Raw genomic sequence first — 56,139 nt, 5'->3', positions numbered from 1 at the left:
CTGTTCGCGGTGCTGGAGTCGCTCGACAACGGCAAACCGATCCGCGAATCCCGCGACATCGACGTGCCCTTGGCAACGCGCCATTTCTACTACCACGCCGGCATGGCGCAGCTGCAGGACAGCGAGCTGCCTGATCGAGAGGCGCTGGGCGTCTGCGGTCAGATCATCCCGTGGAACTTCCCGCTGTTGATGCTGTCGTGGAAAATCGCGCCCGCGATTGCCATGGGCAACACCTGCGTGCTGAAACCCGCCGAGTACACCTCACTCACCGCGCTGCTGTTCGGGCGCATCTGTCAGGAGGCTGGCGTCCCCCCCGGCGTCGTCAACATCATCACTGGCGACGGCGCGACCGGGCAGGCCATCGTTGACCACCCGGATATCAACAAGATCGCCTTCACAGGATCGACCCCTGTGGGCCCCGCAATTCGCAAGGCGACGGCGGGCACAGGCAAATCGCTAACGCTCGAACTCGGCGGCAAATCCCCCTACATCGTCTTCGATGACGCCGATATCGACAGCGCCATCGAAGGACTGGTCGACGCCATCTGGTTCAACCAGGGCCAGGTCTGCTGTGCCGGATCGCGCCTGTTGGTGCAGGAGGGCATCGCGACGGATTTCTACACCCGCCTGAAACGCCGGATGGACGGGCTGCGCCTGGGCGACCCGCTCGACAAGGCCATCGACATCGGCGCGGTGGTGGATCCGGTGCAACTGGCCACAATCACCGAGATGGTCGATGCCTCCGGCGGCGATGTTTACCACGCCGACACCCCCCTGCCCGCGCAAGGGTGCTACTACCGCCCGACCCTGATCACCGGCCTCGGCACCGCCGACCGCCTGATGCAGGAGGAGGTCTTCGGCCCCGTCCTTGTCGGCATGACCTTCCGCACCCCTGCCGAGGCGGTGGAACTGGCCAACAACACCCGCTTTGGGCTGGCCGCGACGGTCTGGACCGAAAACGTCAACCTGGCGCTCGACATCGCACCGAAACTGGTCGCCGGGGTGGTCTGGGTCAACGCCACCAACCTGTTCGACGCCGCCGCCGGGTTCGGCGGGGTGCGCGAAAGTGGCTTTGGGCGCGAAGGCGGCTGGGAAGGGCTGCTGGCCTACACCAAACCGCGCCGGAAGTTGAAGGATATCACCAAACTGGCATCCGTGCCGGAACCGGAAAACCCCAAGGTCAGCGGTCTGGATCGCACGGCGAAATTCTACATCGGCGGCAAGCAGGCCCGCCCTGACGGCAATTATTCCCGCGCAGTCTGGTCACAAAATGGCCGGTTGCTGGGTCATGCCGGGCTGGGCAACCGCAAAGACATCCGCAACGCGGTCGAAGCTGCGCGCGCCGCGGCAGGCTGGTCCAAGACCACCGCCCACCTGCGCGCCCAAATCCTTTACTACATCGGCGAAAACCTATCGGCCCGCGCGGATGAATTCGCAACCCGCATCCGTGACCTCACCGGAACCGGCGCGAAATCCGCCGAGGCCGAGGTTGCCGCCTCCATCAACCGCCTGTTCACCTATGCCGCCTGGGCCGACAAATACGACGGCGCGGCCAAACCCGTGCCCCTGCGCGGCGTCGCGCTGGCGATGCACGAACCCGTCGGCGTGATCGGCGCGTTCTGCCCTGATGAGGCGCCACTCCTCGGGCTGATCTCGGCGATGGCGCCCGCAATCGCGATGGGCAACCGAACCATCCTCGTCGCGTCAAACCCCTTCCCGCTGGCCGCCACCGATTTCTACCAGATCCTGGAAACCAGCGACGTTCCCGCCGGGGTCGTCAACATTCTGACCGGCGACCACGCCGAACTAGCCCCGCAATTGGCGGGCCACATGGACGTGGATGCGGTATGGAGTTTCTCCTCCGCCGACCTCTCCGCCACGATCGAGCGCGAAGCCGCAGGCAACCTCAAACGCGCTTGGGTGAACCACGGCAAATCCCGCGATTGGTTGGGGGCAGACGGCGAAGGCAAATCCTTCCTTGCCGCCGCAACCGAGGTCAAAACGATCTGGGTGCCTTACGGCGAATAATCCCGCCCAAACCTTGCCCATTACCAGTCTGAAAATACCTCGGGGGTGAATTGGCCAAAGGCCAAGAGGGGGCAGCGCCCCCTGCCGGTCCGGCGCGCCAGCGCCGGATCTACTTCAGCCGGGGCGGTTTTTTCCGCCAGCTATCCAGCCAGGCCCGTATCCCGCCCGTGACCCCGGCATAGCGCGCCTTGGCCAGGTCAAGCTGATCGTCAGCGCGGTCCAGAAACGGCTCGATCGCGCGGCGCCGGAACCGGCGCAGCATCCGCCAGATCAGGAAGATCGCCACGAACAGCATCCCAAAGATCGCGATATTGACCCAAGGGATCAGCGTCACATCCGGCCCCGACACTTCGCGCACCGCAATCGCGTTTGGATAGATCGACAGGAATTCATTGCGCCAGCCGTAATGCGTGATCGCCACCCAGATCGGCTCGGCCCTGGTCGAGATCAGATCAGCCGCTTCGGCCTGCAGGTTCGAACTGTCCAGCTTGAAATAGGGCGGCCAGCCAAAGCCGGTATCCTCGTTACGATACACGGTCACGCGCCCATTGGTGCGCGCGGCGTTGATCAGCCGCAGATCCCGATTGGCCAGTTCCGTATTGCCGCTATCCGCCTGCGCATAAAAGAACCGGTTGAAGCCGGTAAAATCGGCGCGGATCACCTCGGTCGAGGTGACGCGCACGATATCGCGCTGGGGCAGGTTATAGTGGAAGAAGCTGAATGCCAGCAGCAACACCAGCAAGAAGATCGTCCAACGGAAATAGCGCATCAGATCGCCCTCCTCAGGCGTAATTCGTCAGGTAGACCAGCGCGATCACCACGACGATCGGAACGATATAGACGCCCCAGACCAGCTTTTTCTTCAGCGAAATGTCATAATCCGCCATGCCCTGCGTGATGAACGCGTCGCGGTCCCCCTGACGAATTTCCTCGTCCCACTCACGCTCCAACGCCCCGCGCGCGAGTGAGCGGAAATACCACGACAGCGCCCAATAGAACGCAGTCAGGATCACGAACAGGATCACTCCAAGACGGATCATTCCCAACATCAGTCCCGCTCCTTCCTCACAGCGCCCCATGGGCCGACAAGATCAATCTGGCGCGCCCGCCGCCTGGGCCTGTCCCAGGGTGAGGGCGCGTCCGGCGCCTCCTCCATCCCGGGTTCGGGCCCGAACAGCGCCGCCCGCGCGCCCGCCTTATCCACCTGATACTCGGCTTCCAGAAAATCCGCCACATAGGACTTCTTGGCATCCGTCCACCCGGCGTAAAGGCCATAGAACAGCTCTTTATGGCAGATGAACAACTGGCGGATGTCCAGCGGCGTCAGTTCGGCCAGCAGCATATTGACCAGATCGCGCGTCGGCCCGGGCGTGGCCCGCAGCGTGTAGAAGAACGCCGGATGCTCGGACGTGATCCGGGGCCACTTGCCACCGGTTTCGACCCAGCGCAACAGGTCGCCCAACCCATGGAACGCCGGCGGCAGGGCGCTGCCCAACTGGCGCGCGATATTGCGCAGATCGCGCCGGGTCGCGCCCTTCAGATCCTGCCCAAGCGTCGCCGCCACATCGACCAGCATGAAATCCATCTTCTGGCGCAGGATGGCGGCCGCGTCCGCGCCGCGCGCTTTCACAATCGGCTCGACCAGCTCATTATCGCTCAGGAACCGCGCGATCTTATTGGCATCGTCGCGCCCGATCACCTTGTCGACGGGCAAATCCTCGAACGGGTCGTCATCCTCGGCCATATGGATCACGCCGGTCGTTTCGGGTGAGCGGAACACATAAAGCCCGCCGAAATGCCGCGTCCAGAAATTCGGGGTTTCGAATTCCATCCGGGGCAGCACGACCGGGTTGCGGGTCACATCCCCGGTCTTCTTGGCCAACCCAATCATTTCGGCAATCAGCACATCATCGAACCAGGCGTCGTCTTCTTCGCGAAACTGCTCGATCTTGGTGTTGAGTTCGCGCGCGTCAGCGACATGGGCGCCGGTCGTATCCGCCTCGACCGTGATCCGCCGGATTGCCAGCAGGCGTTCAGGGGTCGAGACTTCGAACACGGTATTCGCCAACTCTCCCGCCACCGCATCCCGCGCGGTCAGGGCAAACAACGCTGCCTCATTCGCTTCGATGAACTGGCGCATGATCTCGCGCGAGGTGGAAAACTGCATGTTCAGCAGCGGGGCAGAGCGCTGTTCCGTGGTCAGCAGAATGAACTGGCGGTTGCAGCCATTGGGGTTGAGGTATTGCGGATCGCCCAACTCATGCCCGATCTGAGGCGAGAAACCAGAGATGTCGATGTGGAATTCCGACAACGCGGTCTGCTTACCCGCCAGATGCAGCAGCGCACGGTTGTAGCGTTCGACCAATGCAGGCGAGGACACCTCGATGAGGTTCCCGAACATCAGGCCTTTTTCGATGAGGCGTTTCATATGTGCCGCTTCCCAGATGGCTGGTTACCCGGAGCGGCAGCCCCGGATCGCACCCGCCCGCCCCCCACGGGCGGGGGCGATGCCCCCACCCGGCGGTCGGGCGCGATCCTTAGTGCAAATTCTCTAATTTGGGAAATTGACCGGCTATTCACCAAACCACCTCCGTCCACCGTTTCGGCACGCTCGCCAGCGCCAGCAACCCAATCGGCAGCCAGATCATCCCGGCCAGCAGGCCCAGCCAGGCGAAGTGACCCATGGTGCCGACAGGATCGATCCCCAACAACCGGCTGAGCGCATCCGCCTGCATCGCATAGGCACCGGCGAAATACCCCGCCGAAACGGCCCACAGGATCACCGCTGCGGTCACCCCGTTCACAAACAACCACCCGACGCCTTCGGGCAATGCACGGCCCAGCGCCCGGGGCACCCAGACCGACAGCAGGACCAGCGCCAGAACCGGGATAATGCCGCCCAAAACACTCATGCCGGACGCCTGTGCACCTGCGCGACACCGATAGAGGTCGCCGCCGTCAGATCCAGCATCAGCGCCGCATATCCGGTCAGGCGGATCACCCCTTCCCCTCCAGATACCGCCGCTTGGCTTCTTCCATCCGCCCCATGTCACGCACCGCATTGGCAATCGCGACCTCGTCAGATTTGTCGGCATAGCGGAATTCGCTGTCCGCATAGCGGTTGATCTCCTGTATCACCATGTCGATGGTGATCGGCACCGTCATTTCGCGGATCATCCCCAGTTTTTCGTTATAGGGTTTGAACAGAAAGATCTCCGGGTCTTCCATCCATTCGTCCGGCAGTTCCACGTCCAGCGCGCGCACCTTCACCGCATCGGTGATGTTCTTGATCGCGCGGCCGGTGAAGCGATCGTCCGCCTCTTTGATCGCACTCAGATAGGCGCCCATCTTGGCAATCGTATCCAGCCGCCCGGTCTGTTCCTCGACCTCTTGCCAGACCTTCAGCAGGCCCTCTTCATGCGGTTTTCCATGGCTTTCGAAACTTGCACTGACCGCTTTCTTGATTTCTTGAGCCGAGAACAGATCATGCTCTCCCACAGGGATATCGTGGTTCTTGCCCAGCAGCAGATGCAGGATGTCGATGTAGTCTTCGCGCGTCTGCGGCCCGTCCACCAGAAACCGTGCCCCGGCCCGCTGGCGCAGGGCGTCATCGACGTTTTCGGGGTAGTTTGAAAACATGCCAAAGGTGCAATTCCCCCGCACTACCGTGCCCGCGCCCGAAAACGCTTCCATCAAAACCGCCGTCACCTCTTGCTGGCCCGCGCTTGACTGCCGGTCACCGCGCTTGCCTGCGATCTGGTCGATGTCGTCCACCGTGCCGAACCCGATGACGCTGGGGTCCATCACATTGTCAATGAAGGCCTTGGCGTTCTGCCCCGACTTGCCCTGATAGCTGTCGATCTGATCGATCGAGAAGTTCTGATAGCGGAACGGGTAGTCGGCATTCTTGCAATAGGTGTCGACCAGCCCCGCCATCATCTGGATCAGCGTCGTCTTGCCCGTCCCCGGTTTGCCGTCGCCCATAAAGGTAAAGATGAACCCGCCGAGTTCCGCAAACGGGTTCAACCGACGCTCAAAATCATAGGCCATCAGCATTTTCGACAGCTTCATCGCCTGATATTTGGCGATATGGTTGCCGACAACCTCGTTCGGTTTCTTGAAGCTCATCACCAAAGACGCCGACTTGCCCCGCCGCGCGGGGGTGAAGCCGGAAACGGCGAATTCGTCCGCCTCGACCTTCCAGTTGGATGCGGTGAATGCCTCCAGCCGGGGGGCGGTGCTGGCCCGCAGCGCCACCTTTTCCATCAACTGTTCGGCGAAGGCCAAAACCGTCGCCACCGTCCGCGGCTCGTCCGAGGCATGGGCCTCCAGATCCTGATCCAACTCCCATAGCGCGCCCTGCAGGGCCAGTGGGGCGTTGTCGGTCAACAGCTCCTCAACCTCGCCAATCTCAACCGAAACCTCGGACGCGTGGGCGGCCAGCAAAAACGCCGCCGCATTGCCGAAGACATAGAGGGATATCAGCGCCTCAGCCGCCAGAAGTTCGGAAAATTCTGTTTTCTTGCCCGCCGCCAGACCACCGGCCAGATTGTCCCGCTTCAGCGCATCCAGCCCGGTCCGTTCACCAAACTGTTCGGCCACCGCCAGCGCAATCGCCAGCGCCCGGCGCAACCCCTGCAACACGCCCGCCTGAAGCGCGGTCGGCAGGTCATCTTCGCCCACACCCTCAACCCGTTCAATCAGTCGCACGCCTTCGGGCCGGGCAGTGGATCGCGTCACCATCCCCGGCGTGGTCGACCGGAACCGCCGCCGCGTGCCGATGCCGCTGGATTTCTCTGCCGGGGCCGCCCCCGGTTTCGCCACCCGAGGCGTATGATCGAACCCGTCGAGCAGGCCCAGCGCAGCCTCGTAATGTTTGACGATATCCGCCTCGCGCAGTTCCATCTGATCGGCTGGTGTGCTCATTTTTCGTCTTCCTCAAGATTTTGAAGAACCAGTTCGATTCCGCGATAACCTGAACCATAATCTTCATAGAAAATTCGTCCGACCCATGTTCCCGCCTGTCCTGGCCAGTCAACTTCACCCACCGCGAAATTATCTACCGCGCCTTCAATATTCTGCGATGCACAGACGATGTCTGATATGGCTTGGGTGCTTTTGGCCTGTCGCAGGCGATCCCAACAATACAACTCAGTTTCTTTGGCGGTGATCCATTCTGGATGCTCAAAAGATCCGGGGAAAATTCGTGCGTCAGACAGTGCCGAAAAATCGCGCTCGTCCAAGAAGTCATTCAAGTCGCGCAACGTAAATCCGCTGGTCAGTTCCTTGGAAACTAATGCTCTTATACGCTCAGATGGGAATTCACGCGTCGACACCATCCAAATGCAGCCAATTAATATGACACCAAAAGCGAGCAAGGCATAGCGAGACCTTGGCAGGATTTTTCGCGGACCTTCGCTCATCGCATCGTCACCACGCGCCCACCCGGGCTGACCACAAACTTCCGCACATCGCGAAACCCCGGCGGGTTCGCCTCGGCCAGTACCTGATAGGGGCGTTGCGGCAGGATAATCGAGCGTTCGGTCCGCGTTGCCCCGGTATCGACACCCCGGCCCGAGAATGGGTCGAGCGCAAAAATCTCTCGGTCCACGGTGCCAAACCAGCCTTTCTTTTCCTGCTCCACCCGCTCGGAAATCAGCTCCTCCGCCGTCCAGGCCAGCGCCCAGTCCTGGCCCTGCGGCGCCTTCGCGTCGGCCAGCACCTTGGCGATTGGCCCGCTCTGCAATGTAAACGCCGAGGAATACATCGGCCCAAGGTGGATCCGGCGCAGGCGCTTGGGGTGCAGGTCGTCGAAATCCTGATCGAACCCCTTGGCGATGGTCAGCAGTTTCAGCCCGCCCATGCTCTGCGCAATCAAGTGCTGCTGCACGGCAGGCCAGCGCCTGTCATCTTTGACCAAGGAGGTCCGCCCGGTATCCTCGGCTTCCATCAGATAGATCGTCGGCAGGTTGATCTGGCTGTCATAGACCGCCCAATGGATCATATAGCGACGGCGATCACCCGTGCCGCTCAACCAATAGGCCTGTGGGTGCATCTGCGGCCAGAACAACTCTCCCTGCATCAGCTGTTCATAATACAGCCGCTGCGACATCGCGAATTGCAGCTTGGTCGGGATCGTCAGATCGCCGACGATCTGGCGCACCATATCATCCTTGATCCGCGCCGCACTGGCCATGCCATCCAGATGGCGTTCAGCCTGCTGGGCGTCATTGGCCATGGTCAGCAATTCACTGTGCACCGGAAAGCCGCTTTCGTGCTTGTCAAAAGCCAGGCTGCCGAAGTGCGAACCGGTTTCCCGCCCCGTCATCAGGTATTTGTTCGACAGCGCCCGGAAGGTGTGGGCAAGGTTGCGGATGTACGACCCGAGGATCTCGACCTCGTCACGCGCCAATTCACCCTCGCTCTCCAATTCCGCCGCGACGCGGCCCAGATGCCCGGTGATCGCCTCGAACTTGGCAAAATATCGCCGCGCCGCGAAGGCGTCGGTGATCGGCGCGTGATCGCGGGTCAGGGTTTCTTTGGCGTCAGTCATGCGGTCCCCTCATGGCGCGCCACCCTGTCGGGTGTCCCAAAGGCGCAGCACTTCTATCCGTGTTTCGGTCACCCGATAGATCAGCGTGAACGGTGTGCGGGATATATGTAGCTCTCGCACGTTTTCGCGCCCGGGCGTCGGGTGTCCGATATAGGGGTTCGCGGCCAGCAACTTCAGGACCGCGGCATACCGCGCCCTGGACGACTGATCGCCCTGCGGGAAGACCGCCGAGTAATACTGTCGGAACCACGCCAGATCGCGCGCGGCCGAGGGCAGGAAAATGATTGTCATTGCGCAATGTCGGCATCCGGCATCGGCAGTTCATCATCCGTGCCCCAACTGTCGACCCAGGCCGTCATCGCTTCTTGTGAGATGAAGCGCCCCTGTTCCGCCTCGGCCAATGCCGCATCGATCATCGCCCGCTTGGCGGCGCGCCCTTCCACCAGCGAACGGATCGCCTGGGTGGCAAGTTGTGACGGCGTCACGTGCTCACGCTTCGCCTCGGATTCGAGCGAGGCTTTCAGGTCTGGGTCGAGCCGGACAGAGAAGGGGTTGGGCATAGCAGGGCCTTCGCAATATTGTAGAACTACATTGTAGTCATATTGACTACATCGGCAATCTATTAGCTCTCAGTTTCAAATTTTTCTCGCTTCGCCCAAAGCTTCACGGAAACGGCTAGAAACGTCCCTGAAAGCGCTAAGAGCATGAGGCAAATTCCTAAGAGCGGCCCCGCCGCGGCACCGGGCATACCAAATGTCGCCGATGGAACGAACAAGAGCCAGAAACTATTGGCAGCCAACAGAATTCCGGCAGAGGCAAATGTAATGGAGATCGCGCGGCGCATCACGCTCCATACAGGTTCTTGTCGTGCTTCTCGACGATCTCCTGGAACCGCCGCGCGAACCGCTCGTCCGCTTTCGCTTTCTGCTCCAGCACTTTCCGCGCAAAGACCATGTGATCCTCATGCGCCTCCATCATCTCGGCCATGCGGGTGTTGGTGGCCGAGCCAATCGCCGACATTGCGGCCTGGGCTTCCTGATCCGTCTCCACCCCGATCTCGTTGATCCGGTGGGCGACGTCCTGCTGCTGGGCCGTCTTCAGCGATTTGGTCAGCGCATCATACAGCACCACCCGTTGCTTGGTATCCGTCTGCAGCTTGTTGATCAGAACCATCTGCGTCGCCGCCTGGTTCTGCAGGGAATCCACCCAGCTTTTGCCCTTTTCGATATACCGTTCCAGCGTCTGCGATTTGGCCAGCTTGACCTGCTCGTCCTGCACAAGCGCGTTATAGGTCGCGTTCAATCCAGCCAGTTCCGTTTCCAGCCGGGTGCGCGCGGCGGCGTCCTGTTCGACGGAGATCTTGTTTTCCAACTCGATGATCTTGGGGTCCATCGCGGTGATTTCCGCGCGCGCATCTTCCAATGTGGCGACCGTGGTTTCCCGCTCGGTCAGGGTTTCGCCCAGCTGGTTCTCAACCTTGACCTTCTGGCTGTTCAACTCCTCCAACTGGCCCTGCAAAAGCGTCACGATGGTGTCAGATTTCGAAATCAGATCCTGCAACTTGTCGTCGATGGACGCGGTGCGCATGCGTTCCTGACGCATCGAATCCGCTTTGCCTTGCGAGAAGATGCCAATGAAGGACTCCATTCCCGTCTTGGTGCGCATCTCGTTGAAATCCTGGGAAAATCCGGCCGTTACATCGTCCAAACCCATAATCAGCTCGGCGATATTGGCGTTCATCGCGGCCGTATGCGCGTGGACATCATCCAGCGAGGCATTTTCGATATCCACGGCAATATCATCGCCCGTGGCCATCTTCTGGCGCGCGGCCTCGATCCGGCTGGTCACCTCGGCAATCTTCGCCTGGGCTTCGGCCACTTCGGCCTGACTTTCTTTAATCTGCGCGTCCAAATCGGCCATCTATCCCTCGCATTTATGATCAACTGGCTGTTACCTAGGGATGAATTTAGGCGTTTTCCAGACGCGCGTCATCTGGATTCGCGACTCCGGCGGGTTCATCGGATCATTCGACCTGTCCATCATTGACCCCTAAATATCCCCGCCGGAGGCATCTTTTCTACGGCGGTTTCCCCACCACGTTGAACCCCGGCCCATAGGGATAGCCAGTGATATTCTCGGCCCCCGCTTCGCCGACCACCAGAATATCATGTTCGCGGTACCCACCGGCCCCCGCCTGCCCGTTCGGGATCGTCAGCATCGGCTCCATGCTAACCACCATGCCGGGTTCCAGCACCGTGTCGATATCCTCGCGCAGTTCCAGCCCCGCCTCTCGCCCGTAATAGTGGCTGAGCACCCCGAACGAGTGACCATAGCCGAAGCTGCGGTATTGCAGCAGGTCGCGCTCGGCGAAGAAATCGTTGATCTTGTGGGTGATCTCGGCGCAGGAAGTTCCGGGCCGGATCAGGCTGATGCCCAGTTCATGGGCGCCGACATTCGCCTCCCAGATTTTCGCCGAGGCATCGTCTACCTCCCCCACGAACAACGTCCGTTCTAGCGCCGTGTAATAGCCGCTGATCATCGGGAAGGTGTTCAGCGACAGGATATCGCCGTGTTCCAACTCCCGCGCGGTCACCGGGTTATGTGCGCCATCGGTGTTCAGGCCGGACTGAAACCAGACCCAGGAGTCGCGGTATTCGGCGTGGGGGAAAGCGCGGGCAATCTCGGCCTCCATCGCGTCGCGGCCTGCCATGGCCACGTCGATCTCGCGCACCCCAACCTTGATCGCATCCTTGATCGCATAACCGCCGACATCAGCAATCCGCGCGCCTTCGCGGATCAACGCAATCTCGGCCACGGACTTCTTCATGCGTTGTTTCATCGTTGCCGGCGCGATATCGACCACGCTGGCGGGTTTCAGAAACGCATCATGCTGGGCGCGGCGTTCCAGCGTCATGTGATCGGCCTCGATCCCGACACGCTGCCCCTCACCGGCGACATGCGCCACCGCGCGCCAGAAATTGTCCCGCTGCCAATCGGTATAGGTGATCGCATCGCCGACACAGCGCCGCCACGGCTGGCCCGCGTCGATCCCGGCGGAAATCACCACGTCCTGACCCGCCGTCACCACCAGCCCATAGGGCCGCCCAAATGCGCAATAGAGAAAGCCTGAGTAATAGGCGATGTTCTGCATCGAGGTCAGGACGACAACGTCCACGCCGGACGCCTCCATCACTTTTCGCAGCCCGGCAAGACGGTCGCCATATTCCTCGGGCGAAAACGGCAGCGGGGCCTTTTCGCCGTTGTGAAAGCGGAAGAATTCGGTGCGGGTATCGGTCATTGGGGTGCTCCCTGTCGTTCAAAACAGACCCCGGCGTTCAGGGCCGCTTTTGGGCGCGCGGGACACGCGGGGCGACGCCATCGCCCAGGCCCGCCAAACTGCTAGCCCAACCCAATGCACCGCGCAATCCCGCCCTTGCGCTTGCCCGCGTGATATCGCTTGATCGGACGCGAAAAGGGGGGCGTGATGCAGAAAGTAAACCTGGCCGAGAAACTGGCCCAGTTCGACAGCCACTGGGATCCGCATGTCGTGGCCGATTACAACGACAATGAGGTGATGGTGGTGAAGTTTCAGGGCGAATTCCCCTTCCACAGCCACCCCGACACAGACGATTTCTTTCTGGTGATCGAGGGCGAGATCTTGCTGGATGTCGAAGACAATACCCTGACCCTCGGCCCCGGAGAGCTTGCCGTGGTGCCGCGCGGCAAGGTCCATCGACCACGCGCGCTGCGTGAAGCCAAGGTATTGTTGATCGAACCCCGTGGCGTCCCCAACACCGGCGACGCTGCCACCGCCGCGCCAAAGCCACGGATCTGATGCCGACCGGTGCACGCAATCTGATCACCGATGTGCCCGGCCTTCTGGTCGGGCAGGCGCAGGATGATGTGATCAAGACTGGCGTGACGGTGCTGACGTCCGATGCCCCGTTTCTTGCGGCTGTCCACATCATGGGCGGCGCGCCCGGCACACGCGAAACCGATTTGCTAAAGCGTTTCGTCTTGAACCTGAATCGCGAGGGATTCCCTTGAGACCTGATCTGTGATTCATCCTGTTTGGGAGGATGGATCATGTCAGCACCTTTGCCATCTGCGCTTCGGATACGGTTTCAGAGATACATTGAAGAAGGGTTGAGCGGGCGCGCGGCGGCGTTGCGGTTGAAGCTGTCGCCTGCCACAGGCGCGCGGTGGGCGCGTCAGGTGAGGATGAAGGGTCATGCGGAACCTGCCCGGCAGGGACCGCCGCGCGACAAGGGAAAGCTGGCTCCGCATCGGGAATTCTTTGAGGAGTTGATCGCACAAGACCCTGACATCACGCTCTTTGAGTTGCGTAATGCGCTGGCCGATGCAGAGGGTGTGCGGGTGCATCACTCCTCCATCGCCAACCTTCTGTCCCGGCTCGGCTTCACGTACAAAAAAAGTCGCTGGTCGCCACCGAGCGCCGCCGCGCCAAGGTAAGGCAGCAACGGGCCGACTGGTTCAGATACCGCTCGCCAGCCATTGCGACCTTTCCTGAGCGCGTTGTCTTTATTGACGAAACCGCAGTGAAGACAAACCTCACGCGCCTACGCGGCAGAGCCAAGCGCGGTAAGCGCCTGACGATGGATGCGCCCTTCGGAAGCTGGGGAACCCAAACCTTGATCGCGGGCCTGACCCAAGGCGCGCTGATCGCACCTTGGGTCATCAAGGGAGCGATAGATGGCCCCGCCTTCGCGGCCTACATCCGCGAAGTGCTGGTCCCCGAGATCAACCCCGGCACTGTCGTCATTCTCGACAACCTGGCAACCCACCGGAATAAGGAGGCGACGCAGGCTTTACGCAATCACGGCTGCTGGTTCCTTTACCTGCCACCGTACTCGCCCGACCTGAATCCCATCGAGCAGGCCTTCTCTAAACTGAAAGCCCATTTGCGACGGATCGGGGCCAGGTCCTTTACCCAGGTCTTCGAAGCAATCGGAGCAATCTGCGATCTCTACGACCCAGTAGAATGCTGGAACTACTTTAAGGCCGCCGGATATGTCTCAGGTTAATGTCGAAACGCTTTAGGCTATCTGATGTCGGGGTTGGGGGACGAGGACGGCATTTACTACAGCGTCCAGCAGCTGGTGCCCGAGGCCTGGGCGACGATCGCCGAGGATATCCCGTGCGAGGAGCCGAAGGTGAAGATCACCATCCGGCTCGACCAGTCAGTGGCGAGGTTCTATCGCGCGATGTGCAAGGGGTATCAGGCGCGGATGAACCGGGTGCTGGCGACCTATGCCCAGATGCAGATTGGTCAGGTCCAGCGGGAACATGAGGTGTTCGCGGACCTGCTGCACAACCACGGGCAGGACAGGATCACCGAGATGATGGAGGGCTGGTCGTGGTACAAGGAGACACCGCCCGACCCAGAGTGAGCGCAGGGCGGGCCAATGGCCCGCCCAGTCGGTGTGACCGGGCAAGGCGATGTTGTGCAGGCGCGTTGGGCGTTCGGAGTGGCTCAGTTAGAGCGGAAGCTGCGCGATGAAGGTCGCGAGCTGTTACCGTCTCCGCCGCAATTGAACTTCAACTCGCCGCCCGACCAGCCGACGGCGCACCAGTATCCGGCGTGGTTGCAGACAATCATGAAAGGGAAGCGGACGCAGCCGAGGGGGACGGGGCCGTCCGGGTTCGCGGCGAAGGCGTTTCCGGCGCGCTGGGCCTTGCGATAGGCGGTGTACATCTTGGGGTGATCAGCGCGCATCTGGCCGGGCGAGAGCGCCGTCGTCTTGCCGTCGATTTCAACCGGCACCTTGGAGGCGGCGCTGGCCGCGGGCGCGGTGAGGGTAAGGGCGGCGAGGGTGACCGAGAGAACGAGTGACTTGTACATGCTGTGACCTTCCTGAGTTCGGCGTGGGGTGAGCGTCGACTACAGGTGGGTCGTGGGGTGGGGGGTGAAGGTTCAATTGGGGAGATATTGGGGGCGATTATGTGTGTTGTGTTTTGGTCGTTATCGTGTGCACGCCGCACAGGGTCCGCCATCTTCCAAAAGGAACCCATCTGTCACCGGCGATTGCACGTTCAGCCGCCTGGTAAGAATTAATCCCATTGTGCAGACTTGGGCCATAATGTCGATTGAGCGTAAAACTCAAAACGTGGTGTTGAAGCCAATGAACGGTCCATGAACCAGAATGTCTGACGTGCCGAGATTTAGCCCGAAGCCACTATCATCCGATATTTCCACAGTGACGTCTTTCCAATGTTGCGCCTGATATCCGACGACAATCGATCCCGATTCAGAAGTCTGAATAGCTGCACTGATCCTTGCATCAATGCCCACCGCAGTCGTTTCGGTTGGCGTACAGTCGTCGCAAATCCAAAAGTCAGTGTCGTGTGTCTTGATAACACCATCAAGCACTGAAAGTCCGGCACCACCCAAAAGTGACACCCCGCCTATGGCGTTGTCTTGCTTGCCTTCGTACCCAATGCGCACCTCAGTGCCTTCAAATGCATGAAGTGGGCCGTTGCCGCTGGAGAAAAACTTGGAGGTCAAATCCAATTTCATATGGCGCAGACCTACGGTCCAGTACCCATTGTCATTCACAGGACGACCATATTCTAAATCGAATATCGTTGCGCCTATGCCCGCACCAGATGGTGTGCCTGAACCGTTCCATTGTATACTTTGATCGATGTTGATGCTTTCTATCCCCAATCCAAAAAAACACCATTGCTGTGGTATCGAAAATCCATGCCGGCCCAGGTACCTTCACCTAGCGATGATGTTGCTGAGTTACCTCCATTCGGACCAAAAAGCTGGTGGTCAGTTTCAGTTTCCAGCGTAGCTCCACCATAGAGCCCGAAAGAAAACCCATCCTCGGCCTTGGCTGCAACGACAGAGCAAGCCATCGCCACGGTCGCGAGCAGCAGCGTTTTCATGACAATCCTCCCAGGTGACCTCAGCATTTCGTGCGGACAGATCGTAATTGGATGCTTGTTCACCCTCGCAGTCAAGCCTGTTGTCAGATCTGAGGCGCCAATACACCCGAGCACCTACTCAATCCAAACGGGAACACAATAATTTAGGCTGTCAGGGCAGGATCGCTCCCATTTTTTCGCCGTATCTTGCCCGAACCGAAGGCTTCCGAGTAGAATTCATCGCAAACCCTCCTGAATTCCTTTCCGACTACAACTTCAGGATGTGGCAACAATTGAAGGCTCGCCCAAAAAACGATCGATTTTGACCAACGCAAGCGGCCCAACAGCGTATCAATGGCTTGAGCCTGGCACTAACCCCAGCCAAAACCAGGTCAGTTCTGCCACGTTTCTGGCCACCGCGCGTGGCGGGCAAATGCCCGCCCTACGCCCTCACACCCCTCACAACTCAATCCGAAACCGCGCAAACCCGTCTGGCCCATCCCCCGCAGGGGCAATCGTCACGCCCGGCACCTGGTCGGCGTAATCCACCGCTTTCGGCCCCGTGTCGAACAGCACGCTGGTTCCGGGCAGGGGGGCGAAGCTCCAGTTGGCGTCGGGGCCTTCGAAGATGATGGTGTCGCCCATGGCTCCGGGGAACGACCCGCCGCCTGAGGCGCGGTAGTTGTTGGTGGCGATGATGAACTCCATGTCGTCAGTGACCGGCGCGCCGTTGTACATCAGGCCCACGATGCGGTTGGCGTCGGGGTTCAGGGGTTCGCCTTTTGGGGTGAATTTTGACGGCTGAGACAGGTCGATCTGATAGGTGACGTCGTCGATCACGTCGAAGTTGTAGGACGGGAATTCGGGGTTCAGCAGGACCTGATCCGCCTGTCCCGGGGTGATCTGGTTGAACATCCCGGCGCTGCGTTCCAGCCAGTCGCGCACCTCGGCCCCCGTCACCCGCACCGCCCGCGCGGTGTTGGGATAGAGATAGAGGTCGGCGACGTTTTTGATCGCGACGTCGCCTGCGGGGACGTCGGTATAATACTCCGGCCCGCCCCGGCCCCCGGCTTTGAATGGCGCTGCGGCAGAGAGGATGGGGAGGCCTTCATGTTCGGTCCCTTTCATCATTTCCTCAATATACCATTTCTGCGCGATGGAGACGATCTGGACCGAGGGGTCATCTGCGACCAACGCGAAATAGCTGTGCAGCGGCGCGGCGGTCTTGCCGACGGCGCGGCGGACGTAGGCGAGGGTTTCGTCGTGCTCGGCCTGAACGGCGGCGAGGACCTCGGGCTGGCTTTCCACCAGCGCGGTGATCGAACGATCCTCGTTGCGTTTTGAAATCGGACGGGTCGAGGTTTCGAAGCCTGCGACTTTCCAATCTCCGCCCGACACTTCCAGCATCAGGTCGATGACGCCGAGGTCGCTGCCCCAGAAGCCGCCCATGACGGCGGGTTTGCCGTGGAGCGTTCCGGCCTCGGGATCGACGGCGTCGGTGGCCTCGTATTTCGGGCCGGGGAAGACGAGGTGGTGGTGGCCGGTCATAATCGCGTCGATGCCGTCCACGGCGGCCAGCGGAACGCTCGCGTTTTCCATCCCGTCGCTGTGCTGGTCCGCACCGATCCCGGAGTGGCTGAGCGCGATGATGATGTCGGCCCCGGCCTCTTTCATCTCGGGCACGTAGGCCCGCGCGGTTTCGACAATGTCGCGAGCCACCACGTTGCCTTCCAGGTGGCGGCGGTCCCAGTTCATCACCTGTGGCGGGGTGAAGCCGATGATGCCGAGTTTCAGGGCGTGTTCCTCACCCGCGCCATCGGTGACCATCCGGTCGAGGATGACGTAGGGCTTGAACAGGGTCGTGTCGGCGGTGGGGGAGGCCCCAGCCTCGGTCGCGATGTTGGACAGCACCACCTGGAAATCGGCCCCGGCCATGCTCTTCATCAGGAAGTCGAGGCCATAGTTGAACTCGTGATTGCCGATGGTGGCGGCGTCAAAGCCGACCGTATTCATTGCGGTGATGATCGGGTGCATGTCGCCGTCTTTCATGCCCCGCTCATACGCGATGTAGTCGCCCATCGGGTTGCCCTGAATCAGGTCGCCGTTGTCCAGCAGCACCGAATTTGTCGCCTCGGCCCGGATGTCGGCGACATGGGCGGCGGTGCGGGCCAGGCCGACGGTGTCGACCGGCTTGTCGGAGTAATAATCATAGGGGAAGACATGCACGTGCAGATCGGTCGTCTCCATCAGCCGCAGATGCGCCTGACCGGCGGCGGCGCGGGCTGAGAACGGGTGCAGGATCGTCAGCGATGCACCGGCCGTGGTGGCGGCAAGGAAGGTGCGGCGGCTCATGGGGGCAGACGGCAAGCGTTGCATGGGATTCTCCTGAAAAGCGATTGGCAGACAATGAACGCTAACACGGGATATCCAATAGATACGATGCAATCGGCAGGAATATGCCGAAACCCTATGGGGTGTTGACGCGCCCGTCAATTCCCGCACGGGGCGAGCGTGCGGCCATCCGGCGCGCAACCCGTTGCCATGGACGCGGTGCGCTGGCAGGTAGGGCGGGTTTGGCAGCGATGGGCAGGGCAGAGATGCGACTGGCGGAAACGGTGACATTTGGCGGCTCGGGTCTGAACCGGGCGGCAGAGCTGCGCGGTGATGCGGATGCGCTGGCCCGGATGCTGGGCGATCCGGCGGCGCGAGTGCTGCCGATCTGGCGGGGCAAGCCGCTGTTTTCGGGCACTGACCCTGTCGAACCGGGGTGGCTGAAGCCGGGCCATCCGGTTCTGCGGGATGGCCGCACGCCCGTGTTCCTTGGCATTGACGACAGCGTCGGTGATGGCGTGCCGCAGTTTGCGCAGGATGTTTCGGATTGGCAACCTGTCGATCAGCCCGAAGAACAGGATGTGTTCTTCGACCCGACTGAACAGCGCCATCCCGACCTGCCAAGCGGCGTGCGTTTTGCGGAATTGCGCGGTGCGATGGCGGCCTTGTCACCGCGCGCTGCCGAGTTGATCGTGACCGCCAAAGCAGTACTGGGCTGGCATCGCTCGCACAGGTTCTGCGCGATTTGCGGGGCGGAAAGCGTGATGGCGATGGGCGGCTGGCAACGGGATTGCCCGGTCTGCGGCGGGCATCACTTCCCGCGCACCGATCCGGTTGTCATTATGCTGATTGTGCGCGCCAACAGCCTGCTGATCGGGCGCTCGCCGCATTGGCCCGAGGGCATGTATTCCCTGCTGGCAGGCTTCGTCGAACCGGGTGAGACGCTGGAGGGGGCGGTGCGCCGCGAGGTTTTGGAAGAAACCGGCGTGACCTGTGGGCCGGTCAGCTACCTCGCCTCACAACCCTGGCCATTCCCGTCTTCGCTGATGTTCGGCTGTCTGGCCGAAGCGACGAGCGAGGCGATCACGCTGGACCCGGCGGAACTGGACGATGCGATCTGGGTCACGCGCGAAGAGATGGCCGAGATCTACGCCGGGCGGAACCCGAATATCAGTGCCGCGCGCAAAGGGTCGATCGCGCATTTCCTGATCGGGCATTGGCTTGCAGATCGGCTGGATTGATCTCACAGGACAGTCAGAAAATTCAGGCAGCGAAATGCGCGGACGATGAAATTTACCTCGGATGAAATAGTGAAGGCGCCGCTGGCAGATGTGTTCCGCGCTTGCACCGCGTTTGAGACATTCACCCGGCTGGCACGGAACCGGGACATCTCGGTCGAACGCACCGACGATCTGGCGGCACCGGGTCCGGGGATGTCCTGGACTATAGGCTTTCGTCTGCGTGGGCGCAGGCGGACAGCGGATGTCCGGATGCGTCGGTTTGATGCGCCGAGCGGGTTTGTCGCGCATTCCCGAAGCGGTGGTCTGGATGCAGTGATCACGTTGAAACTGTCCGAAACGGATCCGAATACCACCCGCATGGTGACCAAATTCAACGTGCAGGCGAAATCGGTGTCCGGCAAGATCGTGATGCAATCTCTGCGTCTGGTTCGCGGCCGCGTGAAACGGCGTATTGCAAGGCGCGCGGCGGCCTTTGCGCGCCGGATCGAGGTTGACTGGCGCCGCCAGGTCAGGCGCGGCACGGGGTACGAAACACCATCGCGCTATACATCAAAAACCTGATCGCCAAGCGCAGCAACGGATCCGCACATTCAGGCATTATCAGTCCATAAATACCTCGGGGGTCTGGGGGCTGGCCCCCAGCCGTCTCGTGTCTGGGGGGCGTTGGCCCCCAGCCTGCCGGGTCAAACCTGCGGGCCGCGAAGGCTTGGATCAGGCGCGATTGCTGGCCAGGTCTGCGGGATAGACGCCAAGCACGTGCAGGTGGTCGGTGAAATAGGCCAGCTCTTCCATGGCCAGCACAACGTTGGGGTCATCTGGGTGCCCCTCGATATCTGCATAGAATTGCGTCGCAGTGAACTGGCCGCCGACCATATAGCTTTCCAGCTTGGTCATGTTGACACCATTGGTCGCAAAGCCGCCCATCGCCTTGTAGAGCGCGGCGGGGATATTGCGGACGCGGAATACGAAGCTGGTGATCATCTTGCCTTCACCACGCCGCGTTGTGTCCAGCGTCGGTGACATCACCAGGAACCTTGTGGTGTTGTTGTCCAGATCCTCGATATGGCGCGCCACAACGTCGAGGCCATAGATCTCGCCTGCCAGCTCCGAGGCCAGCGCGGCCTGCGCCGGATCGCCAACCTCGGCCACGTGCTGGGCTGAGCCTGCTGTGTCGGCGCCGGTGACCGGGCGGATGTTGTGCTGGGTCAGGAATTTGCGGCACTGGCCCAACAACACAGTATGGCTCATCGCTGAGGTGATCGCCCCAAGCGGGGTTCCCGGCACTGCCAGCAGATTGATGTGGACGCGCACGAAGGCTTCGTCGACGATATGCAGCCCGCTTTCGGGCAGCAGGGTGTGGACATCTGCAACCCGTCCATATGTCGAGTTTTCTACCGCAAGCATCGCCAGGTCAGCGTTGCCATTGCGCACGGCGGCGACCGAATCCTGAAAGGTCTGGCAGGGCATCGGCTCCATCTCGGGGCGGGCCTGGGCGCAGACCTGATGGCCATAGGCGCCAAGCTCTCCCTGGAATGCGATACGTCCGGTCATGGCGGCCCCCTGTCCTGTCGTCGTTGCAGGGGCGTTTCGTCGCGCCTAACAACGCTTGAAAGCCCCTGCCGGAAACGGATAGATAGCCGCGAAGGCAAGGACAAGGCGGAACACGACATGTTCGACACGATGACGATGACCAAAGTAGCTGCCGGGCTGTGCGGCGCCTTTCTGGTGTTCCTGCTGGGCAACTGGGCTGCCGAGACGATGTATCACGTCGGCGCGGATGGTCACGGCGACGGCCATGGCGGCGAGGCCGCGCAAGCCTATACGATTGAAGTGGCCAGTGCCGACGCGACAGATTCAACGGACGCGCCCGACGCGCCCGAAATTGATTTCGCAGCGCTGGTTGCGGCGGCAGACATTGCCAAGGGCGAAAAGGTCTATGGCAAATGCAAGGCCTGCCACAAGGAACCGGGCGCCAATGGCACCGGGCCGACGCTGCACGGTGTTGTTGACCGCGACATAGCCTCGGTCGGGGGCTTTGGGTATACAGACGCGCTGATTGGATTGCCCGGCGACTGGGAGGCTTCGGCCCTCAACCTGTTCCTTGAGGCACCTAAAACCTATGCGCCGGGGACCAAGATGAACCTTGCCGTGCGCAAACTGGATGATCGGGCCAATCTGGTCGCATATCTTGCCACGCTGACAAACTGATCCTACATCCCGCGTTCAGAATTGTTACAAAGCCGTCCGCATATGGGCGGCTTTTTCATGTCTGAAGTGTCTGATGTTGCCGGAATGCGCAGGGCTGCGCGCGGTTCGATCACCAAATCTCACGGATTCTCAACTTGAGCGTTCGACTTTGTAAAAATTGGCGTAAGTTGCAAAATGAACGCTATGTACGCTTCACAGGTTGTTGACGGAGGATTCTGCCCATGACGCTATTCGCCCCTCGCCAGGTTGCCCTGGCCACGCTGATTGCCACATTGCCTGCGGGTGCTATGGCGGAAAGCCACGGTGTCACGGTTAGCCATGGGTACACCAATTTCGGCGAATTGAAGTATCCGGCAGACTTTCCGCATCTGAATTATGTCAATCCTGACGCCCCCAAGGGCGGGCAATTGTCGCTGTGGGCGCAGGGGAATTTCGACAGTTTCAATCTGTACACCCGCAAGGGCGTGCCGGTGGCGAATACTGATCTGATGTACGAAGACCTGATGATCGCCTTTGCCGATGATCCTTACGGATATTACTGCAACCTATGCACCACGGTCGAATACCCTGAAGGCCTCGACTGGGTGGTGATTAACCTGCGCGAAGATGTGCGGTTTTCGGACGGCACGCCGATGACGGCTGAGGACCTGAAGTTCACCATCGATCTGTTTCTGGAACAGGGCATTACCGAATTTCGCAGCTTATTGGACGGGTTCTTCAAGTCGATCGAGGTGACGGGCACGCATCAGGTGCGGTTCGAATTCAATGAAGCGGCCCCATTGCGTGACCGGATGGGGCTGGTCGGCCTGTGGAATCCATTCTCGAAAAAATGGTTTGAGGATAACGGCGTTCGGCTGGACGAAAGTGCATCTGTCCCCTTCATGGGCACCGGGCCTTATGTTGTCGGCGATGTCGATATCGGGCGCTCGATCACATACAAGAAAAACCCCGATTGGTGGGGCGCGGACCTGCCGGTCAACAAGGGCCGATTCAACTTTGACGAGGTGCGGACCGAGTATTTTGCGGATTCAGCCGCTGCTTTTGAGGCGTTCAAGGCGGGTGAGTATCTGTTCCGGATCGAGTCTTCGTCGAAAGACTGGGCGACAAGTTATGATTTCCCGGCGCTGAATGATGGTCATGTGATTCAGGAGACCCTGCCGGACGGCAGTATCAGTGCCGCCGCCGGGTTCATATTCAACCTGCGGCGCGAACGCTGGAAGAACCCGCAAGTGCGCGAAATGGTAACGATGCTGTTCAACTTCGAATGGTCGAACGAAAGCCTGTTTTACGGCCTTTACCAGCGGCCCTATTCATTTTGGGGAAACTCGGACCTGGCCGCCGAAGGCGTGCCAGCGGGTGACGAGGCGGCGTTGTTGCAGGGGCTGGTCGACGACGGTTTGCTGGATGCGTCGATCCTGAGCGATGAAGCTTGGGTGCCGCCGGTCAACGACGCGGCCAAGAACAACCCGTCGCGCAGCATATTGCGCGCCGCCAACCGTCTGCTGGATGGTGAGGGCTGGGAGGTTGGCGACGATGGATTGCGCCGCAACGCGGCGGGCGAAACGCTTGACCTGGTGATCATCCAGCGCAGTCCGTTGTTTGACCGGATCGTGAATCCCTTCGTGGAAAACCTGCGACTGGCCGGGATCAATGCCTCGTTAGAGCGGATCGACACCGCACAATATATCGAACGTCGCCGTCGAGGCGACTGGGACCTGACAAACCAGAATCCGGGCCAGGGGTTTGAGCCGAGTCTGGGTCTGAAACAGTGGTTCCATTCGTCCACGGCCGAAGATTCCAGCCGCAACCTGATGGCACTGGAAGACCCGGCGATTGACCGGTTGATCGACGTGGTGATCGAGGCGGAAACGCTGGAGGCGATGAAGACCGGCACGCGGGCGCTGGACCGGGTGCTGCGCGCCCATGGGTTCTGGTTGCCGCAGTGGGAAAATACCTCCCACTGGGTCGCCTATTGGGATCAGTACCGCCACCCTGAAGAACTTCCGCCGCTGGCGCTGGGGGTGGTCGATTTCTGGTGGTATGACGCCGCGGCAGCGGCAGAGCTGCGCGCGTCCGGTGCGCTGCGCTAAGGCCTGAGCAATGGGCGCCTATATCCTTAGACGGTTGTTGCTGATCATTCCCACATTGCTGGGGATCATGATCATCAACTTCACGCTGACCCAGTTCGTTCCGGGCGGGCCGATCGAACAGATCCTGGCCCAGATGGAAGGGCAGGGCGATGTGTTCGAAGGGATATCGGGCGGCGGGTCCGAGGTGCTGGAAAGCCAGGCGGGCGGTGGTGCCGACACCAGCGGCTATGTCGGCGCGCGGGGGCTTCCGGCGGAATTCATCGCAGAGTTGGAGCGCGAATTCGGCTTCGACAAGCCGCCGCTGGAACGCTTTCTGACGATGATGGGCAACTATTTGCGGTTCGATTTCGGCGAAAGCTATTTCCGCTCCATCGGGGTGCTGGATTTGGTTTGGGAGAAGATGCCGGTGTCGATCACGCTGGGGCTGTGGTCGACGGTCATCGCCTATCTGGTGTCGATCCCGCTGGGCATCCGCAAGGCGGTGCGCGACGGGTCGGCGTTTGATACCTGGACCAGCGGGATGATCATCATCGCCTATGCGATCCCAGGTTTCCTGTTCGCGATCCTGCTGCTGGTGCTTTTCGCGGGCGGGTCCTATTGGCAGATTTTCCCGCTGCGGGGGCTGACCTCCGACAACTGGAGTGAGCTGAGCCTGATCGGCAAGGTGCTGGATTACTTCTGGCATATCGCGCTGCCGGTTATCGCCTCGACCATCTCGGCCTTTGCGACGCTGACGCTGCTGACGAAGAACTCGTTCCTGGATGAGATCCGCAAGCAATATGTGGTGACGGCGCGGGCCAAAGGGCTGGCGGAGTCGCGCGTTCTTTATGGCCATGTGTTCCGCAACGCGATGCTGATCGTGATCGCCGGATTCCCGAGCGTATTTATTGGCGTGTTCTTTGGTGGTTCGCTGATTATCGAGACGATCTTCTCGCTCGACGGTCTTGGGCGGCTGGGGTTCGAGGCCGCCGTGGCGCGGGATTATCCGGTGATCTTCGGCACGCTGTACTTCTTTGGCCTGATCGGGCTGGTCGTCGGGATCCTGTCCGACCTGATGTATGTTTTCGTCGATCCGCGCATCGACTTTGAAACGCGCGAGGGCTGAGCCATGGCCATGCCCGATATCGCCGATACCGCGCCCGCCGAGGTCGTCGTGCCGAAGAAGAAGCGGATGTGGTTGTCGCCGCTGAACCAGCGCCGCTGGCGCAATTTCCGCCGCAACCGCCGCGCGTTCTGGTCGCTGATTATCTTTATGGCGATCTTCACACTGTCTCTGTTTGCCGAGTTTCTGGCCAACGACAAACCGATCCTGGTCAACTATCGCGGCGAGTACCGGATGCCGATATTCCAGTTTTACCCGGAAACCGCCTATGGCGGGGATTTTCGGACCGAAGCTGTGTACGGCGATGTCGAGGTCCAGTGCCTGATCCGGTCGGGCGGGTTGGAGGCTTGTTTTGACGACCCCGAAGGGGTGATCGCGCAGGCCGAAACCGGAACCGTCGACGGAGAGGCGATTGAAAGCGGCTGGATGATCTGGCCGCCGATCCCGTATGATTTCCAGACCATCGTCGACAAACCCGGTGCCGCACCCGGACCGCCGGACAGTCAGAACTGGCTGGGCACCGATGACACCAAGCGGGATGTGGCGGCGCGTGTGCTATACGGGTTCCGCCTTTCGATCCTGTTCACGCTGATCGTGACGGTTATCGCCTCGGTCGTCGGGATCATTGCGGGCGCGGTGCAGGGGTTCTTTGGCGGCTGGATCGACCTGATCTTTCAGCGGATCCTTGAAATCTGGAGCTCTACCCCGTCGTTGTTCGTCATCATCATCCTGTTTGCCATTCTGGGACGAAGTTTCTGGTTGCTGGTGTTCATCACCGTGCTGTTCGGCTGGCCCGCATTGGTCGGGATTGTCCGCGCCGAGTTCCTTCGGGCGCGGAATTTCGAATATGTCCGGGCGGCGCGCGCGCTGGGCGTATCGAACTGGACGATCATGTTCCGCCATATGCTGCCCAATGCGATGGTTGCCACGGTCACCATGCTGCCGTTCATCATCACGGGCACAATCTCGACCCTTGCGGGCCTCGATTTCCTTGGCTTTGGACTGCCATCGTCGGCGCCGTCATTGGGAGAGCTGACCTTGCAGGCCAAGCAGAACCTGCAGGCACCTTGGCTGGGGTTCACTGCCTTTTTCACCTTCGCGATCATGCTAAGCTTGTTGGTCTTCATTTTTGAGGGTGTGCGCGATGCCTTCGATCCCAGGAAGACATTCCAGTGAGTGCGGTTCTTGAAGTGCGCGACCTGTCGGTCAGATTCCGTCAGGATGGGGCGGAAACGGACGCGGTGAAGAATGTCAGTTTCGTGGTTGAAAAGGGCGAGACCGTTGCGCTGGTTGGGGAGTCCGGGTCGGGCAAGTCGGTGACGGCGTTGTCAAGTGTCGATCTGTTGCCGGATTCTGCGCGGACCACCGGGTCGATCACATACCTCGGGCAGGAAATGGTTGGCGCGGATGACAAACTGCTGCGCAAGGTGCGCGGCAACGACATCAGTTTCATTTTCCAGGAACCGATGACCAGCCTCAACCCGCTGCATACGATCGAAAAGCAGTTGGGCGAAAGTCTGGCGTTGCATCAGGGCGTTGCCGGGGATGCGGCGCGGGGGCGGATTATCGACCTGTTGACGCAGGTGGGGATCAACGATCCTGAAAGCAGGTTGAGTGCCTATCCGCACGAGCTGTCGGGCGGGCAGCGTCAGCGGGTGATGATCGCCATGGCGCTGGCCAATGGGCCGGACCTTCTGGTTGCGGACGAACCGACGACGGCGCTGGACGTGACCATTCAGGCGCAGATTCTTGACCTGCTGGCGGACCTCAAATCCAAGATGGGCATGTCGATGCTGTTCATCACCCATGACCTTGGCATCGTGCGCAAGATCGCCGATCGGGTTTGCGTGATGAAGGATGGCGAGATTGTTGAGGCCGGTCCGACTGAAGAGATATTCGCGAACCCGAAGCATCCTTATACGCAGATGCTGCTGTCGGCGCATTCCACAGGCGTGCCCGACCCGGTGCCTGCGGGCGCAGAGGAGATCGTCAGCACCGAAGACCTGCGCATCTGGTTTCCGATCTATAAGGGTCTGCTGAAGCGCACCGCCGGACACGTCAAGGCGGTGAACGCGGCGAGCATTTCCGTGCGCGCGGGAGAGACGTTGGGGATCGTGGGCGAGTCAGGCTCGGGCAAGACGACGCTGGCGCTGGCGATCATGCGGCTGATCTCCTCCCAGGGGCCGATTGTGTTCATGGGCGACGATATTCAGCGCTGGAAGTCCAGGCAACTGCGGCCACTGCGGGCGGATATGCAGATCGTGTTTCAGGACCCCTATGGCAGCCTGTCCCCCCGGATGACGGTGGAGGAGATCATTGCCGAAGGGCTGACGATCCATGCCATCGACCCGACCCGCGACCGGCGTGAGATGGTGGCCGAAATCATGGTGGAAGTGGGCCTCGACCCGCTAACGATGCACCGCTATCCGCATGAATTTTCGGGCGGGCAGCGGCAGCGGATCGCAATTGCCCGCGCGATGATCCTGCGGCCCCGGCTGGTGGTTCTGGATGAACCGACCAGCGCGCTGGATATGACCGTGCAGGTGCAGATTGTGGAGCTGCTGCGTGATCTGCAAAAGAAGCATGGGCTGGCCTATCTGTTCATCAGCCATGACCTGAAGGTCGTGCGCGCGTTGAGTCACAAGATCATCGTGATGAAACAGGGCGACGTGGTCGAGGCTGGCGACGCCGCGGATGTATTCGATGCACCAAAGTCGGCCTATACCCGCGCGCTGATGGCGGCGGCGTTTGATCCGCTGACAGGCTCGGTCGCCTGACAACCGGAACATCTGAATTGCTATCGGAATTACTTGCGCCCGGTGCGCGCCAAAGGCGCAGGGCGCGCGCCGGACCGGCCCCACCGGTCTGGCGTCGGTTCGAGGTGGGCACGCCGGTTCGAGTTGACGGCTAACACCTCTCCATAAATCATGCCCATCCAACGTTGCTACGCCAGCCCGCCGGTCCGGCGCGCGCCCTGCTAAGGGTGGGCAAGGTCCGGCGTTCAGCGTTCGCCGCGTCGATAGGGGGCCATCAGGGCCGCCGGAACCTCGGCCCGGCGGGCGACAAGGATCAGGGCGGCGATGGACAGCACGTAGGGGGCCATCAGGAATAGCTGATAAGGAACCCCGTCAATCGCTGTCTGCAACCGCAGCTGGTAGGCGTCGAAAAAGGCGAACAGAAGCGCGCCGATCAGGGCCTTTCCGGGCCGCCAGCTGGCGAAGACAACCAGGGCAATGCAGATCCAGCCGCGACCTTGCACCATGCCGGGAAAGAAGCTGTTGAAGGCGGCGGTGGTCAGGAAGGCGCCGCCGACCGCCATCAGCGCCGATCCGGCCACGACGGCGCCGATGCGAATGCGGATGGGGTTCAGGCCCTGAGCCTCAACCGCGTGGGGGTTCTCTCCGGTCATGCGAATGGCCAGGCCCAGCGGGGTGCGGGCCAGAACATAGGCGATGACGGCCACGGCAAGCAGCGCCAGATAGGTTGGCAGGGCCTGGGAAAACAGAACCGGCCCGAGGATCGGAATGTCGGAAAGGACCGGGATGTCGATGGGCTGGAAGGCCTCGATCGTGGGGGGCAGGTTGCCGACCTCGACCAGCAGGCGGTAGAGGTAATACGCCAAGGCCGAGGCAAAAAGCGTGATGCCCAGCCCCGAGACATGTTGCGACAGGCCAAGTGGTACCGTCAGCGCGGCATGCAGTAGCCCCATCAACGCCCCGCACAGCGCAGCGATCAGCAGGCCCACCAGCAAGGGCGCACCCATGTAGACCGCCAGCCAGCCGGTCATCGCGCCCATCGTCATGATGCCCTCGATCCCCAGGTTCAGCACTCCGGAGCGTTCGCAAAGTAGCGCGCCGAGCACCCCGAAGATCAGCGGTGTCGCGATGCGCAGGACCGCAGCCCAAAGGCTGGTGTTCAGCAGCAGATCAATCGCATCGGTCATCGGCGCACCCTGTAGGTTGTGAACAAAAGGGCCACGATCATGGTCAGCAGGCACAGCGCCACGATCACGTCGGCGATGAAACTGGGGACGCCGGTTGCGCGGCTCATCGCGTCGGCGCCGACAAAGACGGTCGCAACAAAGATTGCGGCGGCGACGACGCCTGCGGGATGCAGGGCCGCCAGCATCGCGACGACGATACCGGCATAGCCGAAACCGGGGCTCATGGTTGTGGTGACGCCTGCGGTGACGCCCATAACTTCGACCGAGCCGGCCAATCCGGCGAGGGCACCCGACAGCAAGGCCACGCCCATGATCGTGCGCGGCAGTGAGATACCGGCAAAGGCGGCCGCTTCGGCGTTCAGGCCCGCGGCGCGCGTTTCGGCGCCGAACACGGTGCGGGCCAGCACCAGCCAGACCGCCCCGGCGGCAGCGATGGCAAACAGAAACCCGATATGCAGCCTTGTGCGCGGCACCAGTTCGGGCAGGCGAAAATCGCCATCTACCGGCACCGATGATGGCCAGCCGAAGGCCAGCGGATCGCGCATCGGGCCTTCGATCATCAACCCGACAAACAGGATCACGATGAAGTTCAGCAGCAGCGTCGTCACCACCTCGTCCACGCCGAACCGCAGCCTGAGGAAGGCAGGCCCGGCCAGAAGCAGCGCGCCCGCGGCCATTCCTGCCAGCATCAAAAGCGGAATGCCCAGCCAGCCCGGAACGCCGATGGCATGGCCAATCCCGGCGGTGATCAGCGCGCCGACGAAGAATTGCCCCTCTCCTCCGATGTTCCACAGCCGTGCGCGGAAGGCGACGGCGGCGGCAAGGCCGGTCAGGATCAGCGGCGTGGTGCGGGTCAGCATTTCGGTGATCGACAGGCGCGAACCCAGCGCGCCGTTCAACATCTCACCATAAGCGGTCAGCGGGTTGACCCCTGCCGCCGCGATCAGCCCTGCCGCCAGCAACAGCGCGGCAAACACCGCCGCCAGCGGCGCGATGACAACCAGATGCAGCGGAACCTGCGGGCGGCGTTCAAGCTGCATGTTCGTCCTCCTCCCAGACGCCTGCCATCATCAGGCCAAGGCGTTGCGGATCGGCATCGTCGGCGGAAATAGGTGCGGACAGGCGGCCCTTGACGATGGCCTGAATGCGGTCGGACAGGGCCACAGCTTCCTCCAGTTCTTCCGAGATCAGCAGGATTGCCGCGCCATCCGCCCGCGCCGCCAGAAGCTTGGCGTGAACGGCGGCAATGGCGCCTTCGTCGAGGCCCCGCGTCGGCTGATTGGCGAGCACGAAGCGCGGGTTGTTGGACAGGACACGGCCCAGGATCAGCTTTTGCATGTTGCCACCCGAAAGCAGCCGGGTGCGGGTGTCCGGGGTTGCGCCGCGAATGTCGAACCGCTCGATCAGATCGGCGGTATGGTCGCGTGCGGCGCGCTGGCGCACGAAGCCCTTGCGTGAATACTCAGGCGTGCGCAGCCGTTCCAGCACGGCGTTTTCCCACAGGCAAAGCTCCCCCACGACGCCCTCGGCGTTCCGGTCTTCGGGCACGCGCCCGGCACCTGCGCGGATCATGCCGCGCGGCCCAAGCTGGCCCGCATCCTGCCCGGCCAGCGTCACCCGCCCAAATGTCGGGTGCGCCAGCCCCGACAGCAGTGCGCCAAGCGATGCCTGCCCGTTGCCCGATACGCCGACAATCCCGAGGATCTCTCCGGCGTGAACGGTGAAGGACACGTCATCCAGGCGCGCCTCGCCATTGTCTTCCAGGCGCACCTTTTCGGCGATCAGGACCGGCGCGCCGATCTGGTGCTTTTCGCGGACCGGGCGTTCCACTTTGCGGCCGACCATCAGTTCGGCCAATTCGCCGGGGCTGGTCTTGCTGGTTTCACGCTCGGCCACCATCCGGCCCGCCCGCAGAACCGCCACCCGGTCGGATGCGGCCATAACCTCGTGCAGTTTGTGGCTGATGAAGATCAGGGACAGCCCCTCGCCCGTCATGTCGCGCAGGGTTTCGAACAGGCGCATCGCCTCGGGCCGGGCCAGGACGGCGGTGGGTTCGTCCAGGATCAGGACGCGGGCGTCGCGGTAAAGCGCCTTGAGGATTTCGACCCGCTGGCGTTCGCCGACCGAAAGCGTGCTGATCTTCGCGTCGGGTTCGACCGGCAGGCCAAAGCGGTCGGCAATGTGCAGAAGTTTGGCGCGGGCTTCTGCGCGGGCCGATTTTGGCCGGGTCAAAGGCTCACTTCCCAGCATTATGTTGTCCAGCACGGTCAGGTTGCCAGCCAGGGTGAAATGCTGATGCACCATGCCGACGCCGGCTTCGATTGCGGCGCGGGGCTTGCCGGGCGGCAGATGCTTGCCAAAAACCCGGACGCTGCCTTCGTCGGCGGCGTAGTGGCCGAACAGAATATTCATCAGCGTGGTCTTGCCCGCGCCGTTTTCGCCCAGCAGCGCAAGGATTTCGCCCTGATCCAGCGTCAGCGTCACATCGTCGTTGGCCGTCAGCGCGCCGAACCGCTTGGTGATACGGTCGAGTTCCAGAACCTTGGTCATGTCGGCATGCCTGCGATTGGAAAGGGGAAAGCAAGGGCGGGTGCGCGCGCCTCGATCAGCGCACCCAGGTCGAGCACGGCGTCGTCGCCGCCGCGCGGGCCGATCAGCTGCACACCCAGTGGCAGGCCATCTGACAGGCCGAAGGGAAGTGCCAGCGCGGGCAGGCCTGCGACATTCGCCAGCGTGGCGTTCGGGGCGAAGCCTTCCATCTGCGCGAAATGCGAAGTCGGATCCGCGCCCGAAAGGTCGAATGCGCCGACAGGCGGCGGGGTCGTGGCAAGAACCGGCATCAGTACCACGTCTGCCCCGGCAAAGAGTTTCTGGCAGTCGTCACTCAGCCGGGCCATCTGACGCGTGGCGGCGAAAAGTGCAGTCGCGGGTGTTGCGCGCCCTTCGGCGGCGACTGCGGCGGCCAGTGGTGGCACGGCGGCGTCGTCGATCTGCAAGGCGTCCAGCCATTCCGCCAACGACACGGATAGGATGGTGCGGGCGATGGCGTGGGCCTCGGCCCCCCATTGATCGGGGGCGGGGATTTCCTGCACTGTGCAGCCCGCGTCGCGCAAAGCCGCGCTTGCCGCCTGCGCGGCCATCTGCTGGGCCGGGTCGCAGCGTTCGGGCAGCGCCAGCGCGATGCGCGGCTGTCCGGCCAGGGGTGTGGGGGGCGGTGACCGACGCACCGCGTTAAAGGCGGTTCTTGCATCACGGACCGAGCGTGCCAGGACCAGTTCAGACGCGATGCCCATCAGGTGATTTGAAAAATCCGGCCCGCCGGGAACCGCCCCGCGTGAGGGTTTCAACCCGGTGAGGCCGCAACAGGCGGCGGGCACCCGGATGGATCCGGCCGCATCCGTCGCATGGGCCAGCGCGACGAGCCCGCCAGCAACCGCAGCGGCGGCACCGCCGGAGGATCCGCCCGGCGTCAGATCGGGGTGCCAGGGATTGCGGGCGGGTGGCAGGTCTTTGGGTTCACACGACAGCGACAGCCCAAAGGGCGGGGTTGCAGTCAGGCCAAAGGGGATCAGACCGGATTGCCGCAGGCCAACCAGAAGATCGCTGTCTGCGTCGGGCGTCGCCGCCTGCGCACGGATCGCTGCCGATCCCGCAGCCGTTGGTAACCCGGCGGCAAAACCGCCGAGGTCCTTTACCAGGAACGGCACGCCATGAAATGGGCCGCGCCGGTCGGGTGGCATGGCCTCTGCCGCCTTGGCACCGGCGTGGGCCAGGTCTTCATCCAGGTGAACCACGGCCCCCAGTCGCGCCTGCGCGTCGCAGGCGGCAAGGCTTGCCGCCATCACCTCGTGGGCAGAGACCTGCCCGGTGGCAATGGCGGCCGCGAGGGCCGTGGCGTCGGTCACATCAGAGACCGGCGATCAGGCAGGCTCACTCTCGTCAATGGGAACGTCCCATTCGCCGGACTGGATCGCCGCCTGTTTGGCCTCCATCACCGGGATCGCATCTGCGGGAACCTCGTCCGCGACATAGATCAACTCGTTACCGCCATGGGCCATGAACGAGTATTCGGTGTAGTTCCGCCCGGTGGCGTTCCCGGCCTGCACATCGGCCACGATCGCAGCAATGGTGGGGCCGTAGTTCCAGATCGCGTTGGCAAATACCGTGCCCGGATAACGGGGGGTATAGTCGATCAGCGACCCGATGGCCTTCACGTCGCGGGCCTGTGCTGCGTCCGCGGTGCCGATGCGTTCCCCGAACAGGACATCCGCACCCGCGTCGATCTGGGCGATTGCCGCTTCCTGCGCGCGGGCCGGATCGAACCAGGCGCCGATGAAGCCGTTCAGGAAGGTCGCGTCTGCGTTGGTTTCGCGCACACCCATGCGGAAGGCGTTGATCAGCAAGTTCACCTCGGGGATCGGGTAGCCGCCGACCGATCCGAAAACGTTGCTTTCGGACATCTGCCCGGCAAGCATTCCGGCCAGATATGCCGCTTCGTGGTTACGGGTGCCGAACACGCCGAAATTGTCGCCCTCGGGCCCGCCCGAAGATCCCATCAGGAAGGCAGTTTCCGGGTAGTCGCCGGCAACTTCGCGCGCTTCGCGTTCCACAGCATAGGATTCACCCCAGATGATATTCGCGCCATCTTCGGCATATTCGCGCATCGCGCGGGGATAGTCTGTGGGTGCGACACCTTCCGAGAATTCATACTCGATCAGGCCCTCGGCTGCGGCCTCTTGCATGGCAAGGTGGATGCGGCTGTTCCAGGCGTTTTCGACGGGCGACATATGGACGCCCGCGATGCGGATTGCCGATTGCGCATTGGCGCGGCGGATGTAGGCGGGCAGTGCCAGCGTGGCGGCAGCCCCGACCATCAATTGGCGGCGGGTTGTGGTGAGTTTCATGGAAGTATCCTCTCGGTTGGGTTTTTCAGGTTTGGTTATTCTGCGGGTTCGGCCGATACAGGTGCGTAGTCTGCCGGATCCAGTGTTGTGGGCCGGTCCGGAAGGTCGAGGGTCGCGACCCTTGGTGCGGTGCGTGACAGGATTTTGCCGTGCCGGATCACAGCCAGACGGGTTGCTTTCATCCGCACAGCCTCGATCGGATTGCGGGCCTGCAGTATGACCATGCTGGCCGGGCCGCCTTCGCGGAGTGTCGGATCGGGCAGGCCCATGGCCCGCGCCCCGTTTTGCGTCACCGAGGTGAAGGACCAGTTCATCGCCTCGCGCGAGGTCATGGGCACCGCATGCACGCCCATATGCGCAACTTCGAGCATATCGGCGGAGCCGAGCGAATACCACGGGTCCATGGTGCAATCCTGTCCGAAAGCCACGTTGACGCCTGCGGCGCGCAATTCCGGCACGCGGGTCAGGCCGCGGCGGCGGGGATAGCTGTCGGAACGGCCCTGAAGGGTGATGTTGATCAGCGGGTTGGGGATCACGTTGATCCCACTTTCCGCGATCAGCGGGATCAGTTTCGTGGCATAATAATTGTCATAGGAATGCATCGCGGTGATATGGCTGGCCGTGGCCCGCCCAGCCCCAGGCGCGTCGCCTCATAAGCCAGCGTTTCCACGTGGCGCGACATCGGGTCGTCGCTTTCATCGCAATGCAGGTCCAGCATCAGATCCCTGTCGGTCGCAATCTCGGTCAGGCGCGTGACCGAGCGCGCGCCCTCGGCCATGGTGCGTTCGAAATGGGGGATGCCCCCCACGACGTCGACGCCCATGTCGAGCGATCGGATCAGGTTTTCTTCAGCCTGTTCGGCACGGAACAACCCGTCTTGCGGGAAGGCGACCAGTTGCAGGTCGATGTAGGGGGCAACTGTCCTGCGGACCTCCAGCAGGGCTTCGACCCCGACAAGCGGCGCGGTCGACACGTCCACATGGGTGCGGATCGCCAGCAGCCCCTGCGATACCGCAAGGTCGCAATAGCGCAGCGCGCGGTCGATCACCGCGTCCGGGGTCAGCTGTTTCTTCAACTCTCCCCAAAGGGCGATGCCTTCCAGAAGCGTGCCCGAGACGTTCATGCGTGGCAGGCCAAGGCTGAGTGTCGCATCCATGTGAAAATGCGGATCCGTGAACGGCGGCGACACCAGGCGGCCCGTGGCGTCGACCTCTTGACGTGCTTCGGCGTCGATCCGGGGGGCGATTTCAACGATCCGGTCGCCTTTGATCGCGATATCAAGCGGGCCCCGCCCGTCCGGCAGATTGGCGTGTCTGACAACGATGTCGAGCATGCGGGGTTCCCTGATTTTTACCATACGGTAAATAATTTTCCTGCGTTTGCCAAACACTTCTTTGGCCAGCCGGCTTGGTCTGCCTGGATGCTGCGCCAATTCGGTCCGCCACACTATTATGCGGATCGGCGCATCAACGCCAATTGATCGTGCGCGGGGTGGAACCGTGGCGCGAAGTGGTTATGTGTATTCGCAGATGTGCGTCACAGGTCGCGACCGCGGCCCCATGAGGTTAAAATGAACAGACGTCGTATGTTACTGGCCGCCCCTGCGTTGCTTTTGGCCACTGCTGTGCCCGCCTTTGCCGAGCCTTTGTCGCTGAACGCAATCTCGGCCTATCTGAACACGATCAAATCGGCGGGGGCTGATTTCACGCAGATCAACGATGATGGCACGATCTCGGTCGGGAAAATCCTGATCAAGCGGCCCGGTCGTATCCGGTTTGAATATGCCCCACCCGAGGACCTATTGGTCATGGCCGGGGCCAGCACGGTGGGGATTTTCGACGGACGCTCGAACACTGGCAAGCCCGAGCAATATCCGCTGAAGCGCACACCGCTGAGCATTATTCTTGAGCGGAACGTCAATCTGGCGCGCCGCAACATGGTCACCGGCCACACTTTTGACGGCACAGCCACGACTGTGCGCGCGCAGGATCCTGAGCACCCCGAGTATGGCCATATCGAGCTGAAGTTCACCGACAACCCGGTGGAACTGCGCCAGTGGATCATCACCGACGGGGCGGGAATTCAGACCACGGTTGTGCTGGGAAAACTGGCCAACGGGATCAACCTGCCGCCGAACCTGTTCAGCATTCAGGCGGAAACGGCAAAGCGCGGCGGCTGATGCCGCCAGCGCTTGGGCGGGCGGATCAGATCCGCCCGCATCCCCGAAGCTGACCTTCGTAGTTTGCGGCCCGCGTTGCGACCCGGTCTGACACCTCGACCAGCCATTGTTTGCGGTTATAGCTGCCGCGCTTATAGCCGGTGCGCCCTTCGTGATAGGCCAGATACTGGTTCTTGGCATCGCGCTTTGAAATGCCCAGGCGTTCGTAGGATTCATGCATGTACCAACCCATGAAGTCGGTCGCATCCTCGATATTGTCGCGCTTGGCGCGCCGCCGACCGGGGCCGGCGACATATTCATCCCAGGTGCCATCCAGCGCCTGCGAATAGCCATAGGCCGAGGATTGCCGGCCCATCGGAATGATACCCAGCGCATAGCGCAAAGGCGTGCGCGCGTCGCCGTCGAATTTACTTTCCTGATGAATCGTCGCCATCTGCACCGATACCGGAATGCCCCAGCGGCGTTCTGACGCGCGCATAGCATTCAGATAATTGGGTCGTTGCGAGACGATCGAGCAGGCGTCGTCCAGGTTCTTCGGGGGCTGCGCGCCGCCGCCGCCGCCAAGCATGCCGCAACCGCCAGCAAGCAACAGCAGGGCCATGGCCCATCTTGAATGTCTCATTCTGCCTCTTACACGTTTTTGTTTTTTGCGCTTCTAGCAGAGTTATTCGATTTTGGAAATATTGCGGAATCTGTTCAGCGACCCTGTTCGGACAGGGTGGCAACAACGCGCCGTTCGGTAATTTCCATCTATGAGTGAGTGGTCCGCGGATCGCTCCCGTCAGGCGAAAGTCTGTCAGGCCAGCGCTCACAGTCTGTTTCCTGCAGTTTGGCCGCTGCGGATGGACAGGGCATGATCTGCGGGCTAGGTGTGCGCCAAGAAGGCCGGACCGATGACGAAAAACACGCAAGCGAAATATCACCTGGGGCAGATTGTCCGCCACCGCAAACATCCGTTTCGCGGCGTGGTTTTTGATGTCGATGCGATGTTTTCAAATTCTGATGAATGGTATGAGGCGATCCCGGAGGAGGCGCGCCCCGCCAAGGATCAGCCGTTCTATCACCTTCTGGCCGAGAACGATCAGAGCTATTACGTGGCCTATGTCTCGGAACAGAACCTGCTGCTGGACACATCCGGCGAACCGATTGACCACCCCGATCTGCACGATCTGTTCGGTGATTTCACCGATGGGCATTACCCGCTGCATTTTCAAATGAACTGAGGCGTTGCGTCCTTGGAAAAGGGCCTCCGGCGGGGATATTTTTGGGTCAATGATGTGGGCTTGGTCCACTTAGTAGCCAAGCGCGCAGCCGTCCTTGCGCGGATCCGAACCCGCGACCAGCGCACCGGTATCCGGATCAATCAGGATCACCTGCCCGCCGCCATGTGGTTTCAGGGGTGTGACCACCTTGTGACCCATGTCCGTTAGGGCCGCCCGTGTTGCCGCGCTGTAGCCACGCTCGACCCGTAGTTCCCCGTTCTCCGGGAAACTGCGGGGCGCATCCAGCGCCTCTTGCGGATCCATGTCGTAATCCGTCAGATTGGACAGGATCTGAGCGTGCCCGACGGGTTGAAACTGCCCGCCCATCACGCCGAATGCACCGAAGATCTGGCCGTTGCGCCCAAGCAGTGCGGGGATGATGGTGTGCAGGGGGCGCTTGCGGGGCCCTGCCTCGTTCGGGTGGCCCGGTTGCAGGGTGAACCCGGCGCCGCGATTGTGGAAGTTGATACCAAATTTCGCCGAGGCAAGCCCGGACCCGAAGGATTCGAATATCGAATAGATCAGCGAAACGGCCATCCTGTCCTTGTCGATGACGGTGACCAGAACCGTGTCCTTGTGGATCGCCTCGCTGGCGCGTGCCGCGCTGACCATTGCCCGTTTCGGATCGATCAATGCCGCCAGTGCCGCAGCGGTTTCGTCTGCGATCATATGGCCGATGCGTGTCGCATGGTCTGGGTCCGCGACAAACCTGTCGCGTGCATCATAGGCCAGTTTCGCAGCCTCGGCCTGCAGATGGGTGCGCGCCGGGCCGGTTGGATCCAGCGAGGATATATCGAAGTGCGACAGGATATTCGCGATCAGGATCGCCGTGGCCCCCTGACCGTTTGGCGGATGTTCGATCAGATCCACGCCCCGGTATTCGCCGACAATCGGATCGGTCCAGTCTGCCTTCACGGCGGCGAAATCGGCGTGGGTGTGACAGCCACCCAAGGCGTTGAGCGAGGCGACCATGTCGTCGGCAACCTCACCTTCATAGAAGCCTGCGCGCCCCTGACGCGCGATGCGGCGCAGAACGTCGGCCTGCATCGGGGCGCGGTAGATCTGGCCAAACCGATAGGGACGATCATTCGCCAGAAGAAAGCGCCGGGCATCCCCGCGCAGCGTGCCTTGCGCAATGTCCCAGTCAAAGGCGGTGCGCGCACCAACCGGGATACCGTCTTCGGCATGGCAGATAGCCGGGGCAAGGCAGGCGTCAATGCCCTTGCGGCCGAAGGCTTCGGACAGGGTTACAAACCCGTCAACAGCGCCGGGCAGGGTTACGGCGTCGGCGCTGAATTCTTCCATCACCGGCCCTTTGGCGCGCAACGCATCGGCATCCAGCCCCGCAGGTGCGCGCCCGGATGCGTTCAACGCCCGGACCGGCTTGCCGGGTTCGGAAATCAGCGCAAAGCAGTCGCCGCCAATGCCGGTCGACTGCGGCTCGGTTATTCCCAGCAGCACGGCGGCGGCGATGGCCGCGTCAACGGCGTTGCCGCCGCTTTCCAGCATTTCGACCGCCACTTTCGCGGCCAGCGGATTGGATGTCGCGCAGATGCCGTTCATGGCCATGACCGGCGAGCGGCCCGGAAGTTGAAAATCTCGCAATTCCCTGGTCTTTCCACAATTGCATCGACCATCAACACCCTAAGCCGCGACGCATTGGTGTCGAGTGGAAACGCTTCGATTCTGGGAGGGAGAGGTTTGAAGCCGGTAAGATCCTCGACGCCGCGCTCTGGGTGGGGGCTATTTCGCACAGCGCCGAGGGTAACTTACCAGCTACAATCCCGGTTATCGCGGCCCAATCTGTTCGCGGTTAGGTTGCAGGTGGGCAATTTCGGGGCAAAACGGGCCAATCCTAATGATAACCCCGACTGGACGGGTTCGGGCCGCAATCTATAATGATTTCCTAAGAAAATACGGAGAATTAAGAATGTCGGAGGTGGTGATATCAGGCGCGGCGCGCACACCGATGGGCGGATTTCAGGGCGATTTGGCCATGATTGAGGCACCCGGTCTGGGGGGCGTGGCAATTCATGCGGCCCTTGAACAGGCAGGCGTTGCGACGGCAGATTCGGTTGCGATGGGGGTTGTTTTGCCTGCGGGGCAGGGCCAGGCCCCGGCGCGGCAAGCGGGATATGCGGCTGGACTGGGCGACGATGTTCCCGCCACCAGTGTCAACAAGATGTGCGGTTCGGGCATGAAATGCGTGATGGACGCCGCCGATACGCTGGCATTGGGCCATCAACGGGTTGCCATCGCGGGGGGCATGGAAAGCATGTCGAATGCGCCCTACCTGCTGCCCAAGATGCGCGGCGGGGCGCGGATCGGGCATGGGCAGGTGGTGGATTCGATGTTCCTCGACGGGTTGGAAGATGCCTATGAGCCGGGTCGCCTGATGGGCACCTATGCCGAGGATTGCGCCGGGAAATATCAGTTCACGCGCGAGGCGCAGGATGGTTATGCGCTGGCTTCGCTGGAGCGCGCGCAGGCGGCGATTTCCAGTGGCGCGTTCGGGGCCGAGATCGCGCCGGTCACTGTCAAAGGCCGTGGCGGCGAAACAGTCGTGAACCGGGACGAACAACCCGGCAAAGCCCGGCCCGAGAAGATCCCGCATCTGAAACCTGCGTTCCGCGATGGCGGCACGGTGACGGCGGCCAACTCCAGCAGTATTTCGGACGGGGCCGCGGCGCTGGTTCTGGCGCGCGCCGATGCGGGCCTGCCGGTGCGGGCGCGGGTTTTGGGCCATGCAACCCATGCGCAGGCCCCCGGTTGGTTCACCACCGCACCGGTTCCGGCGGCGCAGAAACTGCTGAAGCTGGTCGGCTGGTCGGTCGAGGATGTTGACCTGTGGGAAGTGAACGAGGCTTTCGCCGTCGTCCCGATGGCCTTCATGGCGGAGTTGAGTGTCAGCCATGACAGTCTGAATATCAACGGCGGGGCCTGTGCGTTGGGGCACCCGATTGGCGCCTCGGGCGCGCGGATCATCGTGACGCTGCTGAACGCGCTGGAGGCGCGCGGGCAAAAGCGCGGCGTTGCCGCGATTTGCATCGGAGGTGGCGAGGGGACGGCAATTGCCATCGAGCGTCCATGAGGGTGGATTACGACGTATTGGCAGCAACGATTGTCAGTCTGACCGAGGGTGAGGATGACCCGATTGCTTTGATGGCGGCGATTGCCTGCGAGGTGCACCATTCAGACGACCGCTTCGACTGGACCGGGTTTTACCGTGTTGTTGCGCAGGGTTTGCTGAAGATCGGTCCCTATCAGGGCGGCCACGGCTGCCTTGTGATCCCGTTTGATCGCGGCGTCTGTGGCGCGGCGGCGCGGACCGGGCAAGTGCAGTTGGTGGCCGATGTCGATGCCTTCCCGGACCATATCGCCTGCGCAAGCTCGACCCGGTCAGAATTGGTGATCCCGGTGTACGGCGGCGCGGGGGAGGTGATCGCAGTGTTCGACATCGACAGCGATCAACCTGCCGCGTTTGATCAGACGGATGCAGACAGGCTGAACATGATCTTGGCAGGGGTGTTTTAGCGTAAGCGCGCACGACATGGCCGCGCGCGGGCCTGAAGTGAGCAGGGTTTCGTTGATGTCTGTTGCGTGTGTCCGGGATTTTCGACGCGGATATGCGGGCGCCAGATGGGCAAGCGATACCTTACGGGGTTGCAGAAGCGGGTCGTGGCGCAGGGCGATCTGATGTCCGATGCGCGTTTGTGCGAACGGCGGAACAAATCACAGGATCGTCACAGCCAGATATCACTTGTGCTATCGCCGCCGGGATAGCGGGCCTCGTGACAGCGCGACGGGCCATTTGGTTCCTGCCCGAAGTTGACGATGAAGTCCGGGTTCAGCGTCATGCCGCCATTGACCGGATCGCAGTCGATCATCACCATCACGCCGCCCTGTTCGCGGATTTCAGCATAGAACTGGTTGTCCCTGGGAATAGGTCGGGCTGTCGGGGTCGACGTCGACGTCGACCCCGACATCGACTTTGGCAAGGTAGTCGGGCTTCTGAATGCCCGTCCCGGTATAGATCGCGATGGTATAAAGCAGCTTTTCGCGCGGGGCCTTGATCGCCTCCGCCGGAGAGGCATAGCCCGGTCCACAACACTCCATCAGGTGATCCCTCTCATAGTGGTTTCCAGCTTGGCGCGCGTTTTTCGATGAAGGCGCCGATACCCTCTTCGGCGTCCGGTTCCAGCATGTTCATCACCATGACGTTTGCGGCAAACCGATAGGCCTCGGGCAGGTCCATCTCGACCTGCTGGTAAAAGGCTTCCTTGCCGATCTTCAGCGTCGCGGGTGACTTTTCGGCAATCCGGGTGGCCAGGGCCATGGTGGTTTCGGTCAGATTGCTCGCCTCGGCGATATCGCTGATCAAGCCCATTTTATGCGCCTCCTCGGCGCCGACCATGTCGCCCGTCAGCAGCATGCGCATCGCAGCCTTGCGCCCCAGATTGCGCGACAGCGCCACCATCGGGGTTGAGCAGAACAGCCCGATATTCACACCCGGTGTTGCAAAACGCGCGTCCCTGGCGGCCACGGCCAGATCGCAACTGGCCACCAGCTGGCAGCCCGCCGCCGTCGCCACCCCATGCACTTCGCCGATCACCGGTTTCGGGCAGCGCACAATCGACACCATCGCCTCGGCGCAGCTTTTCATCGTCCTCTCAAAAAAGGCGCGGCCCCTGTCCGCCTTTTCCCGGGCCGCGGTCAGTTCCTTCAGATCGTGGCCTGCACAAAACCCCGGCCCGTTGGCGGCAATGACGATCACATGCACGCCTTTGTCCGCGCCCAGCCGGGTCACCGCCCCGGTCAGGCCATCCAGCATCGCCAGCGACAGGGCATTGCGCGCATCCGGACGGTTCAGCACCAGCCGGGCGACGCTGCCCTCGCGGCGTTCAAGGAGGATATCGTCGCTCATCACTCAGTCCTTCAAAAGCCCGCGCGCGATCACCAGCTTCATGATCTCGTTGGTTCCGGCATAAATCCGTTCGATCCGGTTGTCGCGGTACATCCGCTCGATCGGGTATTCGGACATGACACCGTAGCCGCCGAACAATTGCAGGCACCGGTCGATGATCTTCGCTTGCAGATCGGTCAGCCAGTATTTCGCCATCGAGGCTTTTTCGGTCGTCAGATTGCCTTCCAGATGTTCCGAGATACAGGCATCGAGGAAGGTCTTGGCAATCGTGGCTTCGGTCACGCATTCGGCCAGGACAAACTGTGTGTTCTGGAAATCGGCAAGCTTCTGGCCGAAGGCCGAACGCTCTTTCACATAGTCCACCGTGTGACGCAGGGCGCGTTCCATCCGCGCAACCGCATAGACCCCGATCAACAGCCGTTCCTGCGGCAATTGCTGCATCATCTGCACAAAACCCTGACCCTCATCTGGCCCGAGCAGGGCCGAGGCCGGAACGCGCATATCGTCAAAGAACAACTCGGACGTGTCGTTCGACTTCATGCCCAGCTTGTCCAGATTGCGCCCGCGCCGGAACCCGTCCAGCCCGTCGGTTTCAACAAGAAACAACGAGATGCCGCGCCCGCCTGCCTTCGGGTCCGTCTTGGCCGCGACGATGATCATATTCGCCAGCGCCCCGTTGGTGATGAAGGTCTTCGAGCCGCTGATCCGATAGTGGTTGCCGTCTTTCACCGCCGTCGTCCGGATGCCCTGAAGATCCGATCCGGCCCCCGGTTCGGTCATCGCGATGGCCCCGATCAGATCGCCCGAAATCATCCGCGGCAATATGCTGTGTTTCTGATCTTGCGATCCGTAGTGGATCAGATACGGGATCACGATGGAGTTGTGCAAACCACCCCCCCAGCCATCAATCCCCGCAAGATTGCCCTGATAGGCGATCACGGCATCATGGGCAAAACTCCCGCCCAACCCGCCATATTCCTCGGGCACCTCAGCCCCAAGCAAACCCATTTCCCCGGCCTTCAGCCAAAAATCCCGACTGAAAGATCCCTGCGCCTCCCACTCCGCATAAAAAGGCGCACACTCGCGCGCGTAAAACTGAACACACATGTCCGACAACATCGACAACTCAGCGTCAATCCAAGGGGAAACAGGGAAAGGAAGGTCCAAAATATCACACCAGTTTCGCGCCAAAAGGTCGTGGCCGGAATTATAGCGTTGAACTAGAGCACGCCAATTCTGATTGGCGATCTTTATCATGTAGATTTGCTATTACCCGGTCTGTGTCAATGCATCTTCCTGCCCGCTCAGGATCCGGCCGCCGCGCCAGTTTCCGTTCTCAACCTCTTGCACCATGGCCTGGCGCACAATGCCATAGGCGGCTGCGGCGACTTTCGACAATGGTCGGGTATTCGGTACGGCCAGACAGACCGTACGGGACAGGCAGCGGTTTGTTATCCGCCTTGCGTCCAGATCACCCGCAAACCCTAGGTAAGATAGAGCGGTGGCATCAGACCTTGAAGAACCGCATCTTGCTGGAGAACTACTTCCTGCCGGGTGATCTCGAAGCCCAGATCGAAGCCTTCGTCGACCACTACAATCACCGGCGATGCCACGAGAACCTGAACAACGTCACGGCCGCAGACGTCTCCTTCGGACGGGATAAAGCCATTCTACAAAAAAGGGAAAAGATCAAACGAAAGACACTCGAAACGCGGCGCGAGCATCACCGCCAGTGTCCTTCCCCCCTAAAACTGGGCCACTACATTGGTCTTGAGAGGGGAATATGTAATGGCACGGAAACGGCATTCGGACGAAGATGTATTGAAGCTGCTGCGTGAGATTGAGCTGAAGCTGACGGGAGGAAGTGACGTTGCATCGGCGTGTCGTAGCGTCGGCATCAGCGATGCGACATATTACAACTGGCGGAAACGGTTTGGTGGTATGGGACGGTCGCAGTTGTCGGAGATGCGCAGCCTGGAAAAGGAGAATGGGCGTCTCAAGAAGATCGTCGCTGAGCTTGAATTGGACAAGCTGATCCTCAAAGAAAGCCTGAACTACTTAAAGCCCAGGGCCTGACGACTGGGGAGCTCCGTCAGGCCGTTATTCATACGCGCCAAAAGCTCGCGACCTCGGAGCGGAGGACCTGCCGGGTCGTCGGTCTGGCGCGAAACTCTCTGCAATATCGACCCGCGCCAAAAGACGATGATGCTCTACGGCTCGCTTTGATCCGCCTGGCCAAGCAATATGGGCGCTACGGCTATCGTAAAGTTTCGGAACTCCTGCGCATCGAGGGCTGGCGGGTCAATCATAAGAAGGTTGAGCGTCTCTGGCAGGAAGAAGGACTGCAACTCCCGCAGCGGCACAGGAAGCGCAGACGGCTTTATCACAAGGACAGCTCGATCATTCGCCTCAGGCCGACGCATCCGAACCACATCTGGAGCATCGACTTCGTTCACGACAAGCTCAGCAATGGCCGGAGCTACAAGATGCTGACCGTTCTGGATGAGTACACCCGGCAGGCCCTGGCCGTGGAAGTTCGCAGCAGGATGGGCGCCGAAGATGTTCTGGAGGCGCTATATCCGCTGCTCCTCTGCCATGGCACGCCGGAGTATATCCGCTCCGACAACGGCCCAGAGTTCGTAGCCAAGGCGATGCAGGAGTGGTTGGTTCGCGTTGGTGTTCGACCAATTAGAATCTATCCGGGGTCCCCTTGGGAAAACGGATACAACGAGAGGTTCAACGGCACTCTCCGGCACGAGATCCTCAACGCTGAATGGTTCACAACAACGAAACAGGCACAGATCGTCATCAATCATTGGCTTAAGCAGTACAACCACACACGTCCGCACCAGGCTCTGAACATGCGACCACCAATGCCAGAAACTCTAATCAGAAATGGCCCAGAACTTGGGGGCTAGACAACCAGATGAGCCAATCTCTCTCTTTGTTTAGGCCGCACTTGGGGCCAAAAACCCTGACGACGAACACAGAAACCCAACACCAGCAACCCACCCAATGCCGGGACTTAACACCCGGTGGGGGTGTTTGCTTCATACCTCCGCCGATCCGCCGGGCAGATTGAACTTATGTTCCGGGCCGAACTAACCTAGGCTTGTCTGTGAACCTGGATATGCTTGATGAATATTACCCTAAATCAGTTAAGGGCATTTGTAGCGGTTGCGAGGGAACGGTCGTTTACCAGGGCAGCAGAAGCGCTTGCGACCTCACAGCCGTCAATCAGTCTTTTGATCAAACAGCTGGAGACCGCGCTTGGTCTGAAACTTTTCGACCGCACGACCAAAGAACTCCATTTGACCGCTGAAGCCGCGAATTTTCTGCCGACGATCGAGCGTTTGAACGAAGATCTGGACGCGGCGTTGCAAGATCTGTTGGCAACGGCCGAGCGAAGGAGAGGTCGGGTTTCGCTGGCGGTGCTTCATTCGATTGCGACAAATGTTTTGCCTGACACGGTTGCGAGTTTTGCGGCGAAATACCCCAACATTCGAATCTCGGTCAGAGATGACAATACCAAAGCAATTTGTCAGCAAGTCCGCAACGGAGAGGTTGATTTGGGCGTTGCTGGCCATGTCGATGGCGACGCAGATCTGATGTTCGAGCCACTTCTGCCCATCCCGAACATGAACTGGCGCAGACCACCGGACCTGTCGCCTGGTCTGAACTGGCAGCGTATCAGTTCATTTCCTTCGGTTTGGATACAGGATTGCGCCCGCTGTTTGAAACCGTCAGGGAGCGGCCGGAAAATATCAGGAAGCCCTTGATCGAAGCGGCAAATATCGGCCCTGTTCTTGCAATGCTTCGAGCAAATATCGGGATTGGGGCCTTGCCGCATCTGGCCTTGGCGAAAGACGAAAATGGCCTTGTTTTCCGTACCTTGGTTGATCCGCCGCTGTTTCGTGAAATTGCACTGGTGACGCGCCCCAACAGATCGCTATCCCCCGCGGCCGAGGCTTTTTCCGAGCAACTCAAAGACGTGCTCAAGCCACGCTGGGAGCTATAGGAAGATCCTCCGAACTCATAACGATTCCATATAAGTAGCACTAATTTATTAGAAAACGCGAAAACTCGGCTTGCTTCAGCCTGAGATCCATTGCGAAGCTTGGGCCACATTTTTTGGGAGGAAGACCAAATGAGGATGAACTTCAAGTCGTCGATCAAATCGGCACTCGGCATTTCGTTGATTGCCGCAGGTGCGTCCATCGGGACCATTGGTACACCAACTGCAGCAGTGGCCGAGCAAGTGAACTGGAGCGTCTCACACTGGGGCAAACGCCGCGCCTTCACCGAAGGCTTTGAAGCAATGGCCGCCTATGTCGCAGAAAAATCGGGTGGGGAATTTACCATCACGGTCAACTATGGCGGCACGCTGTCCAAGCCGCGCGAAAACCTGGATGGCATTGCACTGGGTGCGTTTGAAATGGCTGCATTCTGTGCGTCCTACCACCCTGACAAGAACCGGTCTGTCACCGTTTTGGAACTGCCCATGTTGCCGATCCCGAACGCCGAGGTTCAAAAGGCGGTCGATCTTGCGATTTACAGGCACCCTTACGTGCAAGAAGAACTGGCCAAATGGAACGCAAAGCTTCTGATGTCTGCGGCACTTCGATTGTGTTGAAAAACTCCGTTTTAGGGCCTGAACGATGATTTTTCTTTCCATGCAGCCCGATCCTAAATTTTTGGCGCGGGGGTCGGCCCAAATCGCCTACATGCGCTCACGCGCAGCCATGCGCTGTCTCGTGGTCAAAGCTTTCCGACTATTTCGCTTCATAGGTTTTCGCAAGAAATCCGCGACGCTCTGATTTCGGAGTTTTTCAACACAATCCTTCCACAGTATGAATTCATGGGTCGCGGACCTGCCCCGACGAAACTGTCGGATTTTGAAGGAATGCGCGTGCGCGCACTGGGCGGAATTGGCAAGGCGATGGAGGCGATTGGGGCAGTCCCGACGACGGTAACGGCGCCCGAAACCTATGCGGCGATTGAAAGCGGAACGGTTGATGCGGCGGCCTTCGCGTTCTATTCGCACTTCTCCTATAAGGTGAACGAGGTGTCGACCTGGCGCACAACGAACCTGACGCCGGGTTCCGTGAATTGCCCGGCTGTCGTGAATATCGACGCCTACAATGCCCTTTCGGACGACCACCGCACGTTGCTGGATGAGGCTGTCGACGTTGCCTATGCCGCTTTGAAGGATGCCTATGGGTCTTCAATTGCCAAATACGAACCGATTGCCGACGAACAAGGCATCGAAAAAATCACCTACAGCGATGAGGATCTGGCCGAGTTTCAGGCCAAGGCCGCCGTACCGGTCTGGGCCGCGTGGATTGAAGAGCAATCAGCAGCCGGTGTTCCGGCGCAAGAGCTTCTTGATCTGGTGCTGGCAACAGCTGCCGAAGCGACCAAATAGGCGCATCTTTGATGGCTCCCACCCTTGCTGAAACAGGGGTGGGGCACATCGCAGAAGGATTATCCTATGCGCAACGCTTTCCAAAATACTGGGCAGGATCATGACGGCTGACAGTCACGGCGGGGCATTGATCGGGGTGCTCGATCAACATTACCGAAAGCTGGAAAACGCCCTGAACCTGACCGCCGCAGGGTTCATATTTTTCCTGATGTTTTTGGCCACCATTCAGGTGTTCAGCCGAAAACTGCTGAACGTACTGATACCCGGCTATATCGATTATGCAGAACAATCCATTGCGATCTTCGCCTTCTTGGGCGTGGCTTATTGCCAGCGTCTGGGCGGGCATGTGCGCATGGAACTGGTGCTCGACAAACTTCCAAAGGGAAGGGTTCTGTGGCTGTTCGAAGCTATCACGACATTGGCAGCCCTCGCCATTATTCTGGTTCTGTGCCGGTACAGTTTTGACCATTTTCTGCGCGCTTGGGTAAATGGTGACAGCACGATCGACATTAACCTGCCTATTTGGCCATTCAAATTACTGGTGGCAATCGCACTGGGCGTGCTGTCGGTTCGCCTTGCTTTGCAACTGGCGGGATTTGTGCGCCTGTTTCTTCATCCCAACGCGGTTCCGGTTGGGGTCCCCCTTATCGCCGACGTGGCCAAACAAGCCAGTATCGAGGCCGAGCAGGTCACCACAAGGAATGTCCACAAATGACAAGTTTGGAAATCGGGCTTATCTTTACGGGTTTCATGCTGGTCTGTGTTCTGGGCGGCATGCGCGTGGCATTCGCAGCCGCACTGGCCGGGACACTGGGGTTGGTGGCCATTTTCACCCAGAAGGTCGGGTTTGCAAAAGCCATCCCCATCGCATTTGGCATGGCTGGAACAATTCCGCATTCCAAAACAGTGACTTATGCGCTGTCTGTTTTGCCAATGTTCATCCTGATCGGGTTTCTGGCATTTCACGCAGGGATAACCAAAGCCCTGTTTGAGGCATCAAGGCGCTGGCTGGGCCGACTGCCCGGTGGGTTGGCGGTTGCCACAGTATTTGCGACTGCGGGCTTTGCAGCCGTGTCGGGCGCAAGCACTGCGACGGCGGCAGTGTTTTCACGTATCGCAATTCCCGAAATGCTGAACGAGGGGTATAACCAACGCCTTGCAGCCGGGGTGGTCGCCGCTGGCGGCACTTTGGCCACGCTTATCCCGCCAAGTGCCATTCTGGTTATCTATGCCATCATCGTCGAGGAATCTGTCGGTCAGCTACTGCTGGCGGGTTTCCTGCCGGGGATCGTCTCGGCGTTTATTTATGTAGGGATCATCGTGATTTCGGTGATGTTGAAACCCGAAATCGGACCGAAAACCCGGGTCTTCTCGCTTCAGGAAAAAGTAAGATCTCTGCCTGGGACTTTTCCGATATTTGCGGTGATCTTCATTATTTTCGGGTCGATGTATTTCGGCTGGGCGACCCCGACAGAAGCTGGCGCACTTGGTGCATTTGTCGTCTTCGTATTGGCGATGATCCGGCGCATGCCCGCCGGCGCATTGAAAGACGCGCTTTTGGAAACTGCCAAGCTGACGGCGATGATCTTTACGATGATCTGGGGCGTTCTGATTTATGTCCGGTTCCTGGGGTTTGCGGGTCTGCCCGTTGCCTTTGCCAATTGGATCGGCACGCTTGAGTATTCGCCGATGACGATCTTGATATTCATCCTTCTGGCCTATGCCATTCTGGGCATGTTCATGGATGCGATTGGCATGCTTTTGTTGACCTTGCCAGTGGTGCATCCGGCGATCGTCGAATTGGGATTTGATACGATCTGGTTCGGTATCATCGTGGTGAAAATGGTCGAGCTTTGCCTGATCACCCCGCCGATTGGCTTGAATTGTTTTGTGGTCAGTGCGGTGGTTCCGAAAATCAAGGTTCAAGACGTCTTTCGCGGGTGTATTCCGTTCTTTGTGGCCGATGTTCTGACCGTCGCAGTCCTGATCGCGTTCCCGAGTATTGTGACCTTTCTTCCAAACCTTATGAGCGGCGGTTAAGTGCAGGAGGCACATGAAATGACAAACGAACGCAGCATTGCCAATAACAATTCCCATGATTTCTCAGCGGTCGTATTGCCCACGCCTGAACCGACGGTATTCAACTATGATCCAATCACCGTTCATGGAAAATACGCATATCTGGCGGGGCAAATTCCCAAGGAAGCGGGCGAATTGGCGGTCAGGGGTATTGTCGGGGTCGAGGTGGATTTGGCACAGGCGCAGCGCGCCGCGACGATATGTGCCGATCAGTCGCTGGCGTGGCTGGATCATTGCGCCGGCGGCCTGGCCAACATTGACAGTATCCTCAGGGCGAAATGTTTTGTCGCACATGGCGACGGCTTTGCCGAAATCTCGCAGGTTGCCGATGCCGCATCGGGCAGGTTAATTGAAGTTCTTGGACCACGCGGACGACATTCTAGGTCTGTTCTTGGCGTAAAAAGCCTGCCGCGATACGCCCCGGTATTGCTTGAAGTGACGGCCGCCTTAAAGCAAGACATCGGCTGATCAGCCGCGTGACAGATGCGATCCTCTTTGACCTCGACCGATACCGGGGCATTGTAAGTGCTGGGTGATCTGTCCGCCTGGCTGCTTTCAATTGAGGGAACTGATTTCGCCCCGAAGCTGGCGATGATATTGGCGCTTTTGGCCGCGGTTTTTCATGCCAGTTTCGGCGCGCTGCAGAATGGCCGCGATAACCCGTGGATCAGTCGTGCCGCAATTGATATTGCCCTGTTTCTGCTGGCATGGCCCGTCGCCCTGTTTCTGGTCCCATGGCCAAAAGCAGAACATATCTGGCTATTCGTAGGGGTGTTCGTCATCCACAACGTCTATAAGGCGTTTCAGGGCATGACATATGCGCGCGGGGCCTACACAGTCGTTTACCCGGTGGTGCGCGGATCCAGCGTTCTGGCGACGGTGATCGTATCGGGCATCGTGTTTCAAGAGGTTTATTCGGTCTGGCAATGGTCCGGGATTGCCGCGCTGGTACTTGGGATATTCGGGCTTGGGATCAATAGCTGGCGGAAACTGCAAACCGGTCGTGAAACGCTGCTGCCGGCGTTGGGATTGGCAGCGCTGACCGGCATCATGGTCGCGGCCTACACCACCTTTGACGCCTACGGCATTCGCCAGATGCCCGACCCGCTGAGTTTTGTTTTTTGGTTCTTCGCTGTTGATTCCATTACGATTCCGATCTTCGTGTTCTTTTGGGTCAGGCAATGGAAGCTTTCGGTTCCTGCACTTCCTCCGTTGGTTGCAAGGGGGATCGCAGGCGGCGTTCTGGCCCCTCTTAGTTTTGGCTGCATTATGATGGCCACACGATTGGACAGCGTCGGGATTGCGGTGGTCTTGCGCGAAACCTCCGTCTTGTTCTCAGCTTTGATCGGTGTGTTGTTCCTTAAGGAGACTGTGGGACCCAGACGCATACGCCTGATGGCGCTCATCGTCGTCGGAGCCATTCTTGTTCGCGCAGGTTAACGGTTTTTGAGGCTACGAAACATGTCGCTGATGACGCGAGATGGCCACCAGCATCAGGATTGTGACAACGTAAGGCAAGCTTGCCAGAACCTGCGATGGAATTGCCACGCCCACGGCTTGCGCTGTAAGTTCACCCAGCGATAACACCACGAAAAGCATCGCGCCAAAGACCACGCGGCCTGTGCGCCAGGTGCCAAAAACAACCAGCGCAAGGGCGATCCAGCCACGCCCGGCGATCATGCCATCGGCCCAAAGTGGGGTATAGACGGTTGACGCATAGGCCCCGGCAAGACCACACATTGCCCCACCAAAGGCCACTGCAACTGTGCGGATCAACCCAACGGGATAGCCAATAGCACGCGCCGCGTCTGCGTTTTCACCAACCGCCGCGCTGATCAGCCCCAGCTTAGTCTTGTTCAAGACATACCAAAGCGCAACGGTGCCGATCAGGGTCAGCCAAACCACAATGTCTTGTGTCATAACTGTCGGGCCAATCACCGGGATCTGCGACAGCACAGGAAACCCGATTTCCTGCAAACCCGATATGGTCAGGCTTTCATAGGTCTTCCCAAAAAGTGCTGAAAGGCCCAGCCCTAGCACGCCCACGGCAAGACCCGCAGCGACCTGATTGGCTTGGACAACAATCACCAGGAACGCGAAGATCAGCGCCAGCGCGGTACTAACAAGCGCGGCGGCAAGGAAGCCAAGACTATGGCTGCCAGAATGGTAGACGCAGATGAACGCGATGGCTGCGCCAATTGCCATCATACCCTCCAGCCCAAGGTTCAACAGGCCGGTCTTCTCGACCACCATCTCGCCAAGTGCGGCAAGCATCAGCGGCAAAGCGGCGGCGAGCGTGCCGGCCAGCAGGAATTCAAGCGCGCTCATGCCGGGACTCCACGCTCGATTTGCAGACGAAAACGGATGAGCGTGAAGGTGAGCAGATAGAACGACAACAGCATGCCCTGGAACACCTCAACCGCCGCCACCGGCAAACCGGCCGAGACGGTGGCGCTGTCACCGCCAATATAAAGCACCGAGATCAGAAAGCTGGACGCGATGATGCCCAAAGGCCGCAGACCGCCAACATAGGCAACGATAATCGCCGCATAACCATAGCCGCTGGACACAGACCGCTGCAGTTGCCCCAGGGGGCCCGCAACTTCGCTTGCGCCAGCGATCCCGGCAGCAATGCCGCCCAGGGCAAGGCTTAACCAGATCATGCGCGGCGCGCTGAAACCTGCATAGAGTGCGGCCTTGGGCGCAAGCCCTGCGGTGCGCAACTGATAGCCGCGAAAGTGTCTTTCCATCATCAGATAGGCGAAAAGGCTCCCGATAAAGGCGAACAGCAACGACACATTCGGGCGCACATTTTCAAACAACAACGGCAGCTGCGCATTCTCAGGGAACCTGACGGACTGCGGGAAATTGAACCCACGCGGGTCTTTCCACGGGCCCAGCAGCAGGTAGTTCAGGATTTGCACGGCAATCAGGCTTAGCATCAGGGTCACAAGGATCTCTGACGCGCCAAACCTGGTGCGCAAGCCCGCAGCAATAGACGCGAACGCCATCCCGCCCAGGCCACCGGCAAAGATCATCGCAGGCAGCATCGCCGGGAAATTCCCCTCCGGATAATAGACCGGAAAGGCCGAGGCACAGATTGCCCCGATAATGAACTGCCCTTCGGCACCGATGTTAAACACATTGGCGCGGAACCCGATGGCAAGCCCTTGGGCTATCAGCAGCAATGGCGCCATTTTCAACAAGATTTCGGCGAAGCTGTACCAGCTGAGGAAGGGTTTGAGTAAAAGCGCGTGCAAGGCTTTGTCAGCCGGGATGCCAAGGGCGGCAAACAAGATCAGGCTGGTGAGGCAGGTCAAGAGCAGCGCCAATACGGGCGCACCAAACATCGCCATTCGCGAGGCCGCATCGCGGCGGATAAGGCGCAGTTTCATTCCGATGCACCAATCATATATGCGCCCACCTCTTCGGCTGACGTGTCTGCCACTGTCAGGGCCTTTGAAAGACGGCCTTCGTGCAGCACATGCAGACTGTCACAAATTTCAAAGAGCTCTTCCAACTCTTCCGAGATCACGAGGATCGCAGCACCCTGCGCACGCATTTCAACCAGGCGGCGGCGGATCGCGGTTGCCGCACCAATATCCACGCCCCAAGTCGGCTGTGAGACAAGCATGACGTCTGGATTCAGCATGATCTCGCGACCAAGGATGAATTTCTGCAGGTTGCCACCGGACATGGCCCCCGCTTCGGCATCGGGGCCGGGTGTGCGGACGTCGAAGTCTTCAATGCAGCGGCGCGTATAGTCGCGTTCGACCTGTCGCCTGATAAACCCGCCTTTCAACATCCCCTGTCGGTGCCCGGTAAGCAGGCTGTTGTCCGCCAATGACATTTCGGGAACTGCACCGCGCCCCAGACGTTCCTCTGGCACGAAAGAAAAGCCAAGTTGGCGGCGTTTCTGCGCGTCGAGCAGGCCAGCGTTCTGACCCATGATCTGCACCAAGTCTTTGCGCTGTGCACGGGTTTCACCCGAAATCAGCGCAGCCAATTCCTGCTGTCCGTTGCCGGAAATACCCGCGATTCCAATGATTTGCCCTGCCCGCAGGTCAAGATTGATGTCTGTCAGGGTCGTGCCAAAACGTGACGCCCGCGGATGGCTCAACCCCTTAAGCGCCAGGCGAACAGAACCCGGCGTCACCGCGCGTGCTGCATCGACTTTTGGCATCTCATGGCCAATCATCATTTGCGCCAATGCACGTGCGTCTTGCGCGCGCGGATCCACGCGGCCGGTCACGGCACCGCCGCGAAGCACCGTCGCCTCGTCGCATAACGCGCGAATTTCTTCGAGCTTGTGGGAGATAAACAAGATCGCCGTGCCAGCCGCCTGCAGTTTGCGCAACGTCTCAAACAACAATTGCACGCTTTGCGGCGGCAGGACCGATGTAGGCTCATCCAGAATAAGCAGCTTTGGGTCAAGCAAAAGGCAGCGAATGATTTCAACCCGCTGACGTTCGCCGACTGACAGGGTGTGAATCATTGCGTGCGGATCGACCGTCAGGCCGAACTTTTCGCCGAGATCCGTAATCTTGCGCGCCAGGTCTTGCTGGCGGCCAGGGATCATCAGTGAGACATTTTGCACAACGTTCAGCGTTTCAAACAGCGAAAAGTGCTGGAACACCATGCCAATCCCCAGTGCCTGCGCATCAGAGGGCCGGTTGAAACTTACCGGTGTGCCGTTCCAGACAATCGTGCCTTCGTCGGGCCGCTCAACCCCATAGATCAACTTCATCAGCGTGGATTTCCCCGCGCCGTTTTCGCCCAATACGGCGTGGATTGACCCTGAGTGTACCTCAAGATCAATCGCGCTGTTGGCCTGAACCTTGCCGTAGCGTTTTGACACGCCCGACAAGGTCAAAAGTGCCGGCTTTTTCATGAAGGCAAAGGCGTGGTCACACCCGCGACGTGCCAGTCCATACCGATGATTTCGCCATCTGTCATTGCTACGCCATCAGCCACACGCTCTGTGCCAGCCTGGTCAACGATCGGGCCCTGGAACACAATAAAAGACCCATCCAGAATCGCGGCCTGACGGGCTTCGATCTGGCTTACAATCTCAGCCGGTATGTCCGGGTTCCAATCGGCGGTGTAAACAATGCCATCTTCCATGCCGAGCCAGAAGTTCTCTCCGGGGAAATCGCCAGCCACATGGGCATCAACCAAACGCTTGAAGTGCGGTCCCCAATTGGTGCCCACAACGCCAAGGTATTTCGCAGGCGCATAGGTTTTCATCGAAGAGTTGAGGTTCCAGGAATAGACGCCAGCTTCCTCGGCCACCGCGATGACAGATGGCGTGTCTTGCGCGTTCGAGAAGATCACATCAACACCCTGCGAGATCAGCGCCTTGGCGGCTTCCTGTTCGGACGCGGGATCGAACCAGCTGTTGACCCAAACGACGCTCAGCTCGATGTCGGGATCAATCGATTGCGCACCCAACTGGAACGCGTTGATTGACGTGATCAGCTCGGGGATTGCAAAGGCACCGACGCAGCCGATCTTTTTGGACTTGCTCAAGGATGCGGCAGCCATGCCCATCAGATAGGTGCCTTGCCAGTATTTGGCAGTGAATGGCGCAAAATTCGGCTCGGTCAGGTAGCCAGAGGCATGAATGATCGACACATCGCGGCGGCGTTGCGCAATTTGAATGCCGCCGTTTTGATAGCCAAAGGACCCCAGCAGAAGCACATTGTGCCCTTCGGCGACCAGCCCATTGGCGATGCGATCTGCGTCCGGGCCTTCTGCGATGTTTTCCAGAACTGTGACTTCCAACTGATCGCCGTAGGCCGCTTGCACACTGCGCACGCCTTCCATCAAGGTGTGCGACCAACCGACGTCAGCCTCTGGTGATGGCAGCACCACCCCCATCTTCAACGCATCCTGGGCCATAGCGCGCATCGGCAGCGCGACGGCGGTGCTGGCGGCCAGCGCCCCTTTGAGAAAGCTACGGCGTTTTACGGTATCTGACATTATATTCCCCCTGATTGGTGTGGTAGTATCGTTTGAAGTGTTTGTTCTGCGGCCGCAAAAAGCGCCGTTTCGTCCAAATGTGGAAATGCCCCGTTGCGCCAGACGATGCGCCCGTTGATCATGGTCAGGTCCACCGTTGTGCCGATCCCAACTTTGGCCAGCAGGCTTACCGGGTCATGGCGGGTGCCAACATAGTCCAGGCGCCGCGTATCAATGGCAAACAGGTCCGCCGCCATGCCGGGGCGCAATGCGCCGATATCGTCGCGGCCCAGCAACGCAGCACCGCCTTCGGTCGCATAGCTAAGGAATACGGCGGGCTTGGGCACCGGATCCTCGCGTGATCCAGCGGCAAGACATTGCAGCATGTATGACGAATGGATGCAGTGCATCAGGTTCGAATTATCGTTTGAGGCGGCCCCGTCACACCCAAGCCCGACGCGCACGCCCAAAGCGTCCATCGCGGGGATGTCTGTGATCTCGGCCCCGACCAGATACACAGGTTCGGAACAATGCGACACACCGGTGCCAGAGGCCGCAAGCTTGCGCAGTTCATCGCGGGTCAGCTCCCAGCAATGGGCATAAAACACGTCAGGCCCTGCAAAGCCGAGGCTTTCGCAATAATCCACTGTGCGTATCCCATGAACCTGTTCGATCACCGGGCTTTCACCTTCGCCAACATGGCTGTGCAGGATCACGCCTTTGTCGCGCGCAAGTGCAACGGATTGCTCAAACGTCTCGCGGTAGCAATTCACAGGTTGGCAGGGCGCGACACTGACGCGCCGCATCGCAAGCGGGCTGGCATCATGGAAGGTATCAATCGCGCGCTCACAATCTGCGATGAACCCGTCAGTGGTTTCCAGCATCTCGTCAGGGATCGTGCTGCCTTCGGACTTTGGCAAAGTATTGCCGCCCCGTCCCGCATGGAACCGCATCCCCATCATCTCGGCCGCCTCAAACTGGCGATCAATGATGCGAGAGCCCGCATGACGTGGAAAGC

The 56,139-nt window shown here is 60.4% G+C and carries 55 protein-coding genes and 5 pseudogenes (2 of these 60 only partly in view); 27 read left to right on the top strand and 33 right to left on the bottom strand.

Features of this window, described 5'->3' with window-relative positions; genetic code table 11:
• On the top strand, window positions 1–2,028 hold the 3' portion of the coding sequence (locus GKR99_13650; GenBank protein ID NKB28531.1) for an aldehyde dehydrogenase family protein. It extends 324 nt beyond the left edge of the window; only the last 2,028 of its 2,352 coding nucleotides appear in the window; its start codon lies beyond the left edge, outside the window; its stop codon occupies window positions 2,026–2,028.
• A 109-nt stretch (window positions 2,029–2,137) separates the two neighbouring features.
• Here GKR99_13650 and GKR99_13645 read toward each other — a convergent pair whose 3' ends face one another.
• From GKR99_13645 to GKR99_13595, 11 genes are all read right to left on the bottom strand, one after another.
• On the bottom strand, window positions 2,138–2,797 hold the full coding sequence (locus GKR99_13645) for a DUF1523 family protein (GenBank protein NKB28530.1): 660 nt from the start codon (window positions 2,795–2,797) through the stop codon (window positions 2,138–2,140).
• A gap of 13 nt (window positions 2,798–2,810) precedes the next feature.
• Window positions 2,811–3,077: a hypothetical protein gene (locus GKR99_13640; protein ID NKB28529.1), complete on the bottom strand. Its 267-nt coding sequence runs from the start codon at window positions 3,075–3,077 to the stop codon at window positions 2,811–2,813.
• Window positions 3,077–4,456: a hypothetical protein gene (locus GKR99_13635; GenBank protein NKB28528.1), complete on the bottom strand. Its 1,380-nt coding sequence runs from the start codon at window positions 4,454–4,456 to the stop codon at window positions 3,077–3,079. Before GKR99_13635 ends, GKR99_13640 begins: the two co-directional genes overlap by 1 nt.
• A 148-nt stretch (window positions 4,457–4,604) precedes the next feature.
• Window positions 4,605–4,940: a hypothetical protein gene (locus GKR99_13630; GenBank protein NKB28527.1), complete on the bottom strand. Its 336-nt coding sequence runs from the start codon at window positions 4,938–4,940 to the stop codon at window positions 4,605–4,607.
• Between the two features lie 85 nt (window positions 4,941–5,025).
• Window positions 5,026–6,954 (bottom strand): AAA family ATPase, encoded by a 1,929-nt coding sequence (locus GKR99_13625; protein ID NKB28526.1) that lies wholly within the window; start codon window positions 6,952–6,954, stop codon window positions 5,026–5,028.
• Window positions 6,951–7,451, bottom strand: coding sequence for a hypothetical protein (locus GKR99_13620; GenBank protein ID NKB28525.1), 501 nt, complete (start codon window positions 7,449–7,451; stop codon window positions 6,951–6,953). The genes GKR99_13625 and GKR99_13620 overlap by 4 nt, the downstream gene beginning before the upstream one ends.
• The gene (locus GKR99_13615) at window positions 7,448–8,581 is read right to left on the bottom strand and encodes a hypothetical protein (GenBank protein ID NKB28524.1); all 1,134 of its coding nucleotides are present in this window, start codon (window positions 8,579–8,581) and stop codon (window positions 7,448–7,450) included. Before GKR99_13615 ends, GKR99_13620 begins: the two co-directional genes overlap by 4 nt.
• A gap of 9 nt (window positions 8,582–8,590) precedes the next feature.
• Window positions 8,591–8,872 carry a hypothetical protein gene (locus GKR99_13610; protein NKB28523.1) on the bottom strand — a complete coding sequence of 94 codons (282 nt, stop codon included), beginning with the start codon at window positions 8,870–8,872 and terminating at the stop codon, window positions 8,591–8,593.
• Entirely contained in the window at window positions 8,869–9,141 is a 273-nt protein-coding gene (locus GKR99_13605) for a ribbon-helix-helix protein, CopG family (protein NKB28522.1), read from the bottom strand. The genes GKR99_13610 and GKR99_13605 overlap by 4 nt, the downstream gene beginning before the upstream one ends.
• Window positions 9,142–9,424: 283 nt before the next feature.
• Window positions 9,425–10,501 (bottom strand): hypothetical protein, encoded by a 1,077-nt coding sequence (locus GKR99_13600; protein ID NKB28521.1) that lies wholly within the window; start codon window positions 10,499–10,501, stop codon window positions 9,425–9,427.
• Window positions 10,502–10,658: 157 nt separating this feature from the next.
• Window positions 10,659–11,879 (bottom strand): M24 family metallopeptidase, encoded by a 1,221-nt coding sequence (locus tag GKR99_13595; protein NKB28520.1) that lies wholly within the window; start codon window positions 11,877–11,879, stop codon window positions 10,659–10,661.
• Between the two features lie 186 nt (window positions 11,880–12,065).
• On the opposite strand from GKR99_13595, the gene GKR99_13590 reads away from it, so the two are divergent.
• From GKR99_13590 to GKR99_13575, 4 genes and pseudogenes are all read left to right on the top strand, one after another.
• On the top strand, window positions 12,066–12,416 hold the full coding sequence (locus tag GKR99_13590; GenBank protein ID NKB28519.1) for a cupin domain-containing protein: 351 nt from the start codon (window positions 12,066–12,068) through the stop codon (window positions 12,414–12,416).
• Window positions 12,416–12,586 (top strand): annotated as a pseudogene (locus GKR99_13585) (peptidase T4). Before GKR99_13590 ends, GKR99_13585 begins: the two are co-directional and overlap by 1 nt.
• An 81-nt stretch (window positions 12,587–12,667) precedes the next feature.
• Window positions 12,668–13,626, top strand: a pseudogene (locus GKR99_13580) (IS630 family transposase).
• Between the two features lie 24 nt (window positions 13,627–13,650).
• Window positions 13,651–13,992: a hypothetical protein gene (locus tag GKR99_13575; protein ID NKB28518.1), complete on the top strand. Its 342-nt coding sequence runs from the start codon at window positions 13,651–13,653 to the stop codon at window positions 13,990–13,992.
• Window positions 13,993–14,075: 83 nt separating this feature from the next.
• Here the strand turns inward: GKR99_13575 and GKR99_13570 are convergent, their stop codons facing one another.
• The 4 genes from GKR99_13570 to GKR99_13555 form a co-directional block, all read right to left on the bottom strand.
• Window positions 14,076–14,444, bottom strand: a complete 369-nt coding sequence (locus GKR99_13570; GenBank protein NKB28517.1) for a hypothetical protein — start codon at window positions 14,442–14,444, stop codon at window positions 14,076–14,078.
• Window positions 14,445–14,702: 258 nt separating this feature from the next.
• Window positions 14,703–15,269 (bottom strand): hypothetical protein, encoded by a 567-nt coding sequence (locus GKR99_13565; protein ID NKB28516.1) that lies wholly within the window; start codon window positions 15,267–15,269, stop codon window positions 14,703–14,705.
• Window positions 15,260–15,493 carry a hypothetical protein gene (locus GKR99_13560; GenBank protein ID NKB28515.1) on the bottom strand — a complete coding sequence of 78 codons (234 nt, stop codon included), beginning with the start codon at window positions 15,491–15,493 and terminating at the stop codon, window positions 15,260–15,262. The genes GKR99_13565 and GKR99_13560 overlap by 10 nt, the downstream gene beginning before the upstream one ends.
• Before the next feature lie 438 nt (window positions 15,494–15,931).
• Complete coding sequence (locus tag GKR99_13555; protein ID NKB28514.1) at window positions 15,932–17,848, bottom strand: bifunctional 2',3'-cyclic-nucleotide 2'-phosphodiesterase/3'-nucleotidase; 1,917 nt, start codon at window positions 17,846–17,848, stop codon at window positions 15,932–15,934.
• A 221-nt stretch (window positions 17,849–18,069) separates the two neighbouring features.
• On the opposite strand from GKR99_13555, the gene nudC reads away from it, so the two are divergent.
• Together nudC and GKR99_13545 are read left to right on the top strand one after the other, a co-directional pair.
• Complete coding sequence (nudC, locus tag GKR99_13550) at window positions 18,070–19,044, top strand: NAD(+) diphosphatase (GenBank protein ID NKB28513.1); 975 nt, start codon at window positions 18,070–18,072, stop codon at window positions 19,042–19,044.
• A gap of 45 nt (window positions 19,045–19,089) precedes the next feature.
• Window positions 19,090–19,605: a hypothetical protein gene (locus GKR99_13545; GenBank protein ID NKB28512.1), complete on the top strand. Its 516-nt coding sequence runs from the start codon at window positions 19,090–19,092 to the stop codon at window positions 19,603–19,605.
• A 150-nt stretch (window positions 19,606–19,755) separates the two neighbouring features.
• Here the strand turns inward: GKR99_13545 and GKR99_13540 are convergent, their stop codons facing one another.
• Window positions 19,756–20,595 (bottom strand): prephenate dehydratase, encoded by an 840-nt coding sequence (locus GKR99_13540; GenBank protein ID NKB28511.1) that lies wholly within the window; start codon window positions 20,593–20,595, stop codon window positions 19,756–19,758.
• Window positions 20,596–20,712: 117 nt separating this feature from the next.
• Between GKR99_13540 and GKR99_13535 the strand changes: the two genes are divergently transcribed.
• The 5 genes from GKR99_13535 to GKR99_13515 all read left to right on the top strand — a co-directional run bounded on the left by GKR99_13535 (window position 20,713) and on the right by GKR99_13515 (window position 27,221).
• Window positions 20,713–21,252, top strand: coding sequence for a c-type cytochrome (locus GKR99_13535; GenBank protein ID NKB28510.1), 540 nt, complete (start codon window positions 20,713–20,715; stop codon window positions 21,250–21,252).
• 221 nt (window positions 21,253–21,473) lie between these two features.
• A complete protein-coding gene (locus tag GKR99_13530; GenBank protein ID NKB28509.1) occupies window positions 21,474–23,342 on the top strand; it encodes an ABC transporter substrate-binding protein in 1,869 nt (622 codons plus the stop codon).
• A gap of 10 nt (window positions 23,343–23,352) precedes the next feature.
• On the top strand, window positions 23,353–24,447 hold the full coding sequence (gene yejB / locus GKR99_13525; GenBank protein ID NKB28508.1) for a microcin C ABC transporter permease YejB: 1,095 nt from the start codon (window positions 23,353–23,355) through the stop codon (window positions 24,445–24,447).
• Window positions 24,448–24,513: 66 nt separating this feature from the next.
• Complete coding sequence (locus tag GKR99_13520) at window positions 24,514–25,620, top strand: ABC transporter permease subunit (GenBank protein ID NKB28507.1); 1,107 nt, start codon at window positions 24,514–24,516, stop codon at window positions 25,618–25,620.
• The gene (locus GKR99_13515; protein ID NKB28506.1) at window positions 25,617–27,221 is read left to right on the top strand and encodes a dipeptide ABC transporter ATP-binding protein; all 1,605 of its coding nucleotides are present in this window, start codon (window positions 25,617–25,619) and stop codon (window positions 27,219–27,221) included. Before GKR99_13520 ends, GKR99_13515 begins: the two co-directional genes overlap by 4 nt.
• Before the next feature lie 224 nt (window positions 27,222–27,445).
• Here the strand turns inward: GKR99_13515 and GKR99_13510 are convergent, their stop codons facing one another.
• The 6 genes and pseudogenes from GKR99_13510 to GKR99_13485 all read right to left on the bottom strand — a co-directional run bounded on the left by GKR99_13510 (window position 27,446) and on the right by GKR99_13485 (window position 34,624).
• Complete coding sequence (locus tag GKR99_13510; GenBank protein NKB28505.1) at window positions 27,446–28,387, bottom strand: ABC transporter permease; 942 nt, start codon at window positions 28,385–28,387, stop codon at window positions 27,446–27,448.
• Window positions 28,384–29,427, bottom strand: a complete 1,044-nt coding sequence (locus GKR99_13505) for an ABC transporter permease (protein ID NKB28504.1) — start codon at window positions 29,425–29,427, stop codon at window positions 28,384–28,386. Before GKR99_13505 ends, GKR99_13510 begins: the two co-directional genes overlap by 4 nt.
• On the bottom strand, window positions 29,417–30,937 hold the full coding sequence (locus GKR99_13500) for an ATP-binding cassette domain-containing protein (protein ID NKB28503.1): 1,521 nt from the start codon (window positions 30,935–30,937) through the stop codon (window positions 29,417–29,419). The genes GKR99_13505 and GKR99_13500 overlap by 11 nt, the downstream gene beginning before the upstream one ends.
• Window positions 30,934–32,292: an amidase gene (locus GKR99_13495; GenBank protein NKB28502.1), complete on the bottom strand. Its 1,359-nt coding sequence runs from the start codon at window positions 32,290–32,292 to the stop codon at window positions 30,934–30,936. Before GKR99_13495 ends, GKR99_13500 begins: the two co-directional genes overlap by 4 nt.
• A 15-nt stretch (window positions 32,293–32,307) precedes the next feature.
• Complete coding sequence (locus tag GKR99_13490; protein NKB28501.1) at window positions 32,308–33,291, bottom strand: BMP family ABC transporter substrate-binding protein; 984 nt, start codon at window positions 33,289–33,291, stop codon at window positions 32,308–32,310.
• Between the two features lie 35 nt (window positions 33,292–33,326).
• Window positions 33,327–34,624, bottom strand: a pseudogene (locus GKR99_13485) (amidohydrolase family protein).
• A 237-nt stretch (window positions 34,625–34,861) separates the two neighbouring features.
• Between GKR99_13485 and GKR99_13480 the strand changes: the two are divergent.
• A complete protein-coding gene (locus GKR99_13480; protein ID NKB28500.1) occupies window positions 34,862–35,470 on the top strand; it encodes an outer membrane lipoprotein carrier protein LolA in 609 nt (202 codons plus the stop codon).
• A 25-nt stretch (window positions 35,471–35,495) separates the two neighbouring features.
• On the opposite strand, the gene GKR99_13475 is transcribed toward GKR99_13480, so the two are convergent.
• Window positions 35,496–36,071 (bottom strand): lytic transglycosylase, encoded by a 576-nt coding sequence (locus GKR99_13475; protein ID NKB28499.1) that lies wholly within the window; start codon window positions 36,069–36,071, stop codon window positions 35,496–35,498.
• Between the two features lie 292 nt (window positions 36,072–36,363).
• On the opposite strand from GKR99_13475, the gene hspQ reads away from it, so the two are divergent.
• Window positions 36,364–36,693: a heat shock protein HspQ gene (gene hspQ / locus GKR99_13470; GenBank protein ID NKB28498.1), complete on the top strand. Its 330-nt coding sequence runs from the start codon at window positions 36,364–36,366 to the stop codon at window positions 36,691–36,693.
• A 69-nt stretch (window positions 36,694–36,762) separates the two neighbouring features.
• Here hspQ and GKR99_13465 read toward each other — a convergent pair whose 3' ends face one another.
• Window positions 36,763–38,337 (bottom strand): gamma-glutamyltransferase, encoded by a 1,575-nt coding sequence (locus GKR99_13465; GenBank protein ID NKB28497.1) that lies wholly within the window; start codon window positions 38,335–38,337, stop codon window positions 36,763–36,765.
• A 325-nt stretch (window positions 38,338–38,662) separates the two neighbouring features.
• Between GKR99_13465 and GKR99_13460 the strand changes: the two genes are divergently transcribed.
• Together GKR99_13460 and GKR99_13455 are read left to right on the top strand one after the other, a co-directional pair.
• Entirely contained in the window at window positions 38,663–39,823 is a 1,161-nt protein-coding gene (locus tag GKR99_13460; GenBank protein NKB28496.1) for an acetyl-CoA C-acyltransferase, read from the top strand.
• Window positions 39,820–40,266, top strand: a complete 447-nt coding sequence (locus GKR99_13455; GenBank protein ID NKB28495.1) for a GAF domain-containing protein — start codon at window positions 39,820–39,822, stop codon at window positions 40,264–40,266. Before GKR99_13460 ends, GKR99_13455 begins: the two co-directional genes overlap by 4 nt.
• 209 nt (window positions 40,267–40,475) lie before the next feature.
• Here GKR99_13455 and GKR99_13450 read toward each other — a convergent pair.
• The 4 genes and pseudogenes from GKR99_13450 to GKR99_13435 all read right to left on the bottom strand — a co-directional run bounded on the left by GKR99_13450 (window position 40,476) and on the right by GKR99_13435 (window position 42,826).
• Window positions 40,476–40,667 (bottom strand): annotated as a pseudogene (locus GKR99_13450) (selenium-binding protein).
• On the bottom strand, window positions 40,648–40,848 hold the full coding sequence (locus GKR99_13445) for a hypothetical protein (protein NKB28494.1): 201 nt from the start codon (window positions 40,846–40,848) through the stop codon (window positions 40,648–40,650). The pseudogene GKR99_13450 and the gene GKR99_13445 overlap by 20 nt, the downstream one beginning before the upstream one ends.
• A gap of 13 nt (window positions 40,849–40,861) precedes the next feature.
• A complete protein-coding gene (locus tag GKR99_13440) occupies window positions 40,862–41,656 on the bottom strand; it encodes an enoyl-CoA hydratase (protein ID NKB28493.1) in 795 nt (264 codons plus the stop codon).
• Window positions 41,657–41,659: 3 nt separating this feature from the next.
• On the bottom strand, window positions 41,660–42,826 hold the full coding sequence (locus tag GKR99_13435; GenBank protein NKB28492.1) for an acyl-CoA dehydrogenase: 1,167 nt from the start codon (window positions 42,824–42,826) through the stop codon (window positions 41,660–41,662).
• Between the two features lie 281 nt (window positions 42,827–43,107).
• Between GKR99_13435 and GKR99_13430 the strand changes: the two are divergent.
• The 11 genes and pseudogenes from GKR99_13430 to GKR99_13380 all read left to right on the top strand — a co-directional run bounded on the left by GKR99_13430 (window position 43,108) and on the right by GKR99_13380 (window position 50,600).
• Window positions 43,108–43,398, top strand: a pseudogene (locus tag GKR99_13430) (transposase).
• Window positions 43,399–43,444: 46 nt separating this feature from the next.
• Window positions 43,445–43,732: a transposase gene (locus tag GKR99_13425; protein ID NKB28491.1), complete on the top strand. Its 288-nt coding sequence runs from the start codon at window positions 43,445–43,447 to the stop codon at window positions 43,730–43,732.
• A complete protein-coding gene (locus GKR99_13420; protein ID NKB28490.1) occupies window positions 43,678–44,574 on the top strand; it encodes an IS3 family transposase in 897 nt (298 codons plus the stop codon). The genes GKR99_13425 and GKR99_13420 overlap by 55 nt, the downstream gene beginning before the upstream one ends.
• A 219-nt stretch (window positions 44,575–44,793) precedes the next feature.
• On the top strand, window positions 44,794–45,435 hold the full coding sequence (locus tag GKR99_13415; protein ID NKB28489.1) for a LysR family transcriptional regulator: 642 nt from the start codon (window positions 44,794–44,796) through the stop codon (window positions 45,433–45,435).
• Complete coding sequence (locus GKR99_13410) at window positions 45,300–45,674, top strand: hypothetical protein (protein ID NKB28488.1); 375 nt, start codon at window positions 45,300–45,302, stop codon at window positions 45,672–45,674. Before GKR99_13415 ends, GKR99_13410 begins: the two co-directional genes overlap by 136 nt.
• A gap of 135 nt (window positions 45,675–45,809) precedes the next feature.
• A complete protein-coding gene (locus tag GKR99_13405) occupies window positions 45,810–46,289 on the top strand; it encodes a hypothetical protein (GenBank protein ID NKB28487.1) in 480 nt (159 codons plus the stop codon).
• Between the two features lie 225 nt (window positions 46,290–46,514).
• Window positions 46,515–47,081: a hypothetical protein gene (locus GKR99_13400; GenBank protein NKB28486.1), complete on the top strand. Its 567-nt coding sequence runs from the start codon at window positions 46,515–46,517 to the stop codon at window positions 47,079–47,081.
• A gap of 100 nt (window positions 47,082–47,181) precedes the next feature.
• Window positions 47,182–47,796, top strand: coding sequence for a TRAP transporter small permease subunit (locus tag GKR99_13395; protein NKB28485.1), 615 nt, complete (start codon window positions 47,182–47,184; stop codon window positions 47,794–47,796).
• Window positions 47,793–49,121, top strand: a complete 1,329-nt coding sequence (locus GKR99_13390; GenBank protein ID NKB28484.1) for a TRAP transporter large permease subunit — start codon at window positions 47,793–47,795, stop codon at window positions 49,119–49,121. Before GKR99_13395 ends, GKR99_13390 begins: the two co-directional genes overlap by 4 nt.
• Before the next feature lie 18 nt (window positions 49,122–49,139).
• Window positions 49,140–49,628 (top strand): RidA family protein, encoded by a 489-nt coding sequence (locus tag GKR99_13385; protein NKB28483.1) that lies wholly within the window; start codon window positions 49,140–49,142, stop codon window positions 49,626–49,628.
• Window positions 49,629–49,697: 69 nt separating this feature from the next.
• A complete protein-coding gene (locus GKR99_13380; protein NKB28482.1) occupies window positions 49,698–50,600 on the top strand; it encodes an EamA family transporter in 903 nt (300 codons plus the stop codon).
• Window positions 50,601–50,612: 12 nt separating this feature from the next.
• Here the strand turns inward: GKR99_13380 and GKR99_13375 are convergent, their stop codons facing one another.
• The 5 genes in view from GKR99_13375 to GKR99_13355 are tightly spaced (each overlapping or abutting the next) and all read right to left on the bottom strand, a layout consistent with a single transcriptional unit that may run on beyond the window.
• On the bottom strand, window positions 50,613–51,488 hold the full coding sequence (locus tag GKR99_13375) for an ABC transporter permease (GenBank protein NKB28481.1): 876 nt from the start codon (window positions 51,486–51,488) through the stop codon (window positions 50,613–50,615).
• Window positions 51,485–52,555, bottom strand: a complete 1,071-nt coding sequence (locus GKR99_13370; protein NKB28480.1) for an ABC transporter permease — start codon at window positions 52,553–52,555, stop codon at window positions 51,485–51,487. Before GKR99_13370 ends, GKR99_13375 begins: the two co-directional genes overlap by 4 nt.
• A complete protein-coding gene (locus tag GKR99_13365; GenBank protein NKB28479.1) occupies window positions 52,552–54,051 on the bottom strand; it encodes an ATP-binding cassette domain-containing protein in 1,500 nt (499 codons plus the stop codon). Before GKR99_13365 ends, GKR99_13370 begins: the two co-directional genes overlap by 4 nt.
• Window positions 54,048–55,142 (bottom strand): BMP family ABC transporter substrate-binding protein, encoded by a 1,095-nt coding sequence (locus GKR99_13360; protein NKB28478.1) that lies wholly within the window; start codon window positions 55,140–55,142, stop codon window positions 54,048–54,050. Before GKR99_13360 ends, GKR99_13365 begins: the two co-directional genes overlap by 4 nt.
• Window positions 55,142–56,139, bottom strand: the 3' portion of a protein-coding gene (locus tag GKR99_13355) for an amidohydrolase family protein (GenBank protein ID NKB28477.1). It continues 391 nt past the right edge of the window; only the last 998 of its 1,389 coding nucleotides appear in the window; the start codon falls outside the window, past its right edge; it ends in the stop codon at window positions 55,142–55,144. Before GKR99_13355 ends, GKR99_13360 begins: the two co-directional genes overlap by 1 nt.

Source organism: Paracoccaceae bacterium, assembly GCA_012103375.1.
Lineage (GTDB): Bacteria > Pseudomonadota > Alphaproteobacteria > Rhodobacterales > Rhodobacteraceae > WLWX01.
Note: the sequence above shows the minus strand (reverse complement) of the source record. Positions and strands in the feature narration are given on the sequence as shown.

What these genes read in the sequence shown, in the direction of transcription:
- GKR99_13645 (NKB28530.1), bottom strand. Translation starts at nt 2,797, where the DNA reads ATGCGCTATTTCCGTTGGACGATCTTCTTGCTGGTGTTGCTGCTGGCA.
- GKR99_13640 (NKB28529.1), bottom strand. Translation starts at nt 3,077, where the DNA reads ATGTTGGGAATGATCCGTCTTGGAGTGATCCTGTTCGTGATCCTGACT.
- GKR99_13635 (NKB28528.1), bottom strand. Translation starts at nt 4,456, where the DNA reads ATGAAACGCCTCATCGAAAAAGGCCTGATGTTCGGGAACCTCATCGAG.
- GKR99_13630 (NKB28527.1), bottom strand. Translation starts at nt 4,940, where the DNA reads ATGAGTGTTTTGGGCGGCATTATCCCGGTTCTGGCGCTGGTCCTGCTG.
- GKR99_13625 (NKB28526.1), bottom strand. Translation starts at nt 6,954, where the DNA reads ATGAGCACACCAGCCGATCAGATGGAACTGCGCGAGGCGGATATCGTC.
- GKR99_13620 (NKB28525.1), bottom strand. Translation starts at nt 7,451, where the DNA reads ATGAGCGAAGGTCCGCGAAAAATCCTGCCAAGGTCTCGCTATGCCTTG.
- GKR99_13615 (NKB28524.1), bottom strand. Translation starts at nt 8,581, where the DNA reads ATGACTGACGCCAAAGAAACCCTGACCCGCGATCACGCGCCGATCACC.
- GKR99_13610 (NKB28523.1), bottom strand. Translation starts at nt 8,872, where the DNA reads ATGACAATCATTTTCCTGCCCTCGGCCGCGCGCGATCTGGCGTGGTTC.
- GKR99_13605 (NKB28522.1), bottom strand. Translation starts at nt 9,141, where the DNA reads ATGCCCAACCCCTTCTCTGTCCGGCTCGACCCAGACCTGAAAGCCTCG.
- GKR99_13600 (NKB28521.1), bottom strand. Translation starts at nt 10,501, where the DNA reads ATGGCCGATTTGGACGCGCAGATTAAAGAAAGTCAGGCCGAAGTGGCC.
- GKR99_13595 (NKB28520.1), bottom strand. Translation starts at nt 11,879, where the DNA reads ATGACCGATACCCGCACCGAATTCTTCCGCTTTCACAACGGCGAAAAG.
- GKR99_13590 (NKB28519.1), top strand. Translation starts at nt 12,066, where the DNA reads ATGCAGAAAGTAAACCTGGCCGAGAAACTGGCCCAGTTCGACAGCCAC.
- GKR99_13575 (NKB28518.1), top strand. Translation starts at nt 13,651, where the DNA reads ATGTCGGGGTTGGGGGACGAGGACGGCATTTACTACAGCGTCCAGCAG.
- GKR99_13570 (NKB28517.1), bottom strand. Translation starts at nt 14,444, where the DNA reads ATGTACAAGTCACTCGTTCTCTCGGTCACCCTCGCCGCCCTTACCCTC.
- GKR99_13560 (NKB28515.1), bottom strand. Translation starts at nt 15,493, where the DNA reads ATGAAAACGCTGCTGCTCGCGACCGTGGCGATGGCTTGCTCTGTCGTT.
- GKR99_13555 (NKB28514.1), bottom strand. Translation starts at nt 17,848, where the DNA reads ATGCAACGCTTGCCGTCTGCCCCCATGAGCCGCCGCACCTTCCTTGCC.
- nudC (NKB28513.1), top strand. Translation starts at nt 18,070, where the DNA reads ATGCGACTGGCGGAAACGGTGACATTTGGCGGCTCGGGTCTGAACCGG.
- GKR99_13545 (NKB28512.1), top strand. Translation starts at nt 19,090, where the DNA reads ATGAAATTTACCTCGGATGAAATAGTGAAGGCGCCGCTGGCAGATGTG.
- GKR99_13540 (NKB28511.1), bottom strand. Translation starts at nt 20,595, where the DNA reads ATGACCGGACGTATCGCATTCCAGGGAGAGCTTGGCGCCTATGGCCAT.
- GKR99_13535 (NKB28510.1), top strand. Translation starts at nt 20,713, where the DNA reads ATGTTCGACACGATGACGATGACCAAAGTAGCTGCCGGGCTGTGCGGC.
- GKR99_13530 (NKB28509.1), top strand. Translation starts at nt 21,474, where the DNA reads ATGACGCTATTCGCCCCTCGCCAGGTTGCCCTGGCCACGCTGATTGCC.
- yejB (NKB28508.1), top strand. Translation starts at nt 23,353, where the DNA reads ATGGGCGCCTATATCCTTAGACGGTTGTTGCTGATCATTCCCACATTG.
- GKR99_13520 (NKB28507.1), top strand. Translation starts at nt 24,514, where the DNA reads ATGTGGTTGTCGCCGCTGAACCAGCGCCGCTGGCGCAATTTCCGCCGC.
- GKR99_13510 (NKB28505.1), bottom strand. Translation starts at nt 28,387, where the DNA reads ATGACCGATGCGATTGATCTGCTGCTGAACACCAGCCTTTGGGCTGCG.
- GKR99_13505 (NKB28504.1), bottom strand. Translation starts at nt 29,427, where the DNA reads ATGCAGCTTGAACGCCGCCCGCAGGTTCCGCTGCATCTGGTTGTCATC.
- GKR99_13500 (NKB28503.1), bottom strand. Translation starts at nt 30,937, where the DNA reads ATGACCAAGGTTCTGGAACTCGACCGTATCACCAAGCGGTTCGGCGCG.
- GKR99_13490 (NKB28501.1), bottom strand. Translation starts at nt 33,291, where the DNA reads ATGAAACTCACCACAACCCGCCGCCAATTGATGGTCGGGGCTGCCGCC.
- GKR99_13480 (NKB28500.1), top strand. Translation starts at nt 34,862, where the DNA reads ATGAACAGACGTCGTATGTTACTGGCCGCCCCTGCGTTGCTTTTGGCC.
- GKR99_13475 (NKB28499.1), bottom strand. Translation starts at nt 36,071, where the DNA reads ATGGCCCTGCTGTTGCTTGCTGGCGGTTGCGGCATGCTTGGCGGCGGC.
- hspQ (NKB28498.1), top strand. Translation starts at nt 36,364, where the DNA reads ATGACGAAAAACACGCAAGCGAAATATCACCTGGGGCAGATTGTCCGC.
- GKR99_13460 (NKB28496.1), top strand. Translation starts at nt 38,663, where the DNA reads ATGTCGGAGGTGGTGATATCAGGCGCGGCGCGCACACCGATGGGCGGA.
- GKR99_13455 (NKB28495.1), top strand. Translation starts at nt 39,820, where the DNA reads ATGAGGGTGGATTACGACGTATTGGCAGCAACGATTGTCAGTCTGACC.
- GKR99_13445 (NKB28494.1), bottom strand. Translation starts at nt 40,848, where the DNA reads ATGGAGTGTTGTGGACCGGGCTATGCCTCTCCGGCGGAGGCGATCAAG.
- GKR99_13440 (NKB28493.1), bottom strand. Translation starts at nt 41,656, where the DNA reads ATGAGCGACGATATCCTCCTTGAACGCCGCGAGGGCAGCGTCGCCCGG.
- GKR99_13425 (NKB28491.1), top strand. Translation starts at nt 43,445, where the DNA reads ATGGCACGGAAACGGCATTCGGACGAAGATGTATTGAAGCTGCTGCGT.
- GKR99_13415 (NKB28489.1), top strand. Translation starts at nt 44,794, where the DNA reads ATGAATATTACCCTAAATCAGTTAAGGGCATTTGTAGCGGTTGCGAGG.
- GKR99_13405 (NKB28487.1), top strand. Translation starts at nt 45,810, where the DNA reads ATGAACTTCAAGTCGTCGATCAAATCGGCACTCGGCATTTCGTTGATT.
- GKR99_13400 (NKB28486.1), top strand. Translation starts at nt 46,515, where the DNA reads ATGGGTCGCGGACCTGCCCCGACGAAACTGTCGGATTTTGAAGGAATG.
- GKR99_13395 (NKB28485.1), top strand. Translation starts at nt 47,182, where the DNA reads ATGACGGCTGACAGTCACGGCGGGGCATTGATCGGGGTGCTCGATCAA.
- GKR99_13390 (NKB28484.1), top strand. Translation starts at nt 47,793, where the DNA reads ATGACAAGTTTGGAAATCGGGCTTATCTTTACGGGTTTCATGCTGGTC.
- GKR99_13385 (NKB28483.1), top strand. Translation starts at nt 49,140, where the DNA reads ATGACAAACGAACGCAGCATTGCCAATAACAATTCCCATGATTTCTCA.
- GKR99_13375 (NKB28481.1), bottom strand. Translation starts at nt 51,488, where the DNA reads ATGAGCGCGCTTGAATTCCTGCTGGCCGGCACGCTCGCCGCCGCTTTG.
- GKR99_13370 (NKB28480.1), bottom strand. Translation starts at nt 52,555, where the DNA reads ATGAAACTGCGCCTTATCCGCCGCGATGCGGCCTCGCGAATGGCGATG.
- GKR99_13365 (NKB28479.1), bottom strand. Translation starts at nt 54,051, where the DNA reads ATGAAAAAGCCGGCACTTTTGACCTTGTCGGGCGTGTCAAAACGCTAC.
- GKR99_13360 (NKB28478.1), bottom strand. Translation starts at nt 55,142, where the DNA reads ATGTCAGATACCGTAAAACGCCGTAGCTTTCTCAAAGGGGCGCTGGCC.